At 69.6% G+C, this 54,791-nt stretch carries 58 protein-coding genes (1 of these 58 running past the window's edge); 35 read left to right on the forward strand and 23 right to left on the reverse strand.

What is annotated here, in order from left to right:
- The first annotated feature begins 58 nt into the window (after positions 1-58).
- Complete coding sequence (locus ACFDTH_RS00005; RefSeq protein WP_375285437.1) at positions 59-1,066, forward strand: LacI family DNA-binding transcriptional regulator; 1,008 nt, start codon at positions 59-61, stop codon at positions 1,064-1,066.
- On the opposite strand, the gene ACFDTH_RS00010 is transcribed toward ACFDTH_RS00005, so the two are convergent.
- A complete protein-coding gene (locus tag ACFDTH_RS00010; protein WP_375285438.1) occupies positions 1,056-2,099 on the reverse strand; it encodes a YeiH family protein in 1,044 nt (347 codons plus the stop codon). The two genes, ACFDTH_RS00005 and ACFDTH_RS00010, sit on opposite strands and share 11 nt — an antisense overlap.
- Before the next feature lie 62 nt (positions 2,100-2,161).
- Here ACFDTH_RS00010 and ACFDTH_RS00015 point away from each other — a divergent pair, with 62 nt between their 5' ends.
- Together ACFDTH_RS00015 and ACFDTH_RS00020 are read left to right on the forward strand one after the other, a co-directional pair.
- A complete protein-coding gene (locus ACFDTH_RS00015; protein WP_375285439.1) occupies positions 2,162-3,397 on the forward strand; it encodes an MFS transporter in 1,236 nt (411 codons plus the stop codon).
- 28 nt (positions 3,398-3,425) lie between these two features.
- Positions 3,426-4,997: a cisplatin damage response ATP-dependent DNA ligase gene (locus ACFDTH_RS00020; RefSeq protein WP_375285440.1), complete on the forward strand. Its 1,572-nt coding sequence runs from the start codon at positions 3,426-3,428 to the stop codon at positions 4,995-4,997.
- Here ACFDTH_RS00020 and ACFDTH_RS00025 read toward each other — a convergent pair whose 3' ends face one another.
- Together ACFDTH_RS00025 and nhaA are read right to left on the reverse strand one after the other, a co-directional pair.
- Positions 4,998-6,002, reverse strand: a complete 1,005-nt coding sequence (locus ACFDTH_RS00025) for a histone deacetylase family protein (protein ID WP_375285441.1) — start codon at positions 6,000-6,002, stop codon at positions 4,998-5,000.
- Positions 6,002-7,204 carry a Na+/H+ antiporter NhaA gene (gene nhaA / locus ACFDTH_RS00030; RefSeq protein ID WP_375285442.1) on the reverse strand — a complete coding sequence of 401 codons (1,203 nt, stop codon included), beginning with the start codon at positions 7,202-7,204 and terminating at the stop codon, positions 6,002-6,004. Before nhaA ends, ACFDTH_RS00025 begins: the two co-directional genes overlap by 1 nt.
- Positions 7,205-7,312: 108 nt before the next feature.
- On the opposite strand from nhaA, the gene ACFDTH_RS00035 reads away from it, so the two are divergent.
- From ACFDTH_RS00035 to ACFDTH_RS00055, 5 genes are all read left to right on the forward strand, one after another.
- Positions 7,313-8,185: a lytic transglycosylase domain-containing protein gene (locus tag ACFDTH_RS00035; protein WP_375285443.1), complete on the forward strand. Its 873-nt coding sequence runs from the start codon at positions 7,313-7,315 to the stop codon at positions 8,183-8,185.
- A 4-nt stretch (positions 8,186-8,189) separates the two neighbouring features.
- Positions 8,190-10,262 carry a flagellar biosynthesis protein FlhA gene (flhA, locus tag ACFDTH_RS00040; protein ID WP_375285444.1) on the forward strand — a complete coding sequence of 691 codons (2,073 nt, stop codon included), beginning with the start codon at positions 8,190-8,192 and terminating at the stop codon, positions 10,260-10,262.
- Positions 10,259-11,005, forward strand: a complete 747-nt coding sequence (locus ACFDTH_RS00045) for a sigma-70 family RNA polymerase sigma factor (RefSeq protein ID WP_375285445.1) — start codon at positions 10,259-10,261, stop codon at positions 11,003-11,005. The genes flhA and ACFDTH_RS00045 overlap by 4 nt, the downstream gene beginning before the upstream one ends.
- 108 nt (positions 11,006-11,113) lie before the next feature.
- Positions 11,114-11,797: a guanitoxin biosynthesis heme-dependent pre-guanitoxin N-hydroxylase GntA gene (gntA, locus tag ACFDTH_RS00050; RefSeq protein WP_375285446.1), complete on the forward strand. Its 684-nt coding sequence runs from the start codon at positions 11,114-11,116 to the stop codon at positions 11,795-11,797.
- Entirely contained in the window at positions 11,794-12,375 is a 582-nt protein-coding gene (locus tag ACFDTH_RS00055; RefSeq protein WP_375285447.1) for a DUF1989 domain-containing protein, read from the forward strand. The genes gntA and ACFDTH_RS00055 overlap by 4 nt, the downstream gene beginning before the upstream one ends.
- A 63-nt stretch (positions 12,376-12,438) precedes the next feature.
- On the opposite strand, the gene ACFDTH_RS00060 is transcribed toward ACFDTH_RS00055, so the two are convergent.
- The 4 genes from ACFDTH_RS00060 to ACFDTH_RS00075 all read right to left on the reverse strand — a co-directional run bounded on the left by ACFDTH_RS00060 (position 12,439) and on the right by ACFDTH_RS00075 (position 16,444).
- Entirely contained in the window at positions 12,439-13,302 is an 864-nt protein-coding gene (locus tag ACFDTH_RS00060) for a flagellin (RefSeq protein ID WP_375285448.1), read from the reverse strand.
- A 161-nt stretch (positions 13,303-13,463) separates the two neighbouring features.
- Entirely contained in the window at positions 13,464-14,300 is an 837-nt protein-coding gene (locus ACFDTH_RS00065) for a flagellin (RefSeq protein WP_375285449.1), read from the reverse strand.
- A 235-nt stretch (positions 14,301-14,535) separates the two neighbouring features.
- Positions 14,536-15,348: a flagellin gene (locus tag ACFDTH_RS00070; RefSeq protein ID WP_375285450.1), complete on the reverse strand. Its 813-nt coding sequence runs from the start codon at positions 15,346-15,348 to the stop codon at positions 14,536-14,538.
- A 223-nt stretch (positions 15,349-15,571) separates the two neighbouring features.
- Entirely contained in the window at positions 15,572-16,444 is an 873-nt protein-coding gene (locus ACFDTH_RS00075; RefSeq protein WP_375285451.1) for a flagellin, read from the reverse strand.
- Between the two features lie 362 nt (positions 16,445-16,806).
- Between ACFDTH_RS00075 and ACFDTH_RS00080 the strand changes: the two genes are divergently transcribed.
- The 18 genes from ACFDTH_RS00080 (at position 16,807) to ACFDTH_RS00165 (ending at position 32,368) form a co-directional block, all read left to right on the forward strand.
- A complete protein-coding gene (locus tag ACFDTH_RS00080) occupies positions 16,807-18,054 on the forward strand; it encodes a sigma-54 interaction domain-containing protein (protein WP_375285452.1) in 1,248 nt (415 codons plus the stop codon).
- Positions 18,051-18,398, forward strand: a complete 348-nt coding sequence (fliE, locus tag ACFDTH_RS00085; protein ID WP_375285453.1) for a flagellar hook-basal body complex protein FliE — start codon at positions 18,051-18,053, stop codon at positions 18,396-18,398. Before ACFDTH_RS00080 ends, fliE begins: the two co-directional genes overlap by 4 nt.
- Positions 18,399-18,405: 7 nt before the next feature.
- Positions 18,406-20,118 (forward strand): flagellar basal-body MS-ring/collar protein FliF, encoded by a 1,713-nt coding sequence (fliF, locus tag ACFDTH_RS00090; protein ID WP_375285454.1) that lies wholly within the window; start codon positions 18,406-18,408, stop codon positions 20,116-20,118.
- Positions 20,118-21,128 carry a flagellar motor switch protein FliG gene (gene fliG, locus ACFDTH_RS00095; protein WP_375285455.1) on the forward strand — a complete coding sequence of 337 codons (1,011 nt, stop codon included), beginning with the start codon at positions 20,118-20,120 and terminating at the stop codon, positions 21,126-21,128. The genes fliF and fliG overlap by 1 nt, the downstream gene beginning before the upstream one ends.
- On the forward strand, positions 21,121-21,882 hold the full coding sequence (locus ACFDTH_RS00100) for a flagellar biosynthesis protein FliH (RefSeq protein WP_375285456.1): 762 nt from the start codon (positions 21,121-21,123) through the stop codon (positions 21,880-21,882). The genes fliG and ACFDTH_RS00100 overlap by 8 nt, the downstream gene beginning before the upstream one ends.
- A 1-nt stretch (position 21,883) precedes the next feature.
- A complete protein-coding gene (locus ACFDTH_RS00105) occupies positions 21,884-23,203 on the forward strand; it encodes a FliI/YscN family ATPase (protein ID WP_375285457.1) in 1,320 nt (439 codons plus the stop codon).
- Positions 23,196-23,624 carry a hypothetical protein gene (locus ACFDTH_RS00110; protein WP_375285458.1) on the forward strand — a complete coding sequence of 143 codons (429 nt, stop codon included), beginning with the start codon at positions 23,196-23,198 and terminating at the stop codon, positions 23,622-23,624. The genes ACFDTH_RS00105 and ACFDTH_RS00110 overlap by 8 nt, the downstream gene beginning before the upstream one ends.
- A 30-nt stretch (positions 23,625-23,654) precedes the next feature.
- Positions 23,655-24,845, forward strand: a complete 1,191-nt coding sequence (locus ACFDTH_RS00115; protein WP_375285459.1) for a flagellar hook-length control protein FliK — start codon at positions 23,655-23,657, stop codon at positions 24,843-24,845.
- 10 nt (positions 24,846-24,855) lie between these two features.
- Positions 24,856-25,494: a flagellar basal body-associated FliL family protein gene (locus ACFDTH_RS00120; protein ID WP_375285460.1), complete on the forward strand. Its 639-nt coding sequence runs from the start codon at positions 24,856-24,858 to the stop codon at positions 25,492-25,494.
- A 6-nt stretch (positions 25,495-25,500) separates the two neighbouring features.
- A complete protein-coding gene (locus ACFDTH_RS00125; protein WP_375285461.1) occupies positions 25,501-26,448 on the forward strand; it encodes a flagellar motor switch protein FliM in 948 nt (315 codons plus the stop codon).
- Positions 26,445-26,735, forward strand: a complete 291-nt coding sequence (fliN, locus tag ACFDTH_RS00130) for a flagellar motor switch protein FliN (protein WP_375285462.1) — start codon at positions 26,445-26,447, stop codon at positions 26,733-26,735. The genes ACFDTH_RS00125 and fliN overlap by 4 nt, the downstream gene beginning before the upstream one ends.
- 9 nt (positions 26,736-26,744) lie before the next feature.
- Positions 26,745-26,996, forward strand: a complete 252-nt coding sequence (locus ACFDTH_RS00135) for a FliO/MopB family protein (protein WP_375285463.1) — start codon at positions 26,745-26,747, stop codon at positions 26,994-26,996.
- Entirely contained in the window at positions 26,996-27,871 is an 876-nt protein-coding gene (gene fliP, locus ACFDTH_RS00140; RefSeq protein WP_375285464.1) for a flagellar type III secretion system pore protein FliP, read from the forward strand. Before ACFDTH_RS00135 ends, fliP begins: the two co-directional genes overlap by 1 nt.
- 119 nt (positions 27,872-27,990) lie before the next feature.
- Positions 27,991-28,272: a flagellar biosynthetic protein FliQ gene (locus ACFDTH_RS00145; protein ID WP_375285465.1), complete on the forward strand. Its 282-nt coding sequence runs from the start codon at positions 27,991-27,993 to the stop codon at positions 28,270-28,272.
- Positions 28,273-28,386: 114 nt separating this feature from the next.
- Positions 28,387-29,160: a flagellar biosynthetic protein FliR gene (gene fliR, locus ACFDTH_RS00150; protein ID WP_375285466.1), complete on the forward strand. Its 774-nt coding sequence runs from the start codon at positions 28,387-28,389 to the stop codon at positions 29,158-29,160.
- Positions 29,160-30,296: a flagellar biosynthesis protein FlhB gene (locus ACFDTH_RS00155; RefSeq protein WP_375285467.1), complete on the forward strand. Its 1,137-nt coding sequence runs from the start codon at positions 29,160-29,162 to the stop codon at positions 30,294-30,296. The genes fliR and ACFDTH_RS00155 overlap by 1 nt, the downstream gene beginning before the upstream one ends.
- Positions 30,297-30,482: 186 nt before the next feature.
- A complete protein-coding gene (gene fliD / locus ACFDTH_RS00160; protein ID WP_375285468.1) occupies positions 30,483-31,970 on the forward strand; it encodes a flagellar filament capping protein FliD in 1,488 nt (495 codons plus the stop codon).
- Entirely contained in the window at positions 31,970-32,368 is a 399-nt protein-coding gene (locus ACFDTH_RS00165; RefSeq protein WP_375285469.1) for a flagellar protein FliS, read from the forward strand. Before fliD ends, ACFDTH_RS00165 begins: the two co-directional genes overlap by 1 nt.
- A 111-nt stretch (positions 32,369-32,479) precedes the next feature.
- Here ACFDTH_RS00165 and ACFDTH_RS00170 read toward each other — a convergent pair whose 3' ends face one another.
- The 5 genes from ACFDTH_RS00170 to argH all read right to left on the reverse strand — a co-directional run bounded on the left by ACFDTH_RS00170 (position 32,480) and on the right by argH (position 37,286).
- Positions 32,480-33,436 (reverse strand): CorA family divalent cation transporter, encoded by a 957-nt coding sequence (locus tag ACFDTH_RS00170; protein WP_375285470.1) that lies wholly within the window; start codon positions 33,434-33,436, stop codon positions 32,480-32,482.
- Complete coding sequence (locus ACFDTH_RS00175; protein ID WP_375285471.1) at positions 33,433-34,296, reverse strand: siroheme synthase; 864 nt, start codon at positions 34,294-34,296, stop codon at positions 33,433-33,435. The genes ACFDTH_RS00170 and ACFDTH_RS00175 overlap by 4 nt, the downstream gene beginning before the upstream one ends.
- A gap of 130 nt (positions 34,297-34,426) precedes the next feature.
- The gene (gene lysA / locus ACFDTH_RS00180) at positions 34,427-35,683 is read right to left on the reverse strand and encodes a diaminopimelate decarboxylase (RefSeq protein ID WP_375285472.1); all 1,257 of its coding nucleotides are present in this window, start codon (positions 35,681-35,683) and stop codon (positions 34,427-34,429) included.
- The gene (locus tag ACFDTH_RS00185) at positions 35,683-35,922 is read right to left on the reverse strand and encodes a hypothetical protein (RefSeq protein ID WP_375285473.1); all 240 of its coding nucleotides are present in this window, start codon (positions 35,920-35,922) and stop codon (positions 35,683-35,685) included. The genes lysA and ACFDTH_RS00185 overlap by 1 nt, the downstream gene beginning before the upstream one ends.
- The gene (argH, locus tag ACFDTH_RS00190) at positions 35,922-37,286 is read right to left on the reverse strand and encodes an argininosuccinate lyase (RefSeq protein WP_375285534.1); all 1,365 of its coding nucleotides are present in this window, start codon (positions 37,284-37,286) and stop codon (positions 35,922-35,924) included. Before argH ends, ACFDTH_RS00185 begins: the two co-directional genes overlap by 1 nt.
- A 16-nt stretch (positions 37,287-37,302) precedes the next feature.
- Here argH and ACFDTH_RS00195 point away from each other — a divergent pair, with 16 nt between their 5' ends.
- Both ACFDTH_RS00195 and ACFDTH_RS00200 read left to right on the forward strand, forming a co-directional pair.
- Entirely contained in the window at positions 37,303-37,845 is a 543-nt protein-coding gene (locus tag ACFDTH_RS00195) for a TlpA family protein disulfide reductase (RefSeq protein ID WP_375285474.1), read from the forward strand.
- Between the two features lie 128 nt (positions 37,846-37,973).
- Positions 37,974-38,681: a hypothetical protein gene (locus tag ACFDTH_RS00200; RefSeq protein WP_375285475.1), complete on the forward strand. Its 708-nt coding sequence runs from the start codon at positions 37,974-37,976 to the stop codon at positions 38,679-38,681.
- A gap of 30 nt (positions 38,682-38,711) precedes the next feature.
- Here the strand turns inward: ACFDTH_RS00200 and ACFDTH_RS00205 are convergent, their stop codons facing one another.
- Positions 38,712-39,188 carry a thiamine phosphate synthase gene (locus ACFDTH_RS00205; RefSeq protein WP_375285476.1) on the reverse strand — a complete coding sequence of 159 codons (477 nt, stop codon included), beginning with the start codon at positions 39,186-39,188 and terminating at the stop codon, positions 38,712-38,714.
- A gap of 53 nt (positions 39,189-39,241) precedes the next feature.
- On the opposite strand from ACFDTH_RS00205, the gene ACFDTH_RS00210 reads away from it, so the two are divergent.
- Positions 39,242-39,892, forward strand: coding sequence for a YggS family pyridoxal phosphate-dependent enzyme (locus ACFDTH_RS00210; RefSeq protein WP_375285477.1), 651 nt, complete (start codon positions 39,242-39,244; stop codon positions 39,890-39,892).
- Positions 39,889-40,551, forward strand: a complete 663-nt coding sequence (locus ACFDTH_RS00215; RefSeq protein ID WP_375285478.1) for an HAD family hydrolase — start codon at positions 39,889-39,891, stop codon at positions 40,549-40,551. Before ACFDTH_RS00210 ends, ACFDTH_RS00215 begins: the two co-directional genes overlap by 4 nt.
- Before the next feature lie 7 nt (positions 40,552-40,558).
- Here ACFDTH_RS00215 and ACFDTH_RS00220 read toward each other — a convergent pair whose 3' ends face one another.
- From ACFDTH_RS00220 to ACFDTH_RS00240, 5 genes are read right to left on the reverse strand one after another with little or no spacing between them, the layout of a single operon-like run.
- Positions 40,559-42,679, reverse strand: a complete 2,121-nt coding sequence (locus ACFDTH_RS00220; protein ID WP_375285479.1) for a transglycosylase domain-containing protein — start codon at positions 42,677-42,679, stop codon at positions 40,559-40,561.
- 47 nt (positions 42,680-42,726) lie between these two features.
- A complete protein-coding gene (msrB, locus tag ACFDTH_RS00225) occupies positions 42,727-43,152 on the reverse strand; it encodes a peptide-methionine (R)-S-oxide reductase MsrB (RefSeq protein ID WP_375285480.1) in 426 nt (141 codons plus the stop codon).
- 31 nt (positions 43,153-43,183) lie between these two features.
- The gene (locus ACFDTH_RS00230) at positions 43,184-44,248 is read right to left on the reverse strand and encodes an FAD-dependent monooxygenase (protein ID WP_375285481.1); all 1,065 of its coding nucleotides are present in this window, start codon (positions 44,246-44,248) and stop codon (positions 43,184-43,186) included.
- Positions 44,236-44,928, reverse strand: a complete 693-nt coding sequence (locus ACFDTH_RS00235; RefSeq protein WP_375285482.1) for a methyltransferase domain-containing protein — start codon at positions 44,926-44,928, stop codon at positions 44,236-44,238. Before ACFDTH_RS00235 ends, ACFDTH_RS00230 begins: the two co-directional genes overlap by 13 nt.
- Positions 44,925-45,986: a type III polyketide synthase gene (locus ACFDTH_RS00240; protein WP_375285483.1), complete on the reverse strand. Its 1,062-nt coding sequence runs from the start codon at positions 45,984-45,986 to the stop codon at positions 44,925-44,927. Before ACFDTH_RS00240 ends, ACFDTH_RS00235 begins: the two co-directional genes overlap by 4 nt.
- Positions 45,987-46,062: 76 nt before the next feature.
- Here ACFDTH_RS00240 and ACFDTH_RS00245 point away from each other — a divergent pair, with 76 nt between their 5' ends.
- Positions 46,063-46,998 carry a ribose-phosphate pyrophosphokinase gene (locus ACFDTH_RS00245; protein WP_375285484.1) on the forward strand — a complete coding sequence of 312 codons (936 nt, stop codon included), beginning with the start codon at positions 46,063-46,065 and terminating at the stop codon, positions 46,996-46,998.
- Between the two features lie 115 nt (positions 46,999-47,113).
- Here ACFDTH_RS00245 and ACFDTH_RS00250 read toward each other — a convergent pair whose 3' ends face one another.
- On the reverse strand, positions 47,114-47,410 hold the full coding sequence (locus tag ACFDTH_RS00250) for a 4a-hydroxytetrahydrobiopterin dehydratase (RefSeq protein ID WP_375285535.1): 297 nt from the start codon (positions 47,408-47,410) through the stop codon (positions 47,114-47,116).
- A gap of 44 nt (positions 47,411-47,454) precedes the next feature.
- Here ACFDTH_RS00250 and ACFDTH_RS00255 point away from each other — a divergent pair, with 44 nt between their 5' ends.
- The 3 genes from ACFDTH_RS00255 to ACFDTH_RS00265 are packed head-to-tail and all read left to right on the forward strand — an operon-like array spanning position 47,455 to position 49,066.
- The gene (locus ACFDTH_RS00255) at positions 47,455-47,865 is read left to right on the forward strand and encodes a metallopeptidase family protein (protein ID WP_375285485.1); all 411 of its coding nucleotides are present in this window, start codon (positions 47,455-47,457) and stop codon (positions 47,863-47,865) included.
- Entirely contained in the window at positions 47,862-48,434 is a 573-nt protein-coding gene (gene ccmA, locus ACFDTH_RS00260; protein WP_375285486.1) for a heme ABC exporter ATP-binding protein CcmA, read from the forward strand. The genes ACFDTH_RS00255 and ccmA overlap by 4 nt, the downstream gene beginning before the upstream one ends.
- Positions 48,431-49,066, forward strand: a complete 636-nt coding sequence (locus tag ACFDTH_RS00265) for a heme exporter protein CcmB (protein ID WP_375285487.1) — start codon at positions 48,431-48,433, stop codon at positions 49,064-49,066. The genes ccmA and ACFDTH_RS00265 overlap by 4 nt, the downstream gene beginning before the upstream one ends.
- Here the strand turns inward: ACFDTH_RS00265 and ACFDTH_RS00270 are convergent, their stop codons facing one another.
- Entirely contained in the window at positions 49,067-50,401 is a 1,335-nt protein-coding gene (locus tag ACFDTH_RS00270) for an exopolysaccharide biosynthesis polyprenyl glycosylphosphotransferase (protein ID WP_375285488.1), read from the reverse strand.
- Positions 50,402-50,672: 271 nt separating this feature from the next.
- Complete coding sequence (locus ACFDTH_RS00275; protein WP_375285489.1) at positions 50,673-50,942, reverse strand: hypothetical protein; 270 nt, start codon at positions 50,940-50,942, stop codon at positions 50,673-50,675.
- Between the two features lie 149 nt (positions 50,943-51,091).
- Here ACFDTH_RS00275 and ACFDTH_RS00280 point away from each other — a divergent pair, with 149 nt between their 5' ends.
- Positions 51,092-52,441, forward strand: coding sequence for an O-antigen ligase family protein (locus ACFDTH_RS00280; RefSeq protein ID WP_375285490.1), 1,350 nt, complete (start codon positions 51,092-51,094; stop codon positions 52,439-52,441).
- Here the strand turns inward: ACFDTH_RS00280 and ACFDTH_RS00285 are convergent.
- Together ACFDTH_RS00285 and ACFDTH_RS00290 are read right to left on the reverse strand one after the other, a co-directional pair.
- Complete coding sequence (locus ACFDTH_RS00285) at positions 52,326-53,018, reverse strand: hypothetical protein (RefSeq protein ID WP_375285491.1); 693 nt, start codon at positions 53,016-53,018, stop codon at positions 52,326-52,328. The two genes, ACFDTH_RS00280 and ACFDTH_RS00285, sit on opposite strands and share 116 nt — an antisense overlap.
- A 5-nt stretch (positions 53,019-53,023) precedes the next feature.
- On the reverse strand, positions 53,024-54,791 hold the 3' portion of the coding sequence (locus ACFDTH_RS00290) for a GumC family protein (protein WP_375285492.1). 380 nt of this gene lie beyond the right edge of the window; only the last 1,768 of its 2,148 coding nucleotides appear in the window; the start codon falls outside the window, past its right edge — the gene reads right to left on this strand; it ends in the stop codon at positions 53,024-53,026.

The raw sequence follows: 54,791 nt of genomic DNA on the forward strand, positions 1-54,791 counted from the left end.
CCTGCGGCATGCCACAGCAGGACAGACGGGTCGACAGGCCCGAGAGGAGCGCGGAAGATTGCGGGCGACGATCAAGGATGTTTCACGTGAAGCAGGCGTCTCGATCAAGACGGTAAGCCGGGTGCTCAATCGCGAGCGCTACGTCGGTGCCGAGACACGCGCGCGGGTGGAAGCGGCAATGGCGCGGCTGAACTTCCGTCCCAGCCTGGCGGCACGCTCGCTGGCAGGGCGGCGCAGCTATCAGATCGCCTTGGTGTGCGACAATCCCAGCCCCAACTATGTCTTCGAGATGCAGGCGGGCGTGCGTGACCGCTGCGAGGCGGACGGCGTGCGGATGATCGCTCAGCCTTATGATCGTGGATCCGATCGACTAGTCGGCGAGATCGAGGCGCTGGTCGACACCACCGCGCTCGACGGCATCGTGCTGACGCCGCCGGTCTGTGACGACGAGGCAGTGCTGGCGCTGCTCGCCGCGCGCGGCGTGCGGGTGGCGCGGGTCTCGCCGGGCACGCGGGTCGAGGCGGCACCCTCGGTGTTCATCGACAATCCGCGTGCGGCGGCGGAGATGACCGCGCACCTGATCGCGCTGGGCCATCGTCGGATCGCCCATATCGCCGGGCCGCAGGAGTTTGCCACCAGCGCGCAGCGCTTCGCCGGCTACCGCGCCGCGCTGCAAGCCGCGGGCACGTTCGATCCGGACCTGGTGGTGGAGGGCCGCTACGATTTCGCGTCGGGGGCTGAGGCGACGGCGGCGCTGCTCGACCGTGCCGATCCGCCGACCGCGATCTTCGCGGGCTCGGATGACATGGCCGCCGGCGCGCTCACCACCGCGCACCGCCGCGGGGTCAAGGTGGCCGACGCGCTGTCGATTGCCGGCTTTGGCGACGATGCGCTGGCCGGCTATGTCTGGCCGCCGCTCACCACCGTGCGCCAGCCGGTCCGCGCGTTCGGCTGGAACGCCGCGGACATGCTGCTTTCTGCGGCCGACGACGACGCTCCCGCCGAGCGGCGCGAACTCACTTATGAGATCATCGTCCGGGACTCGACGGGGCCGGTCAGCCGATAAGCCAGAGCGCCGCGGCCAGGGACAGCCCGAAGGCGACCGCGGTCGCAACTACGATCACCACCACCGGCCGCGCACCCGCCTCCAGCAGCTTGGCGAGGGGCGAGCGCACCGCGGTAGCGGTGACCGCGGCTGCAAGCAGCCATGTGGCGGCGTGCTCCGCCGCCCCGGCGGCGATCGGGGAAATGACGCCCAGCGAATTGACTCCGGCGAGCAGGAAGAACCCTACCACGAACCAGGGGACTCTCGCCCCCTTGCGCACCTCGCCGCGCGGCAGGAACAGCGCCACGATCGCGAGCACGGGAGCGAGCAGCGCGACGCGGGTCAGCTTGACGATGGCGGCGATCTGACCCGCAGCATCCGAATAGGAATAGCCGGCGCCCAGCGCCTGCGCGACGTCGTGGATCGAGGCGCCAAGCAGGAAGCCCGCCCGCAGATCGTCGAACGCCATCGCGTGCGCCGCGAACGGATAGACGACCATGGCGAGCGCGGAGCAGGCGGAGATCACCACCAACACCAGAGTGAGTTGTGTCTGCGAAGCGCGCCGCTCGCCCAGGGTCGTCGCCAGCGCCATCGCCGCCGAGGCACCGCAGATCGCCACCGCGCCGCCCGCCAGCGTTCCGAACGCGACGCTATCCCCGAGTCGTCGGGCGACCCATATGCCCGATCCGATCGTCACTGCCACGATGGCGAAGACGGCGAGCAGCGCTCCCGGGCCGAGCGCCATGATCTGCCCGAAGGTGACCCGTACGCCGACCAGCACGATCCCCCAGCGCAGCAGCGAGCGCGACGCAAAGGCGAGCCCGGGCGTCAGCCGTGCATCGGCAGACAGGAAGTTGAGCGCGAGCCCGATCAGCAGCGCCATCAGCGTCAGCGGTGCGCCATAATGGTCCGAGATGAACCCTGCAGCGAGCGTGCCCATCACGACGATAGCAAGGCCGGGCACATAGTTGCGCCAGCCGACTTGCGGGCTCGGTTCGATGTCGCCGTACAGGTCGGCAGCCATCGGGAGGGGACGCTTTGGCGCGAGGGTCATGCGGATATGACTAGCCGAGCAGTACGGGATATGACAACGGTATCACAACTAGGGAGAGGCGTATGGATCAGGCGAACCGCGGACGCTGGGCAATCGTGGCGCTGGTGTTCGTCGCGATCATGCTCAACTATGTCGATCGCCAGATCCTGGCGCTGCTCAAACCGACGCTGGAGGCGGAATTCGGCTGGTCGGACGGCAACTATGCCGACATGCTCTCCGGTTTCCAAGTCGCGGCGGCGGTGGCGTTCCTCGGTACCGGCTGGTTCATCGACCGTGTCGGGCTGAAGCGCGGCTTCGCTTTGGGTGTGGCGGTGTGGAGCCTGGCCGGCATGGCGCATGCCTTTGCCACCACCGTCGGCGGGTTCATCGCTAGCCGCGTGGTGCTGGGCGCGGCCGAATCGATCGGCACGCCCGCGGCGGTGAAATCCGCCGCCACCTATTTCACGCCGCGCGAGCGCTCGATCGCGTTGGGCATCGGCAACACCGCGCCCAATGTCGGCGCGATCGTGACGCCACTGGTGATCCCTGCGGTGGCGGTGGCGTTCGGGTGGAAGGCCGCCTTCCTGCTGGCCGGTGGTGCTGGGCTGATCTGGGTGGTGTTCTGGCTGGCGCTGCGCGTTCCCGCTGTTGCGCAAAGCGGCGAAGTGCCCGCTCCGATCCGCTGGGCGTCGCTGTTCCGCCGCCGCGAGACTTTGGCGATCGCACTCGCGAAGGTGCTGTCGGACCAGGTGTGGTTCTTCATGCTCGCCTGGCTGCCGGACCTGTTCCACCGGATGTTCGGGCTTCAGCAGGGCACGGTCGGGCTGCCGGTCGCGCTGGCCTATTGCATGGCCGCTGCCGGCGCGCTGACCGGCGGCTGGCTGCCGACCCGGTTTATGGCGGGCGGCTGGTCACTGAACCGCGCCCGCAAAACGACCTTGCTCATCTACGCGGTCCTGATCCTGCCCGTCTCGCTGGTGATGCTGGTCAGCAGCCCTTGGACCGCGGCGCTGCTGCTGGGCCTCGGTCTGTTCGCGCACCAGGGCTTTTCCACCAACGTGTTCGGCGTGGCGACCGACGTGGTGCCGGCGCGTGCGGTGGGCTCGACGATCGGCATTGCGGCGTTCTGCGGCAACCTGTGGTCGATCGTGCTGATCCAGCTTGCCGCGGTCAGCCTGGCGCATGGCTGGGGCTATGGCCCGCTGCTCGGCATCTGCTCGATCTCCTACCTAGTTGCGCTTGGCTGCGTGCACCTGCTGATCCCACGCATCGTGGCGGTGGAGGACGACGGCTCGGGTGCGGTGGCGATGGGGCACTAGACGCGACGCGCGTGCGTTGCGCCCTGCGATGCACGCCTTCGCCGCCCTGCTGGACTCGCTGATCTACACCCGGTCGCGGCTCGCCAAGCTGAAGCTGATCGGCGATTACCTGCGCGTTACGCCCGATCCCGATCGCGGCTGGGCGATGGCCGCGCTGACCGGCGACCTCGACCTGCCCGGCGTCAAACCCGCGCTGATCCGCGCGCTGATCGAGGAGCGGGTCGATCCGATCCTGTTCCGGATGAGCCGCGACTTTGTCGGCGACACCGCCGAGACGGTGGCGCTGCTGTGGCCCGAGCCGATGCGGGTGGAGGAGCCCACGCCGCTTACCGTCTCCGAGACGGTCGAGCGGCTGCGCCACCTGTCCCGTTCAGATGCGCCGGCGGTGCTGGCGGCGATGCTCGACCGGCTCGACGCCGACGAACGCTTCGCGCTGCTCAAGATGGCGACCGGCAGCTTGCGGATCGGCGTCTCGGCGCGGCTTGCCAAGCAGGCGTTCGCCGATGCCTTCGGGCTCGACGTCGAGGCGGTGGAGGAGGTGTGGCACGGCATCCACGCGCCCTATCCCACTTTATTCGCCTGGGCGGAGGGCGGTGCGCAGCCGATCGCGGCGGACGTGCCGGTGTTCCGCCCGTTCATGCTCGCCCACCCGCTGGAGGACCTGCGCATCGACCTCGCCGATTATGCCGCCGAGTGGAAATGGGACGGCGTGCGCGTCCAGATCGTCCACATGGCGGGCGAGACGCGCCTCTACAGCCGTACCGGTGACGACGTCACGCGCGCCTTTCCCGATGTCGCCGCCGCCTTTGCCGAGACCGGCGTGGTCGACGGCGAGCTGATGGTGAAGGGCGAATATCAAGGCGGAGAGGCGGCGAGCTTCAACGCGCTCCAGCAGCGCCTCGGCCGCAAGGTGGTATCCGCCAAGATGCTGGAGGAGGCGCCCGCCTTTGTCCGCCTCTACGACATCCTGTTCGACGGGCCCGAGGACCTGCGCGAAATGCCCTGGACCGCGCGGCGTACGCGGCTGGAGGCGTTCATGCCGCGGCTCGATCCGGCGCGGTTCGACCTGTCTTCGCTGATCGAAGCCGAGGACTTCACCGCGCTGGAGGGCATCCGCGCCGGCGCGCGCGACGCGGCGATCGAGGGCGTGATGCTCAAGCGACGCACATCGCCCTATGTGGCAGGGCGGCGCACCGGCCTGTGGTACAAGTGGAAGCGCGATCCGCTCACCGCCGACTGCGTGATGATGTACGCGCAGCGCGGCAACGGGCGGAGATCGTCCTTCTACAGCGACTATACATTCGGCTGCTGGACCGACGACGGGGAGCTGCTGCCGGTCGGCAAGGCGTATAGCGGGATCACCGACGAGGAACTGAAGCAACTCGACGCCTTCGTCCGCCGCAACACGGTCAACCGATTCGGCCCGGTGCGCGAAGTGGAGAAGACCTTGGTGCTGGAGGTGGCGTTCGATTCGATCCACGCCTCCGGCCGCCACAAGTCCGGCGTGGCGATGCGCTTCCCTCGCATAGCGCGCATCCGCACCGACAAGCCCGCGGCGGAGGCGGACACGCTGGAGGCGCTGAAGCGGCTGGTGACGTAACTAGAACCCGCTCAGGAACGCGGCGACGTTGCGGCCAAGCGCCTCCACCGCATAGCCGCCCTCCATCACCACCGCGGTAGGCAGGCCAAGCGCGGAGATGTCGGCGGCGAGCCGTGGGTAATCGTCTGTAGTGAGCGCGAAGTGCGAGATTGGGTCGCCGGCCCAAGTGTCCGCGCCGAAGCTGACCACCAGGAATGTGGCGCCGAAGCGCGCGATCGCGTCGAGCGCCTGCGCCTGCGCCGCGCGGAAGGCGGCGGCGCTGGTGCCCTGGGGCAGCGGCAGGTTGAGCGTCGCGCCGGTGCCATCGCCGTCGCCTGTCTCGTCGGCATGGCCCCAGTAGAAGGGGTAATCGGTCGCGGGGTCGGCATGGACGCTGGCGTAGAACACGTCGCCGCGGCTCCAGAAGATGTCCTGGGTGCCGTTGCCATGATGATAGTCGATGTCGAGCACCGCGACGCGCGCGTGACCGGCGTCGCGTGCCGCCTGGGCGGCGATGGCGGCATGGTTGAGGTGGCAATAGCCGCCGCAATAGTCCGCGCCGGCATGGTGACCAGGCGGGCGGCACAAGGCGAAGGCCGTCCGCTCGCCGCCCAGCACCGCCCGCGTCGCGGCGAGCGCGGACTGGCTGCTCCCGTAAGCCGCAGCCCAGGTGTCGGACGTGATCGGCGTGGTCGCATCGAAGGCGTGTGCGCCCATCAGCGCGTCGATCCGCGACAGGCGGAGCGGGCGGCGGCCGACCACCGGAAAGGCGTAAGGGATCGCCTCGCCGGGCCTGCCGACGTCGGCCCAGAGACGCGGCGCCTGTTTCAGGAAATCGATATAAGCAGCGGTGTGGACCGCGAGGATCGGCGCCTCTCCCTGATCAGCGGGCGGTTCGGCCCCGCCGACCGCGTGAAGGATCGCCTCTGCCCGGGCCGCTATCGCGGCATAGTCGGTAAAGCCGCCGTTGTGCAGCTCCTGCCGCGGTTGATGGCGCAGCTGTTCGGGGGCGAAGAACCGGCGCATCAGGATCTGCGCGGCGCGAGCAGCAGCACCGCGACGCCGGCGAGGGCGGAGGCGAGGGAGCCGAGGAGGACGCCGAGTTTGACCTCCTCGATCAGGGCTTCCTGCCCAGGAAAGGCGAGGCCGCCGATGAACAAGCTCATGGTGAACCCGATGCCCGCCACCAAGGCCATGCCGTAGAGTTGGAGCCACGAAACGCCGCCCGGTCGCGCCGCAATGCCCAGGCGCACCGCCCCCCAGATCGCGCCGAAGATGCCGATCTGCTTGCCGACGAACAGCCCCGCGGCGATGCCCAGCACGAGGGGCGCGGTGAGCGCTTCCGCGCCGATGCCGGCAAAGGAGATGCCGGCATTGGCGAAGGCGAACAGCGGCACCACGCCATAGGCGATCGGCGGATGCAGCGCATGTTCCAGCCGGTGGAGCGGCGAGTGCGCCGCATCGGGCGCGCCCGGCGTCGGCACGATGGGGATGAACATCGCGGTCAGCACTCCCGCCACCGTCGCATGGACGCCCGACTGGAGCACGAACAGCCACAAGGCGGCACCCACCAGCAGATAGGGCCACAGCGCGTCCACGCGTCGGCGGTTCATCACGTACAGGACCAGCAGCGCCACGCAGGCGCCCGCGAGCGGGAAGGCGCGGATGCTTTCGGTATAAGCGAGCGCGATGATCGCCACCGCGCCGAGATCGTCGACGATGGCGATGGCGGTAAGCAGCAGCTTCAGCCCGGAGGGCGCACGGCTGCCGAGCAGCGCCAGCACGCCGATCGCGAAGGCGATGTCGGTGGCGGCGGGCACCGCCCAGCCGCGCTGGAAGGCAGGCTGCTCGCCCGTCACCGCCAGATAGACCAAAGCGGGCACCGCCATGCCCGCGGCGGCGGCGAGGAAGGGCAGGCGTCGCCGGTCCCAGCTGGCCAGCCGCCCATCGACGAACTCGCGCTTGATCTCCAGCCCGACCAGCAGGAAGAACAAAGCCATCAGCCCGTCGTTGATCCACAGGTGGACGGTCATCGGCCCGAGGTCCGGCGCGAGGACGGGGCCGGTCTTCAGGTGCAGGACGTGCTGGTAGAGTTCCGCCGTGGCGGGCAGGTTGGCGACCACCATCGCCAGCACCGCCGCGATCAGCAGCACGACGCCCCCGGTCGCCTCGCTGGCCAGGAAGTCGCGCAGGGCGGAAAGGGGCTTGCGGATAACGGGCGTGGTCACCGATCCCGGGTAGCGGGACCGGCCGGGAAGGGGAAGCACAAGCCGGCGGCGGGGATTGGCACGCGCCTTGCTGCATTGGGCCCGTACTCAAGGGCCCGTCACCGCAGCATGACCGTTTCCTCCATTGCCGCCTCCAGCAACCATGGCCGCGTCCAGGCCGCGATCGCGCAGGCCGCGTCGCGCACGGGCGTGGACTTCAACTACCTGCTCGGCCAGGCCAAGGTGGAGAGCGGGCTGAACGCCAATGCGCGCGCCGGCACCTCCTCGGCCACCGGCCTTTACCAGTTCATCGAGCAGAGCTGGCTGGCGGTGGTGAAGAAGCACGGCGCCACCCATGGCCTGGGCTGGGCGGCGGATGCGATCGGCCAGTCGGGCGGGCGGATGACCGTGACCGACGGCGCCACCCGGTCCGCAATCCTCAACCTGCGCAACAATCCCGAGGTCGCCAGCCTGATGGCGGCCGAGCATGCCAGCGACAATGCCGATGCGTTGCAGGGCACTTTGGGCCGCACCGCCAACGGTACGGACCTCTACATGGCGCACTTCCTGGGCCTGGGTGGTGCCAAGCAGTTCCTGGCGGCGATGCAGGCCAACCCGGACCGGCCCGCCGCGGCGATGTTCCCCGGCGCCGCACGCGCCAACCGCAACGTCTTCTTCGAGCGCGACGGCAGCGCGCGATCGCTGTCGCAAGTGTACGAGCGGTTCGCCGGCAAGCTGGGCGACGGTGCCGCTTCTGCCGTCTCTCCTGCCGTTGCCGGCAAGAATTTGCCGGCGATGCAGTTCGCCGCCCAGGCGCTGCAGATGGACGGCGACACCACGGTGATCACCGGCAACGGCCAGAGTGCGCATGATGCCATGTCCTGGGCGCATTACACTCTGGGTCGGATCGAGAGCGCGCAGGCCAATGCCGCCTCGCTGCTGCGCCCGTCGCCGGACAATGCCCGGCTTGCCTATATGATGCTCGCGAGCATGGGAGCTTGAACCGGTGAAGCTCCTCTCCAATGCGCGCCAGGGCGCGCTGCCGCTCGCCATCCTGCTGCTCGTCGTCGTGATGGTGGTGCCGATTCCGGCCTTCCTGCTCGACGTGTTCTTCATCGCCAATATCGCGATCAGCCTCGCGGTGCTGATGGTGGCGCTGAACGCGCAGAAGCCGCTTGACTTCTCCGCCTTCCCAACGGTGCTGCTGTTCGCCACCCTGTTCCGTCTCGGCCTCAACGTCGCCTCCACCCGCGTGGTGCTGGTCCACGGGCATGAGGGTGAGGCGGCCGCCGGCCATGTCATCGAGGCGTTCGGGACGTTCCTGATCGGTGGCGACTATGTCGTTGGCATCTTCGTCTTCACCATCCTGATGATCATCAACCTGATCGTGGTGACCAAGGGCGCGGGCCGCGTCTCCGAAGTGTCGGCGCGCTTCACGCTCGATGCGCTGCCCGGCAAGCAGATGGCGATCGACGCCGATCTCAACGCCGGCCTGATCACGCCGGAGGACGCCAAGAAGCGCCGCGTCGAGGTTTCCACCGAGGCCGATTTCTACGGCTCGATGGACGGCTCGTCGAAGTTCGTGAAGGGCGACGCGATCGCCGCGATCCTGATCCTCGCGGCGAACATCGTCGGCGGGCTGATCCTGGGGCCGGTGAGCCACGGCATGAGCATCGGCGATGCCGCCAAGGGCTATACCCTGCTGGCGATCGGCGACGCGCTGGTGGCGCAGCTGCCCTCGCTGATGCTCTCGATCGCCGCCGCCGCGATCGTCACCCGCGTTTCGGACGAGAGCGACCTTGCCGGCCAGATCGGCCGCCAGTTCGGCTCGGCGCGAACCTGGACGCCGGTGGCGGTGATCCTGGGCCTGCTCGGCATCATGCCCGGCATGCCGCACCTCATCATCCTGCCCGCCGCGGGTCTGGCCGGCTTCGCCGCGTGGAAGATGCACCAGATCGCCAAGCGCCCCGCGCCGGTGGAGGCGCCGGTCGCTGCCGAGCCGGTCGATCCCTCGCGGATCGGCTGGGACGAGGTGACCGAGCAGATGCAGGTCAACCTCGACATCGGCTATGGCCTGGTGCCGCTGGTCGACGAGCGCCGCGGCGCGCCGCTGATGGGCCGGATCACCGGCGTGCGGCGGCAGCTGTCCAAGGAACTGGGCTTCGTGGTGCCGCAATGCCGCGTGCGCGACGACATCAACCTCGCGCCCTATACCTATCGCGTCGTCGTCGGCGGCGTGGTGGTGGGCGAGGACCAGGTCTCGCCCGACGAGATGCTGGCGCTGGATACCGGCCAGGCGGTCGGCACCCTCTTGGGCAAGAAGGCCAAGGACCCGACCTTCGGGCTGGACGCGACCTGGATCGCGCCGGGCGATGCCGATGCCGCGACCGGCCAGGGCTTCCTGGTGGTCGACGCCGCCACGGTGATGGCGACGCACCTCAACCATGCGCTCGCCAGCAACTCGGCCGACATGCTCGGCGCCGACGAGGTGCAGGCGCTGCTCGACGGGCTCAAGGAGCGTTCGCCCCAGCTGGTCGCCGCGCTGACTCCGCAGCCGCTGTCGCTGACCACGCTGACCGCGGTGCTCAAGAGCCTGCTGACCGAGGGCGTGCCGCTCAAGGAATTCCGCCGCATCGCCAGCGCCATCGCGGTGGCGGCGCAGCGCAGCCAGGATGCCGACGAGATCGTCGAGCTGATCCGCCCGACGCTTGGTCCGCTGATCGTCCAGCGCCTGTGCGGGGTGCGCGAGCCGCTGCGGGTGATGACGCTGGAAGGCAGCCTGGAGGCGATCCTGGGACAAGCCGCACGCACCGATCCGTCGCGCCGCCACGTCGTCGAGCCCGAGCTCGGCCGCCGCATCACCGAGGCGCTCCAGCAGGCCGCCGCGCCGCTGATCGCCGAGGCCAAGCCCTTCGCGCTCGTCGTCCAGCCGGCGATCCGCGTCGCCATCCGCAAGCTGGTTCGCACCGTTCTGCCGGACACCCCCGTCATGAGCTTCTTCGAGGTTCCCGAGGACAAGGCCGTCGAGGTCGTCGCCGTGATCGGCGCGCCCGTCCACCAGCCGGCGCTCGCGGCATGAGCGCTGAGCCGCACCGCAGCGCCTTCGCCGAGGCGACGCCGCTGACCTATGGTCCCCGCGCCCGCGCGAAGGCGGAGCGTGCTTCGGTCGAGGAGCATCTGCCACTGGTCAAGCGGCTCGCCTGGCACGTCCATGGCAGCGTCTCCACCGCGGTGGAGGTGGAGGATCTTGTCCAGGTCGGACTGGTCGCCTTGGTCGAGGCGGCGGCGAGCTTCGAGGATCGCGGGCTCGTCACCTTCAAGCAGTATCTGGTCACGCGGGTGCGCGGCGCGATGATCGACGAGCTGCGCCGCCACGCCGCGATGACCCGCGGCGCGATCAAGCGTCGCCGCCTCTACCAGCAGACCGTCTCCACCCTCACCGCAGAACTCGGCCGCGCGCCGGAGGAAGCCATGATCGCCCAGCGCCTGGGGGTGACCCCCGACAAGCTCCGCACCGACTATCTCTCCGCACAGGCCGCGCAGTTCGATTCGATCGACGAGGTCTATGCCGATGACCAACCCTGGTTCGCCGACGATACGCCCGATGCGTTCGAGCAGCTCGCCGAGAGCCAGGTGCGCGACCGGCTGATCGCTGCAATCTCGGCCCTGCCCGAGCGCGAGGCGATGGTGATCCAGCTCTACCATGTCGAGGAACTGAACCTGGAGGAGATCGGCCAGGTGCTCGGCGTCGGCGCCGCGCGCGTCTGCCAGATCAAGGCGAGCGCGCAGGCCAAGCTGAAGAAGGCGATGCTGCGGAACTAAAGCCCCTCCCCTGAAGGGAGGGGCTATTGATCCAGGTCAGCCACTTGATTCGGAACGTCGGCCTGCGCCCGCGCGTCTATCGGCGCCATGCTGCAACCCGAGACCCCGATGTTCCCCTGGCGCCATCCGGCGCAAACCGAACTCGAAGCCCTGCTCAAGACGCATGTCGAGGATGCCGGATTCCCGTGCGTCGGCGCCAAGGCGGCGCTGGCGAAGGGCACGCTCAACGTGCTTGCCTGCAACCGGATCGACAGCGCCTGGGACGACCTGCGCATCCACGACGGGCTGGTCCGCTTCGCGCAGGATTACAAGGAGCAGCCGGCGCTGTTCCGCAGCTTCGCGGCGGTGTTCGATGGCCCGGCGGACCTGACCGAGGAGGCGTTCGAGCGCGCCTTGTGGGCGCGGGTCCAGTCGCTGTCGGACAAGGATCGCTGGCGCGGACAGGATTATGACGCGCGGGTCAGCCATGATCCGGACGATCCGCACTTCTCGCTGAGCTTCGGGGGCGAGGCGTTCTTCGTCGTCGGCCTGCATCCGAACGCCAGCCGTCCGGCGCGGCGGTTCGCGCGGCCGACGCTGGTGTTCAACTTGCACGACCAGTTCGAGACGCTGCGTGCCCAGGGCAAGTATGAGACGATGCGCGAGAAGATCCTGGTGCGCGACGAGGCGCTGGCCGGATCGCGCAATCCGATGCTGTCGCGCCACGGCGATGCCAGCGAGGCACGGCAGTATAGCGGCCGTGTGGTGGGCGAGGAATGGCGTTGCCCGTTCAGCTACGGCAAGGACGCATGAACCGCATCCCGCCGCGCAGCGGCACCGCCTTCCGCCTTGCCGCCGGCCAGCGGCTGGAGGTGATCGATCCGATGGGGGTGCAGGTGTCGGACCTGCTCGCCTTCAACGCGGACGATGTTCGCGAGGTGATCTCGGCGGGGCGGACGTTCGACTATGCCGAGACGATCTATCTGACGGCTGGCCACAGCCTCTATTCGAACCGATCGCGCCCGCTGCTGGAGATCGTCGCCGACACGGTCGGGCGGCACGACTTTCTGCTGACGCCGTGCAGCATCGACACCTTCCGCCACTTCTATCCCGACCGGCCCGAGCATCGCGGCTGTTTCGGCAACCTCGCCGAGGCGCTGGCGCCCTTTGGCATCACGCCGGACATGATCCCGGCGGCGTTCAACTGCTTCATGAACGTGCCGGTGGACGGCGAGACGGGGAAGCTGCGGGTGCTGCCGCCGATCAGCCGCGCCGGCGACAGCATCACCTTCCGCGCGTGCGTGGACGTGATCATCGGCATGACCGCCTGCTCGGCCTATGACTCGAACGGCGGCAGCTTCAAGCCGATTGACTGGCGCGTCTTCGACTGAGGCGCGAAGCCCCGGCGGCCTTGCGACCACCGGGGCTCGTCAGACTCTCTATATCGGCGCGGCTTAGCCGAGCAGCTTGAGCACGCCCTGCTGCGACTGGTTGGCCTGCGCCAGCATCGCCGTCGAGGCCTGGCTCAGGATCTGCGCCTTGGCGAGATTGGTGGTCTCGGTGGAGAAGTCGGCGTCCTCGATGCGGCTACGCGCGTCGGAGAGGTTGGTCGCATTCGAGGTCAGGTTGTTGACCGCCGATTCCAGCCGGTTCTGCGCCGCGCCCAGGTTAGCGCGGGTGGTGGCGACGCTCGCCAGCGCACTGTCGAACTTGGCGAGGGTGAGGCCGGTCGCCAGCTTCGCCTCGGTCGCGTCGGCGGGATCGGCGGTGAAATCGACGATCTGCGACAGCTGGCCGACCGCGGGCGGGCCGGCGCCATAGGCGACGTCCAACTCCGGCAGCTCGATCGTCACGGTGTCGCTGGCGTTGGCGCCGGCCTGGATGGTGATGTCGTTGTCCGCGGTCGAGAACAGGTTCTTGCCGTTGAAGCTGGTGTTCTGCACCACCGACTGGATCTGCTGCGCCAGGGCTTCCTGCTCAGCGCCGATGTTGGCGAGGTCGCTGGTCGAATAGGTGCCGTTACCCGCCTGCACCTGGAGCTCGCGCATGCGCTGGAGCATGTTGCTAACCTCGTCGAGCGCGCCCTCGGCGGTCTGTGCGAGGCTGATGCCGTCGTTGGCGTTGCGGATGCCCTGGTTCATGCCGCGGATCTGCGCGGTCATGCTGCTGGCGATGGCGAGGCCGGCGGCATCGTCCTTGGCCGAGTTGATGCGCTTGCCGGTGGACAGGCGCTCCATGGCGGTCGACAGCGCGTCCTGCGCCTTGGCCGACGCGTTGGACGCGCGCAGCGACGAGATGTTGCTTCCGATGACGGTCACGGTGAGAATCTCCGAATGATGCGGGCGATGCCCGCCCAGGCGGTGGCCCCCGCCACCCGAAGATAGAAACGGCTGCCGCGCCGCGATCTTTAGCGATGAATCGAAAGCCCCGGCGGTCTCGCGACCACCGGGGCTTCTGAAACACTACGTCTGCGAACGGCTTAGCCGAGCAGCTTGAGCACGCCCTGCTGCGACTGGTTGGCCTGCGCCAGCATCGCGGTCGAGGCCTGCGACAGGATCTGCGACTTGGCCAGGTTGGTCGTCTCGGTGGAGAAGTCGGCATCCTCGATCCGGCTGCGCGCGTCGCTGAGGTTGGTGGCGTTCGAGGTCAGGTTGTTGACCGCCGATTCCAGGCGGTTCTGCACCGCGCCCAGACCCGAGCGCGCGGTGGCGACCTGCGCCAGCGCATCGTCGAACTTGGTGAGATAATCGTCGGTGCCCGCGGTGCCGGCGTCGGCGACGGTGACGTCCACCGCCTGTGCCACCAGGATCGCGCTGCCGGCCGCGTCCAGCTCGCCCAGCGTCATGCTGACGGTGTCGGACGCATTGGCGCCGGCCTGGATGGTGATGGTGTTGCTGGCGGTCGAGAACAGGTTCTTGCCGTTGAAGCTGGTGTTGGAGATCACGCTGGTGATCTGCGCGCTCAGCGCGGTCATCTCGGACTTGATGTTGGTCTTGTCGCCGTCGGCATAAGTGCCGTTCTTCGACTGGACGGTCAGCTCGCGCATGCGCTGGAGCATGTTCGAGACCTCGTCGAGCGCGCCCTCGGCGGTCTGCGCGAGGCTGATGCCGTCATTGGCGTTGCGGATGCCCTGGTTCATGCCGCGGATCTGCGCGGTCATGGACGAGCTGATGGCGAGGCCGGCGGCATCGTCCTTCGCCGAGTTGATGCGCTTGCCGGTCGACAGCCGCTCCATGGCGGTGGACAGCGAGGCCTGCGCCTTGGCCGACGCGTTGGACGCGCGCAGCGACGAGATGTTGCTTCCGATAACGGTCACGTTGGTTCACTCCGATTGATGGCGGGGCGTTGCCGCCGCGCAAAGGCGGTGGCCCCCGCCACCCACATCAGGAAACGGCCGGCGTGGCCGAAGTTTTAGCGGTTTTGCGTCATCCACGCCGCCGGAGCCCGGACGCACGAAGCCCCGGCGGTCCGCGAAGGACCGCCGGGGCGAGTGTCGGCTCCAACCCCTGGTGTCAGAGCGGGGGCGGGGCCGGAGCCGCGTCAAGCGCGGCTTAGCCGAGCAGCTTGAGCACGCCCTGCTGCGACTGGTTGGCCTGGGCCAGCATCGCGGTGGAGGCCTGGCTCAGGATCTGCGCCTTGGCGAGGTTGGTGGTCTCGGTGGAGAAGTCCGCGTCCTCGATGCGGCTGCGCGCATCGGAGAGGTTGGTGGCATTCGAGGTCAGGTTGTTGACCGCCGACTCCAGCCGGTTCTGCGCCGCGCCCAGGCCCGCCCGCGTCGTCGCCACCTTGGCGATCGCGGTGTCATACTGGGTCAGCGTCGCCGCGGCGACCGAGGCGCCGCCGGTCACCACCGCGGCGAGGTCGGTATCAGTCGACAGGTTCGACATGGTCATGGTGACGGTGTCGCTCGCATTCGCGCCGGCCTGGATCGAGATCGAGGCGTTGGTGCCGTCGAACAGCTTCTTGCCGTTGAAGCTGGTGTTGGTGATCACGTTGCTGATCTGCGCGGCGAGCGCGTCCTGCTCGGCCTTGATGTTCGCGGTGTCGGTGGTCGAATAGGTGCCGTTCTTCGACTGGACCTGCAGCTCGCGCATGCGCTGGAGCATGTTGGTCACCTCGTCGAGTGCGCCTTCCGCGGTCTGGGCGAGCGAGATGCCGTCGTTCGCGTTGCGGATACCCTGGTTCATGCCGCGGATCTGCGCGGTCATGCTGCTGGCGATCGCGAGGCCGGCGGCATCGTCCTTGGCCGAGTTGATGCGCTTGCCGGTCGACAGCCGCTCCATGGCGGTGGCGAGCGAGTCCTGCGCCTTGGCCGACGCGTTGGACGCGCGCAGCGACGAAATGTTGCTTCCGATAACGGTCATGATGGTCTCCATGTGTCCGGCGCCGTCCACCGCCCCCGAGGCGAAGGCTGGACACCCGGACCATGAAACGGCCGCTTCGGGCCGGGCTTAAGGATTATTTCGCGCGGCGTTTGACGGACGCGCAAAGGCCCCGGTGGCGAACCACCGGGGCCTGCCCATCGCCCGAAGGCGGCAGGTCGGAGCCGGCACCCAGAAGCGGGGGGCGGCGCCGGCTCGAACGACTTTAACTCAGCAGGCGGAGCACGCCCTGCTGCGACTGATTGGCCTGCGCCAGCATCGCGGTCGATGCCTGGTTCAGGATCTGCGCCTTGGCGAGCGCGGTGGTCTCGGTGGAGAAGTCGGCGTCCTCGATCCGGCTGCGCGCGTCGGACAGGTTCGTCGCGTTGGAGGTCAGGTTGTTGACCGCCGACTCCAGCCGGTTCTGCGCCGCGCCCAGCTTCGAGCGGACGGTCGCCACCTGGCTGATCGCGCTGTCGAAGTTGGCGATGGTCGGCACCACCGGCGTCGCCGCCGACGAATCGCCGGGCATGCCGTTTGCGGATGCGGCGAGGTCCACCACCACCGACAGCGCGTTGGCGGCCGCGTTGTTGCTGAGGTCGTCGATCGAGATCGCGATCGTGTCGCTGGCGTTGGCGCCGGCCTGGATCGTCACCGACTGCGCGGTGCCGGCCGTGCCGTTGCCCTTGAACAGGCTGGTGCCGTTGAACGTGGTGTTGTTGATCACCGAGCGGATCTGGTCGGCGAGCGCGTTCTGCTCGGCATAGATGTTCTGCTTGTCCGCGGCGGCATAGGTGCCGTTGGCCGACTGGACCGACAGCTCGCGCATGCGCTGGAGCATGTTCGACACTTCGTCGAGCGCGCCCTCGGCGGTCTGGGCGAGGCTGATCCCGTCGTTGGCGTTGCGCACGCCCTGGTTCATGCCGCGGATCTGCGCGGTCATCGACGAGCTGATGGCGAGGCCGGCGGCATCGTCCTTGGCGGAGTTGATTCGCTTGCCGGTCGATAGGCGCTCCATCGCGGTCGACAGCGAACGCGACGCCGACATCGAAGCATTGGAAGCGCGCAACGCCGAAGTGTTGCTGGCGATAACGGTCATTGGGGTCTCCTGAGCCGACGGTCGCCGCCGCCCCCCGATGAGCGGATGACGCGCCGTCCAGGCAGTTGAACGACCGATGCCCGGCAAGTTTTAGCCGGCATTGCCGGCCGGCGGCAAAGCGCCGCCCCCGCGGCACGTTCGCTCCATTTTGAGAGCGGATTCCCTGATTCCGCGTGGACGTGGGCCCGCGTGCGTACGCGTGTGTTCGTGCGTGCATGCGCCCTTGCGCACCGCCCGCGGGCCCGTCCGCGCCGCCGCCCGCGGGCGCCCGGAAAGAAGTTGCCGGCAGGCGGCAGGTTATACCCAGCGTTAACCTCTTTGCGGCAATTGGGGCCACGTCAGAGCCGGGGATTTCCAAGCACATGCGAATCATTTCTCCCACCGCCAGCGTGGCGGCGGATCGAATCGCACTCATCTCGTCGATGCGCGCTCAGGGCTTCACCGTGGAGGCGTCTACCGGGCGTCCGCAGGCTGGGCTGATGTACCTGGTTTCGGAAGGCGAGGCCGTGCCAGTGCCGGCGCGAACCCTGGTGATCGGGCGTGATGGCCGGGGCGTCTGCCCGGCCCGCGACGGTGGGCCTGCGCGGATCGCCTTCGGGCCGGAGGATGCCGCGGTTGGCAATGCCTTCGCTCGCGCGCTGATTGGCGGCGGCACCATGCCCACGGCGGCGGATCCGGAGAGCCTGGCGCTGTTCGCGCTGGCCGAGCGTGTCGCCGAGGCGGACATCACCGTGCTGGTCAACGGCCCGACCGGCACCGGCAAGGAGGTGCTGGCGCGGTTCATTCATCAGAACTCGCCGCGTCGCGACGGGCCGTTCGTTGCGATCAACTGCGCTGCGCTGCCGGAGAGCATGCTGGAGGCGATGCTGTTCGGCCACCAGAAGGGCAGCTTCACCGGCGCGTCCTCGGGCGGCGAGGGCTTCTTCCGCGCCGCGCATGGCGGCACCATCCTGCTCGACGAGATCGCGGAGATGCCGCTCTCGCTCCAGGCCAAGCTGCTGCGCGTCCTCCAGGAGCGCGAGGTGATCCCGATCGGCGCCACCCAGCCGCAGGCGGTGGACGTGCGTGTCGTCGCCTGCGCCAACCGCGACCTCCAGGCCGAAGTGGCGGCGGGCCGCTTCCGCGCCGACCTCTACTATCGCCTGTCGGTCTTCCCGCTCACCACCCGCGCGCTGGCCGAGCGGCCGCAGGACATTCCCGCGCTCGCCGCGACCATGATCCTGCGCCACGCCGGCAACCGTTCGGTGGTGCCGTGGCCGAGCGCCGAAGCGATCGAAACGCTGTGCGATCATGACTGGCCCGGCAACGTGCGCGAGCTGGAGAATGTGATCCAGCGCGCTTTGCTGTTCGCCGCCGGCGACACGATCGAGGTGTCGCACATCGTGTTCGATCGCCCCGCCGCGCGCCCCGCCGCCAACGATGCCGCGGGCACCCTGGGCCAGGTCGTCCAGCTCTCCGAATTCGCCGCGATCCGCGAGACTTTGCGCCAGTGCGGCGGCTCGCGCATCGAGACCGCCAAGCGTCTGGGCATTTCGGAACGAACCTTGCGTTACCGGCTCGCGAAGGCTCGCGAGCAGGGGGACGACATCGTGAAGGCGATTAGCGCATGAGTGTGGGTGGCATCGGCGGCGTCGACCGCGTGATGGCGCTGCGCGCCCAGATCCTGGAGCGCAACAGCGCGCTCCAGCGCGCCAATCAGGCGGCGTCCAGCCCCGTCGAGACCGCGGCCAAGCCGGCGAGCTTCGCCGACACGCTGGAGGGTGCGCTCAAGAGCGTCAACGACGGGCAGCAGCGCGCCTCCGCTCTGTCCGAGCAATATGAGCGCGGCGAGACCATCGACATCGCCAAGGTGATGCTCGCTCGCCAGGAAGCGTCGGTCGGTTTCGAGGCGACGCTGCAAGTCCGCAACAAGCTCTTGTCCGCCTACAAGGACATCATGAGCATGCCGGTGTAATCGACCCATGGCCAACGCTCTCGCTCCCGCCGCGCCGCCCATGAACGCCATGGTTCCCGAGCGCTTCGCCAATCCCCTGCGCCAGATTCAGGGGGTGTTCGCCCAGCCCGCCGTGCGCCGCGCTGGCCCGATGGCGCTGATGGTCACCCTGCTCGGCGGCGCCGCGCTGGCGTGGTCGGCGCTGTCGACCCCGCCGCAGAAGACCCTGTTTTCGGGCCTCGCCGATGCCGACAAGGCGGCGGTCACCTCGGCGCTGTCCGCCGCGAACATCGACAGCCACGTTGATGACGCCACCGACACGCTGACGGTGGACGAGGACGACTACTCCAAGGCGCGCATGCTGCTTGCCGGCCAGGGCCTGCCCAAGGCGGCGCCGGGCGGCTACGCGCTGCTCGACCAGCTGCCGATGGGCGTGTCCCGCGCGGTCGAAGGCGAGCGTCTGCGCCAGGCGCGGGAGACCGAGCTGGCGCGTTCGATCCAGGAGATCGACGCGGTGGCCGAGGCGCGCGTCCACCTCGCCATGCCGGAAGCCTCGGTATTCGTCCGCGACAATGCCGCGCCGTCCGCCTCCGTCGTGGTCAAGCTGCAGGGTGGTCGTGCATTGAGCGAGGCGCAGGTCGCTTCGATCGTCAATCTCGTCGCCTCGTCCGTGCCCGGCATGAAGCCCGAGGCGGTGACGATCGTCGACCAGATGGGCGGCCTCCTGTCCAAGCCCGGCGGTGTCGGCGGCAGCGCGTCGAGCGAGCGGATCGCCTTCCAGCGCCAGGTGGAGGACAAGTATCGCCAGCAGCTCCAGCAGCTGCTGACGCCCCTCGTCGGCGCTGGCAACTTCACCGCCGAGGTTCAGGCCGAGGTCAATCTCGACGAGACCCAGGCGACCCGCGAGAGCTTCGAGAAGCAGGGCGCGCTGCGCGCCGAGGCGGGGCAGTGGACCGGCAACCAGGCCGCGTCGCCTGCGCCCGGCGGCATCCCCGGCGCGCTCAGCAACACGCCGCCGCCTGCCGCGACGCTCCAGCAGCCGACCCCCGCGGTCGGCGCCACCGGCACCAACCCGCAGCCGCAGGCCGGCACGCCCGCGCCCGACGCCAACAAGCAGTCGGACCAGTACAGCCGCGCCTATGATCTGGGCAAAGAGGTCTCCGTCACCCGCGCCGCGCCCGGCGGGGTCAAGCGGCTCACCGTCGCGGTGTTGCTGCGCGAGCCCGAGAAGGGCCGCCGCACCGCGATGGAGATCGGCCAGATCAACGATCTGGTGAAGTCCGCGGTCGGCTTCGATCAGGCGCGCAACGACGTCGTCACGGTGATCAGCAAGAAGTTCGCCGACACCGGCGCCGAGGCCGAGGGTCCCGCCTGGTACGACAATGCCTGGCTGCCGATGCTGGCGCGCAACCTGACCGCGATCGTGATCGCGCTGCTGGTGCTGCTACTCGGCGTCCGCCCGCTCGCCAAGGCGCTGATGGGCAAGCGCGAGGAAGCGCTGGACAAGCCCGCCGCCGCGCTGCCGATGGGTGGCGCAGGCGCCGCCCCGCAGTTCGACGAGGAGGGCAACCCGGTGCCCGCCGCGTCGGGGATCACCGTCGCTGCGCCGGTCAGCCTGGACCAGATCGCCGAGAGCCGCAGCTATGAGGAGCGGGTCGGCGCGGTGCGCGGCTTCACCCGTGACAATCCCGCCCGCGCCGCGCTGGCTGTGCGCGACATGATCTCGGCGGACGCACGCTGATGAGCGAGGTGGCGTTGCGCAGCTACACCGGCGTCGAGCGCGCCGCGGTGCTGATGATGCTGGTCGGCGAGGAGGAGGCCGCGGCCATCCTCCAGAAGCTCGATCCCGAAGAGGTGCGCCAGCTCGGCGCGGCGATGTTCAAAGTCGCCGACGTGTCCGAGCAGGAAGTGGAGGACGTGCTGGACGATTTCGTCGGCCGCGCCCGCGAGCGCACCGGCATCACCTTCGACCCCAAGCCCAAGGTGGAGGCGGTGATGAACCGCGCGCTTGGTCGCGAGAAGGCGTCCAGCGTGCTCGCGCGCATCACCCCGGCCGAGGCGGCGTGCGGGATCGACCTCCTCGACTGGCTCGACGCGGGCGATATCGCCGCGACGATCGAGAAGGAGCATCCGCAGATCGCCGCGGTGCTGATCGCCAACCTCGATCCCGCGGTCGGCGGCCAGGTGCTGGAACTGCTGCCCGAGGCGCTGCAGCCCGACATCCTGCACCGTATCGCCAAGCTGGGGCCGATCAGCCCCGAGGCGGTGGAAACGCTGCGTGCAATGCTGGCCGGCCGCTCGGCCGCGACCACCACCTCCACCGGCCTTCAGCTCGGCGGTACGCGCGAGGCGGCGAAGATCCTCCAGGGCGCGCGCAAGTCCACCGAGCAGCGGGTGATGCCCAAGCTGTTCAAGATCGACAAGGATGTGGCGAAGCAGATCGAGGACTCCATGTTCGTCTTCGACAACCTGCTGGAGCTGGACGACAAGAACCTCGGCACGCTCATCCGCAACATCGACGGCGACATCCTCACCCGCGCGCTTAAGGGCGTGGACGAGGGCGCACGCAACCGCTTCCTCGGCTGCATGTCGGCGCGTGCAGCGGACGGCATCCGCGACGATATGGAGGCGCGCGGGCCCATGAAGCTTTCGGAGGTGCTCGAAGCGCAGAAGGTGATCATCCAGATCGCGCGCGGCCTGGCCAAGGACGGCACCATCCAGATGGGCGCGGGCGAGGACGATTATGTTTGAGGCCGGTCGGCTGGAGCCGGCGCCGGCGGACGGGTTCGTGGCGGGGCTGGCCTCGCGCCAAGACGCCGCCGCCACGGTGCTGCGCCGCGCCTTCACCGATCGCGCCGCGCAGGGCTTCGCCCCTGCCGACCTGATCGCGCGGATCGCCGGCGCCGAGCGGCGCGAGCCGGCGCGCGAGGGTGGCCCGCGCCATTTCTCCCCCGCCGACCGCGAGGCCAATCCGACCGCTGGCTGGGACCCGCTCGATCCCGAAGAACCGACGTCACCGTTCATCGACCCGGTCGAGGCGGCGCATGCCGCGGGCTATGCCGAGGGTCTCGCCGCTGCGAAGGCCGCGGTGGAGGAAGCGGGCACCCGCGACCAGGCGTTGTTGACCGAGTTGATCGGCCAGCTCCAGGCCGGCGACCGCATCGACCGCGAGGCGGTGGCGACGCGGCTGCGTCAGACCGTGCTGCTGCTGGTCGGCAAGCTGGTTGGCGAGATCGGCGTCTCGGCGGAGCTGCTTGCCGGCCGGGTCGAGACCGCGGCGGAGCTGCTGGCGGATGCGAGCGAATCGGCGATGCTCCGGGTCAATCCGGAGGATGTCGCGCTGCTGGAGGGGCGGCTGCCCAAGACGATCTTCCCGATCGGTGACGCGGGCGTGGCGCGCGGCAGTTTCGTGCTGGAGGCGGCGTCCACCGTGGTGGAGGACGGGCCGGCGCTGTGGCTGGAACAGCTGGAAACGATGATCGAGCGCCTGCCGGTGCCGAAGTGAGATGCTGAACCGCTTCACCCACGACTATCTCGAAACGCTCGCCGCCGCGGATTTCGCGCCGCGGCCGCGCGTGTCCGGGCGGCTGGCCTCTTATGACGGACTGCTGATGGAGGCGGTCGGCCTGTCGCTCCCCGTCGGCACCGTCTGCCGCGTGGGAGACCAGGTGGAGGCGGAGGTGATCGGCTTCCGCAACGGCCGCACGCTGATGATGAACCTGGGCGGTCCCGCCGCGCTGCTGCCGCAGGCGCCGGTGCGCCCGGTCGGGCCTCCAGGCGAAGCGGAGGTCGGCGCGGCGCTGCTCGGCCGCGTCGTCGACGGTGCGGGCAAGCCGATCGACGGGCTCGGCCCGATCCGCGGTGCGCAGCATTGGCCGCTGGCCGGCAAGCCTGCGTCGCCGCTCGACCGCGGCCGCGTGCTGGAGCCGCTCGACGTCGGCGTGCGCGCGATCAACGGGCTGCTGACGATCGGCAAGGGCCAGCGCGTCGGCATCATGGCGGGCTCGGGCGTGGGCAAGTCGGTGCTGCTGGGCATGATGGTGCGCGCCGCCAAGGCGGACGTGATCGTGATCGGGCTGATCGGCGAGCGCAGCCGCGAGGTCGCCGACTTCCTCGAGACCAAGGTGGCGGGGGCCGCGCGGGCGCGCTCGGTGGTCGTGGCGGTGCCGGCCAACCACTCGCCGGTGCTGCGCATCCGCGGCGCGCTCCGCGCCACCGCGATCGCCGAGGCGTTCCGGGCGGAGGGCAAGAACGTCCTCCTCATCATGGATTCGCTCACTCGCGTCGCGCATGCGGGGCGCGAGATCGGGCTGGCGCTGGGCGAGCCCGCCTCCGCGCGCGGCTATCCGCCCTCTGCAATCGCGATGCTGCCCAACCTGATCGAGCGCGCGGGTACCGACGTCGCCAGCGGCGGCGCGATCACCGCGATCTACACGGTGCTGGCGGATGGCGACGACGGCAACGATCCCGTGGTCGATTCCGCCCGCTCGATCCTCGACGGGCATATCGTGCTGAGCCGCGCACTCGCCGAGCGCGCGGTCTATCCCGCGATCGACGTGTCGAAATCGGTCAGCCGCGTGATGACCGACATTGCGGGGGCGCACCACCTGTCCGCGGCGCGTACCTTGCGGCGCCATCTCGCCACCTATGAGGAAAACCGCGACCTGGTGCTGATGGGCGCCTATCGCGGCGGCGCGGACCCGGCGATCGATGCCGCGCTCGCCTATCATCCCGCCATCCTCGAATATGTCCGGCAGGAATCGGGCGCCAGCGTGCCGCTCGCCGATGCGGTGGGCGAGCTGACCGGCGTGTTCGGCGATGGATAGGAAGACGCTGGCGCGCATCCAGCGGGTGCGCGTGCTGCAGGCCGGGCTGGCGCAGGCGGGCGAGGTGCGCGCGCGTGACACGCTGGCGAGCGAAGCGGCGCTGTCAGACCGGATCGCCGGCCTAGCCGCGGCGGTCGCGCCGGTGCGGCAGGAGAGCACCGCCGTCTCCTTCGCCGCCGCCGCGCATTATCGCGAGCGGCTGCACCGCTCCGCGCTCACCGCCGCCGACCGTGTCGCCGCCGCCGAGAAGCAGGCGGAGGCCGCCGCCGAGGCGGCGCGCGAGGCGCGGCGCGACCAGAGCGCGGTGGAGAAACTGCTCGTTCGCGCCCAGGCCGAGGCGGTGATGCGCGAGATGCGCGCGCTGGAGGATGCGCCGGTGTTCAAGCCTTTGTCCGAGAGGCTTCGGCACGATCCTTGCTGATCGCATGTTCGCAATGATCGAGCCTGTCCTGTGATCGCGGCCGTGATCCCCGCCGCTTCCCTTTCCGGCCTCCATGCCGCCCCCGATGCGCCGCCCGGCGCAGGCGGCGACGCGCCCGCCTTCGCCGAAGCATTCGAGCGCGCGGAGGCGCCGCGCGGCAAGGCGGCTGCCGGCCGCGGCAAGGGCTTGCCGGTGGGGGATGAGGGCGAGGGGGCGTCGGAGGAGCGCCGCGACACGCGGGATGACGAAGCACCGGTTGCAGATCTGACGGGACTTATCCCCGTTGCGCTTACCGTAACGCTGGAGGCCATCGCTCCGATGACACCGTCAGCCGAGCCGACATCTTCCTCGTCATGCCGGCCTTGTGCCGGCATCCACGGCGCCGCGGACACCGCCGCACCCGCGCTCGCGGCACAGTGGACCCCGGCACAGGGCCGGGGTGACGGGGTGGAGCAAGGGCTCGCTGCTGCGCCCCTCCCCGGCGAAGGCCGGGGCCCAGGTGCGGGCGGCCCGATGCTGGATCTCGGCGTTTGCCACGAAGGCGCCACCCACGGGGTGTCGGGGCTTGTCCCCGACCGCATGCTGGTCGCGTCCGAACCGACCGGCAAAGGCGCTCTCCAGCCGCCCGCGACCGAGTTGCTGCCTGAACGGAAGGCCGAGCGGCAGCTCGCCGCGCTCCCCCTCACCCCCGCTGCACGCGCCGAGCCGGCACCGCTGCCGCGCGTCACCACCGGCCGCTCGCTCCGCGAGCGCGCCACCGAAGTCACCGGCCCCACGCTGGCACCAACACTGACGGCACCCGCCGCCTTCGCGCCCGTTGCTGCGCAGCCGCTCGACGTCAGCACGCAGGCCTGGCCCGCGGCGATGATGGCGCGGATCGAGGCGTTGCGCGAGGCGGCGGATGCGGTCGACACCTCGATCCGCATCCTCCCCGACGCGCTGGGCGCGATCGAAGTGTCGGTGCGCAAGGATGGCGAGGTCACCCACGTCCATCTCGCCGCCGAGCAGGCGCAGACTGCGCGGCTGCTCGCAGAGGCGCAGCCCAGGCTCGCCGAACTCGCCGACGCGCGCGGGCTCAGGCTCCAGACCAGCACCGCCGGCACCGGAGGCGGCAACGCTCAGCCCGATGCGCGCAGCCAGCCGCAGCCGCAGCAGCCCGCCGCGCCGCCACCCGCTTCACCGCGCGCACGCGCCGAAACTCCCGACCATCGAATCGCCTGAGGACTGAGCCATGAGTGACAAGACCGAAAAGACCGAAGACGCCGCGCCCAAGAAGAAGGGCAAATTGGGCAAGATGCTGGTGATGGGCGTGGGCGTGCTCGTCCTGCTCGGCGGCGGCGTCGGCGCGGGCCTCTATGCCGCCAGCTCCGGCCTGGTGGGCGGTGGTGGACATGCCGAGGTCGATGACGGCAAGCCCAAGCTGGTCCCCAAGTCCGAACAGAAGCGCGGCGGCGCTGCCGAGGGCGGCGAGGGCGGCCATGGCGGTGGCGAGGGGGAATCGTCCGGCCATGGCGAGGGCAAGGCCGTGCCCTCGGGCGGCCATGGCGACCGATTCGCCTCGAACTATTACGCGATGGAGAAGGAGTTCACCTCCAACCTCCAGGACTCGGTCCACATGGTCCAGGTCGGCATCGCCATCTCGACGCCCTATGACTACACGGTCATCGAGAACCTGAAGACCAACGAGGTCGCGGTCCGCTCGGCGGTGCTGCTGGCGCTGGGCGACACCAGCGAGGACCAGGTCTTCTCCAGCCAGGGCAAGACCCTGCTGCAGAAGCGGATCGCCAAGGCGATCAACGACACGCTGGAGCAGAAAGAGGGCTTTGGCGGCGTCAGTAACGTCTACTTTACCAATTTCGTTGTTCAGTGACCGGGCATGGTTAACGAGCCCGCCACGTCCGGAACCGCCGATCGCCGCGAGCGCGCCCGCGCCGCGTCCGCGCGTCCGGGCGTGCTGGGCGCGGCCAAGCTCAACCCGTTCGGTGACCTCCATTCGGTCCAGCATCTCTCCGCGCGCTTCGCGCGATCCCTGCGCGGCGTGTTCGAGCCTTTGGTCCGTCAGGAGGTGCGCTGCTGGGCGGAGCCGCTGGTCGTCCAGCGCTTCGCCGATTATCGCACCGAGCGGCCCGACACGCTGACCGCGTGGCTGCCGCTGGCGATGGCACCCGCGGAAGGCGGGGCGCTGCTGGTGCTGGACGGCCGCTTCGCGCTGGAACTGCTCGACCTGTTCTTCGGTGGCACCGGCGTCGCGCCCGTCGAGCTGCCGGGCGAGTTCTCCCCTGCAGCCGCGGCGATGATCCGCCGGCTGGGCGCGATGATCGCCGAGCCGCTCGCCGCCGCTTGGGAGCCGCTGACCCACATCGCCTTCGCCCCCGGTAACGTCGAGGCGAATCCGGCGCTGCTCGGCGACCTCGACGGCGACGATGCGCTGATCGTCACCCGCTTCGGCCTTGCCCGCGGCGAGGACAAGCCGGTGTTCCTGGACCTGTGCTATCCGGTCGCGGCGATGAAGCCGCACGGTACCGCGCTGACCGGCAAGGTCGTCGCCAAGCCGGTCGAGCCCGACGCCGCCTGGCAGAATGCGCTCACCCGCGCCGCCATGCAGGTGACCTTTCCGGTCCGCTCGGTGCTGGCCGAGCCGGTGGTGCCGCTGTCCGTGCTGATCAACCTCAAGCCCGGCGACGTCATCCCGATCAGCTTCACCAACGACGTGCCGATCATGGTCGGCGGCGACAAGCTCGGCACCGGCACCGTCGGCACCTCCAACGGCCATGCCGCGATCAAGATCACCCGGCTCGCTTCTCTCGAAGGACTGAACGCATGAACGCCATGTCCGGCGACTTCCCGGTCGATGCCTCGGTGGCAGCCAATTTCCGGCTGCTTCAGGATGTCGACGTCAAGCTCACCGTCGAGATCGGCTCGACCCGCCTCACCCTGCGCGAGCTGCTCGCGCTCGGCGAATCGAGCGTGATCGAGCTCGACCGCGGCGCCAACGAGCTGCTCGACGTGTTCGTCAACGGCACGCTGATCGGCCACGGCGAGGTGGTGACGGTGGGCGACAAGTTCGGCGTCAAGATGACCGAGCTGGTCAACCCCGAGAAGCGCGGCTGACGCCTCATGATGTGGTCCTACATCCTCAAGCTGGTGATCCTCCTGCCTTTGGTCTGCGGGCTGATGATCGGCTGCCTCTATTTGTGGCGCCGGCTGGAGAGCCGCATGCCCGGCCAGCCCGCCAACCGGATGATCGCGGTCAAGGAGACGATGATGGTCTCGCCCGGCCTGCGCCTCGCGGTGGTGGAGTTCGAGGGAAAGCGCCTGCTCGTCTCGGTCGGCCGCGGCGGTGTGACGCTCGTCGACAAGGCGGACGCGTGATGCGGGTGGTGCGTACCGGTGCGGGTCCAGCGCTGTTTCGTGAGCAGGCGGCGCCACGCACCGCGCCACTCGCGCCCATCTACAAGTTCGCGCTTGTGGCGCTGGCCATCCTGGTCGCGCTGCTGATCGCTGCCCCTGCTTTCGCGCAGACCGCGCCGGCGGCCCCCGGCGTCGGCGATGCGGTGGACCGTGCGCTTAGCCAGCTCTCCTCGGGCGCCGCCAGCGCGCCGGGCCAGTCGGGCGGCTCCTTGTCGATGTCGCTCCAGGTCCTGATCATCATGGGCTTGCTGACGGTGCTGCCGGGCATCCTCCTCATGATGACCAGCTTCACCCGGATCATCATCGTGCTCTCGATCCTGCGCCAGGCGCTGGGGCTCCAGCAGACCCCGCCTAACCAAGTGCTCGTCGGCCTGTCGCTGTTCCTGTCGCTGTTCGTGATGGCGCCGGTGATCAGCCAGATCAACACGACGGCGATCGAGCCCTATGCCGCCGGCCGCTTGGGCGGCACCGACCTGATCCGCACCGGCGGCGCGCCCTTGCACGCCTTCATGGTCAAGCAGACGCGGATCAAGGACGTCACCATGTTTGCCGAAATGGCGAAGTCCGGCCCCTATGCCAGCCCACGCGACATCCCTTATTCGGTGCTGCTGCCCGCCTATATCACCAGCGAGCTCAAGACGGCCTTCCAGATCGGCTTCCTCGTCTTCCTGCCCTTCCTGGTGATCGACCTGGTGGTGGCGACGGTGCTGATGAGCCTGGGCATGATGATGCTCTCGCCGACGATCATCTCGCTGCCGTTCAAGCTGCTCTTGTTCGTACTGGTCGATGGCTGGGCGCTGACCATGGGCAGTCTGGCCAACAGTTTCGCGACGTAGCTGAACCCCTCCCCTTTTGGGGAGGGGCAGGGGTGGGGGAGGTCTCGCAGAGGCCTGCGCCCGCGACTCTGCCCCACCCCAACCCCTCCCCTGAAGGGGAGGGGCTTAGGACCGCAATCATGAACCCCGCAGTCGATGCCGATTACTTCCTCACCGTCGCCAACCAGACGATGTGGGTGCTCGCGCTCGCCGCGGCGCCGATCCTGATCCCGGTGCTGATCGCAGGGCTGCTGCTGGGCATGATCCAGGCGGCGACCTCGATCAACGAGGCGACCTTGTCGTTCGTCCCCAAGCTGATCGTGGTGGCGATTTCGATCCTGGTGTTCGGGGCGATGATCCTGGGGCTGCTGGCGGATTTCACCAACGATATCTACGCGCGCATCCCGGATCTGGTGCGCTAGGCTGATGCGGCTCCCTAAACCTCCGTTCACCCTGAGCGAAGTCGAAGGGCACGGGATGCGCTCTCCCATGTGCTTCGACTTCGCTCAGCATGAGCGGAGCGGAGGCGTGTCCTAGTGCTAGGCTTCGGCCTCGCCATCGAGCCGCAGCTCTGGGCGCTGATCTTCGTGATGATCCGCGTCGGCGCGGCGTTCGTCGCGGCGCCGGTGTTCGGCAACGTGTCCGTACCGCTGCCGGTGCGCGTTGCGCTCTCTGGCGGGATCGGCGTGCTGGTGCTGGGCACGCATGACATCCAGCCGCCCGTACAGGTGTTCGCGCTCGCCACCTTTCTCGCCATCGCCGCGGAGGCGTTGGTCGGGCTCGCGCTCGGCTTCGTGATCCAGATCGCCTTTGCCGCGCCGCTGGTGGCGGGCGAGATCATCGGCGGGTCGATGGGGCTCGGCTTTGCCAACATGATCGACCCGAACAATGGCCGCTCCAGCCCCGCGGTCGGGCAATTCCTGTCGATCCTGCTGACCCTGCTGTTCCTCAGCCTCAACGGGCATCTCGTGCTCGTCGACATGATCGTGCGCAGCTACACCGCGCTGCCCGTCGGCCGCTCGTGGCTGGCGCCCGAGCAATTGCGCGACATCGCCCTGTTCGGCGGCTACGCCTTTCTCGCGGGGCTGCTGCTGGCGCTGCCGGTCGGCTTCCTTTTGCTCTGCCTCAACCTGGTGATGGGCATGCTGTCGCGCTCGGCGCCGGCGCTCAACCTGTTCGCGCTCGGCCTGCCGGTTAGCCTCGCGGTCGGCGTGATCGCGATGGCGGCGGCCTTCCCGGCGATGGGCGATTACATGCAGGTGATCGTCAAGGAAGGCCTCGCCGCCACCGACAGCCTGGTGCTCGGCTGATGTCGGAGGGTGGCGACAAGACGGAGGCCCCAACCCAGAAGCGCCGCAAGGACGCAACGGAAAAGGGCGAGATCCTCAAGAGCCGCGAGCTCGCCACCGCACTGGTGATGCTCGCCGGCATCGGCTGGATCGTCTTCTTCGGCCAGGCCCTGGTCGCGGCGTGCAAGGCGGTGATGGCGGCCGCCTTCACCTTCGGCCGCGCCGACGTGGAGGACTTCCAGCCGTTCCGCCCCTTGGTCGAGGCGGGATGGAAGCTCGCCCCGTCGCTGCTCGCGCTGTTCGCCATCACCATCGCCGCCGCGATCGCCAGCCAGGCGGCGCTCGGCTCGCTCGGCTTCAACGCCGGACTGCTCGCCCCCAAGGGCGCGCGGATCAACCCTGCGTCGGGGCTGAAGCGCATCTTCGGCATGTCCGGCTGGATCGAACTGGGCAAGTCGATCCTCAAGGTGCTGCTGCTCGGCAGCATCGGCGCCTACATGCTGTGGAGCTCGACCCGGATCACCTTCGGGCTGGTGTCGTCGAACCTGGGCGAGGCGCTGAACTCGCTCGGCACCACGCTCAACCTGATCCTCTTGTCGATGGCGCTGGGCCTGGTCGCGATCGCGATGCTCGATGTGCCGCTGGCCTTGTTCCAGCTGCTCAAGAAGCTGCGCATGACCAAACAGGAGGTGCGCGACGAGCACAAGGAGAGCGAGGGCAACCCGGAGATGAAGGGCCACCAACGCGCCCGCGCGCGCGCGATGCTGTCGGGCGGCGCGCGCAAGGCGGTGGCCGAGGCGCATGTGATCCTGACCAACCCGACGCATTTCGCGGTCGCGCTACGCTACGATCGCGGGCGCGACCAGGTGCCGGTGGTGGTCGCCAAGGGCCGCGGCGCCACCGCGCTGGCGATCCGCGAGATCGCGGGCGAGCTCAAGACGCCCGTGCTCGAATATCCGCAACTCGCCCGCGCGGTCTATTACACCAGCCGCGAGGGGCAGGAGGTGCGCGACGACCTGTACCTCGCCATCGCGACGGTACTGGCCTTCGTGTTCAACCTCAACGCCGCGGCGGGCGGCAGCGCGGCGCCGCCGAGCGTGGAGGTGCCGCGGACCGCGCGGTTCGACGAGAATGGGGTGGCGCAGGATGTGGCGTGAGGGCGCGATGCCGCAGTCGCCCTCCCAACATCCGTTCGTGCTGAGCGTAGTCGAAGCACAAGCCTGCCGCATGCCCCCTTCGGCTGGCCGGCAAGGCCGACCGCTCAGGACAGGCTTCGACTTCGCTCAGGGTGAACGGAGGTTGGGACTTAAGATTCCCGTCCCGCAGCCGTTTCTCCTTCCGTCATGACCACCACCTCCGCAACCAGCAGCACGCCGACCACGGCCAGCGTCACCCAGTCGGCGACCAAGTCGCTGCTCGACTCGCTCGATGCGGGCTCGGGGGTGGACACCAGCTCGCTGGTCACCTCGCTGGTGGATGCGCAATTCGCGGCCAAGAAGGCGCAGCTGACCGCCAAATACGAAACGCTGACCAGCCAGATCAGCGGTGTTTCCACCCTGAAGAGCATGATCGGCGACTTCGCCGACGCGCTCGCCGGGCTGGTCAAGGGCGGCACGCTCCAGTCGCAGCCGGTGAGCGGCAACACCGCCGTGTTCACCGCCAGCGCGATCACCGGCGCCAAGCTGTCCGGCCTCACCGCGACGATCGGCGTCACCCAGCTCGCCAGCGCGCAGACCGCGGTCAGCGCCACCGCCTTCGCATCGTCGTCGGCGACGGTGGGCACCGGCACGCTGACGCTCAAGCTCGGCTCCGCCACCTTCGACACCGGCGGCGCGATGACCGGCTTCACGGCGGGCGCGGGCGAGGCGATCGACATCACCATCGACGACAGCAATTCGTCGCTGACCGGCATCGCTGCGGCGATCAACGCGAAGAAGGCCGGCGTCACTGCCTCGGTGGTCACCAATGCGGATGGCAGCGCCTACCTTTCGCTCAAGGGTGCGACCGGCGCGGCGCAGGCGTTCACGCTGGAAGCATCGTCCACGACCGGCGACCTGTCGAAGGTCGCGGTCGGGCCGGGCGCCACCGCCATGTCGGTGACCAGCCAGGCCAAGAACGCGAAGCTGACCATGGACGGCGTCGCGATCGAGCGCGCGTCCAACGAGATCTCGGACCTGGTGGAGGGCGTAAAGCTCACCCTCACCGGCACCTCGCCGGTCGCGGTGTCGCTGACCACCAGCACGCCGACGGGCGCGCTGACCAATGCGGTCAACGATTTCGTCGAAACCTACAATGGCGTGTTCGCGGCGCTGAAGGAGCAGACTGACCCGATCACCGGCGAGCTGCGCGCCGATCCTGCCGCCAAGGACCTCCTGCGCAACATGCAGGCGCTCGCCAGCCGCGTGCTGCTGCCGGATGCCGCTGAGGGCGAGCCGGCGACGCTGGCGCAGCTAGGCGTACGAACCAACCGCGACGGCACGCTCTCGGTCGATGCCGATGCGCTGACCAAGGCGATCACCGATCATCCCGCCTCGGTGGAGGCGATCTTCTCCTTCTCCACCGTCAGCGGCACCGGGCTGAACCAGGCGATGGCCTCGATCAAGCTCAACGCCACCAGCACGCTCTACGGCCTCGGCGCGTCGACGACGCGCTATCTGGAGGCGCAGGGCCGCATCGCCGACCAGCAGGACGCGATCGAGGACAAGGCGGCGTCGATGACGACGCGGATGACGCAGCAGTTCGCCAGCATGAACTCGCGCGTCAGCGCCTACAAGGCTACGCAGGCGTTCATGCAGCAGCAGATCGACGCCTGGACCAAGTCCGACAGCTGATGGCCTACGCCACCGCCCTGCTGCGCGATCCCGCGCGCACCTATCGCGAGATCGATCTCGCTGGCCGCACCGCCACCGCGGACGGCGCGGCGCTGGTGCAGCTTCTCTACGAGGAACTCGGCCAGGCACTGCGCGTCGCCGCCTGGGCGGCCGAGCGCCGCGAATATGCCACCAAGAGCGAGCGCGTCACCCGCGCCACCGCGATCCTGTTCGCGCTCGAAGCGGGGCTCGACTTCGAGAAGGGCGGGCAGGTGTCGGAGACGCTGGCGAAGTTCTACGCCGGCTGCCGCCGCGAGATCGTGCGCGCCAGCATCGGCCACGAGGGCAAGCCGTTCCTGGATGTGGCGGCGAGCTGCGCGGAGATTGCCGGCGCCTGGGCGACGGCGCGCGCGGCTTAGCTAAACCCAAAGTCCGTTCGTGCTGAGCGAAGTCGAAGCACAAGCGCCAACTTCGGGGCTTGGCCTTCGACTTCGCTCAGGCCGAACGGAGGTCTGGGTGGATGAGCGCCGTCACCCACCCCGCGTCCAATGCCGCCGAACGAACCAGGCCGTGACTCCCAGCGCGATCACCACGCAGGCCGCCAGGATCGCATCGAACGCCCACGGCTTCTCCGCGTAGGGCAGCCCCTTCACGTTCATTCCGTAAAGGCCGGTGAGGAAGGTCAGCGGCAGGAACACCATCGCCGCGATCGCGATCACCAGGCTGCGCTGGTCGAGCTGCTCGGCGCGCAGGTCGGTCAGCGCCTCGTGCATCAGGCTGGCGCGCTCGCGGATTGCCTCCAGCTCCTCCGCCATGCGCGCGGCGCGATCCGCGGCGGCATTGAGGTGCATGCGGTCGTCATCCGCCAGCCAGTCGCCGGGCAGCGCGGCCAGCCGTTCCAGCGCGGTGCGCTGCGGCGCCAGGAAGCGGCGGTAGTTGATCGCCTCGATTCGAACCCGGGTGACCCCGCGGCGCAGTTCGAAGACGTGGTCGGCATCCAGCTGCTGCTCACAATCGTCCAGGCTGTCGCCCAGGTCCGCGACCACCGGATCGAGGTCGGCGGTGATCGCGGTGGCGAAAGCAGCGATCAGGTCGCCGGGATCGCGCACCCGGCCCTCGCACACCTCCTTGGCGACCGCGTCGACCGCTATCAGGTGCTTGCGGGTGAGTGAAATCACCCGGCCCTTGATCGCCCAGATCCGCACGGAGGCGAGCGCGTCGCCAGGATCGAGTTCCTCGTCGGTCCGCCCGCGCAGGTTGATGAAGGCGCCATGGTCGAACGCCTCACAGCGCGGGCGGGTCTCCTGCGCGGTCAGCGCTTCGACCAGATAGTCGGACAGCTGCGCCTCTTCGCGCAGCCAGGCCTGGGCATGTTCGGCATTGGTGTTGAGATGCACCCAGACGAGATCGGCGGTGCAGCCCAGCGCTTCCTTGACGCCGACCTTGGCGGCTTTTCCCTCCGTGACGCGATAGCCGAAGCCGCTCATGCCATTCTCACGTCCACGTTGAGCCCTGCGGGGGCGTCAACGGGCGGCGCGGCGGTCTCGATCCGCGCCGCATCCGCCCGTGCCCGGTCGAGGATCGCGCGCGGCACGTCCGCGCCATGGGTGACGCGATCGGCGTTCGCGAGCAGGCGCGCCTGGCGGAGGGTGAGGTCGTCGGGGTCGGGGGAGGTGAGGGTGATGGACGCAAGATCCCTCGTTGGCGCCGTTCTCAACTCTTCGGCGCCAAGCCAGAAGGTAACGTCCGGGTCAGGGCCTAGTGGATCGAGATCGCCTCCCGGCGCCAAGGCTGCGGCGATCGCGCGGCGCCGCTCGGTAGAGGCGGGAAACTCGCGGCGGATCGCGTCCCGCCCCGCGAACAGCGCGTCCGCAAGCGCGCCCAGACCCGCGGGCAGGATCGCCTCCAGTCGCTGCCTGAGCGCCGCCGCCAGCCCGGCCGAGGCGCCGCCGGTGCCCACCGCGACGATCACGGGCGAGCGATCGACGATCGCGGGCAAGGTGAAGTCGCACAGATCGGGCCGGTCCACCGCATTGACCAGTACGCCCCGCGCCTTGAGTCGCGCCACCGCCGCCTCGTCATCCACCACGATCGCGAGGCGGGGTCCAATAAGCCCCTCCCCTTCAGGGGAGGGGTTGGGGTGGGGGCGTTCAGCGAGTGCAGGACTCGGTGAGACTCCGGCCCCACCCCCAACCCCTCCCCTGAAGGGGAGGAGCTTGCCCTCCTCGCCCACCACCACCGCACCCGCGCGTTCGAGCAGCCGCCGCTTCGCTTCCGCCGTCTCGCCCTCACCCACCAGGATCACGGCGCGACCCTGGAGCCGCACGAAGATCGGCAGGCTGTGCACCTAGAGTCGGTCCACCTTCCCCCAACCCGTTCGCCCTGAGCGAAGTCGAAGGGCATGCGCCACCGTTGGGGCATGTGCTTCGACTTCGCTCAGCACGAACGGGAGGGGGGCGCCGATGATCATGCAGCCGTCACAGCCAGTCCGGCACGCGCTCGGCGGCAATCAGTGCCTCGGCGGCGACGCGGTCCGCCACGACGGCATAGCGGTCGCCGTCCACCAGCACCTCGGGCACCAAGGATCGCGAATTGTAGGTCGACGCCATGGTCGCGCCATAGGCGCCCGCGGTGCGGAACACGGCGAGGTCGCCGCGCGCCACCGCATCGATCTCGCGGTCGCGCGCGAAGGTGTCGCCGGTCTCGCACACCGGGCCGGCGATGCTCGCGACGAAGCGCTCGCCGCTCGGTCGCACCGCCTCGAAATCGTGCCACGCATCGTACAGCGCCGGCCGCGCGAGGTCGTTCATCGCCGCGTCGACGATGACATAAGGGTTGGTGCCCCCCGGCTTCACCCAGATCACGCGGGTCAGCAGCACGCCGGCATTGCCCGCGATCACCCGGCCCGGCTCGAACATCAGTTCCACGTCCCAGCCCGCCGTCACCCGCGCCACCATCGCGCCGAGATCGGCGGGGGAGGGGAGCCGGTCCTCGCGGCGATAAGGCACGCCCAGCCCGCCGCCGAGATCGACCCGGCTGATCGCATGCCCGGCCGCGCGCAGTTCCGCGACCAGTTCGCCGACGCGCGCATAAGCGGCCTCCAGCGGAGCCAGGTCGGCGAGCTGGCTGCCGATGTGGCAGGCAACCCCGCGCATCTCCAGTCCGGGCACCGTGGCGAGCCGCGCGAACATCGCCGGTGCCTGGTCGATCGGTACGCCGAACTTGTTCTCGCGCTTGCCCGTCGAAATCTTGGCGTGGGTGCCCGCGTCGACATCGGGGTTGACGCGCAGCACCGCGGGTGCGCGCACGCCGCGCGCCGCGGCGAGCGCGCCGAGCACGACGCCTTCCTCCTCCAGCTCCAGGTTGAACTGGCCGATGCCGGCGTCCAATCCGGTGGCGAGCTCGCCCTCGGTCTTGCCGACGCCCGAGAACACCACCTCCGCGGTCGGAATCCCCGCCGCCAGCGCGCGCTTCATCTCGCCCGCGGAGACGACGTCGGCGCCATAGCCCTCGTCCGCCAGCACGCGCAGCACGCCCAGGTTCGGATTGGCCTTGATCGCATAAGCGAGGTGGACGGGACCCGCCGCCGCGAGCCCTTCACGGAACACGCGCGCATGCCGCCGCAGCGTCGCGGCCGAATAGACGTAGACGGGGGTGCCGACTTCGGCGGCGATCCGTTCGAGCGACACGTCCTCGCACCACAGGGTGCCGTCGCGCAGGTGAAAATGGTCCATCAGCTCTCTGGCGGCAGGTCGAACTCGTCGGAGCGGCGCTCCTCCGAGTTCTGGCGCCCCTCCCCCACGGGGCGCGGGCGCGGTTGCGTGGGGGGGGGCAGCCGCGCCGGCGCGGCGGGGGGCACGGGGGCGCCCGCGGGGGCGGGCGGCAGCGGCGGGCCGGGGGCGGGGGCGAGTTTCGCCGCCGATCCGCAGGCGGCGAGCAGCAGCGCCGGCGCGAGCGCGATCAGTGGGCGCATCACCGCGCCTCCCGCGCCGCTCGCACGGCCGCGCGCACATTGTCAGGCGCGGTGCCGCCGAAGCTGGTGCGGCTCGCCACCGAGGCGTCCACCGACAGCACCGCGCGTGCCTCCGCGCCGATCCGTGGGTCGATCGCCGCCAGCTCCTCGGGCGACAGCGCGTCCAGCTTCACCCCCAGCGCCTCCGCCCGCGCCACCGCGCGGCCGGTGACGTGGTGCGCCTCGCGGAACGGCAGCCCGCCTTCGCGCACCAGCCAGTCAGCAAGGTCGGTGGCGGTGGCATAGCCGCTTTCGGCGAGGCCGCGCATCCGCTCGGTGCGAAAGGTCGCGCTCTCGACCATGCCGGTCATCGCCGCGAGGCTGAGGCCGAGCAGGTCGTGGCATTCGAACACCGGCGGCTTGTCGTCCTGCATGTCCTTCGAATAGGCGAGCGGCAGGCCCTTCATCGTCACCATCAGGCTGACGAGGCAGCCGGTGATCCGCCCGGCATGCCCGCGCACCAGCTCGGCCGCATCGGGATTGCGCTTTTGCGGCATGATTGAGCTGCCGGTCGACCATTGGTCCGAGAGGGTTACAAATCCGAACGGCTGCGAAGCCCACAGCACAAACTCCTCCGCCAGCCGGCTGAGGTGGAGCGAGCATTGCGCCGCGGCGGTGAGGTACTCGATCGCGAAATCCCGGTCCGACACCGCGTCCAGCGAGTTGCGGGTCGGGCGGTCGAAGCCCAGCGCCGCCGCGGTGGCATGCCGGTCGATGGGGAAGCCGGTGCCCGCCAGCGCCGCCGATCCCAACGGGCATTCGTTCATCCGTGCCCGTGCGTCGCGGAAGCGGCGGCCGTCGCGAGCGATCATCTCGTGATAGGCCATCAGGTGGTGGCCCAGGGTCACCGGCTGTGCGGATTGTAGGTGTGTGAAGCCGGGCATCACGCTGGCGGCATGTTCTTCCGCCCGTGCCAGCAGCGCGTCGTCTAATGCGGCGAGCGCTTCCAGCGTCTGGTCGATCGCATCGCGCACCCACAGGCGGAAGTCGGTCGCCACCTGGTCGTTGCGGCTGCGCGCGGTGTGGAGCCGCCCCGCGGCGGGCCCGATCGCCTCGGCGAGCCGTGCCTCGGTGAGCATGTGGATGTCTTCGAGCGACAGGTCGTCGGGTACGCCGTCTGCGTCATAGTTTGCCGCCACCCGGTCGAGCCCCGCATCGATCGCGGCGACATCATCCGGCGCCACGATCCCCTGCGCACCTAACATGGCGACATGCGCTTTCGATCCGCGGATATCCTGCCGCCACATCCGCTTGTCGAAGGGCAGGCTGGCATTTATCTCGCGCATCACCGCGGCGGGGCCTTCGGCGAACCGCCCGCCCCACATCTGGTTGGATCCGGTCATGCCTTCCTTCTCGTCGCGCTGGGCGATCGGCTTTCTCCTGCTGGCGGCTGGGGGGTGCGATAGGCAAGCGCCGCCCGCCCCGCAAGCGACGCCGAGCGCGCCGACGGCGAAGCCCGGCAGCGTCGATCGCAGCCATGCCGGCGAGGCGATGCCCGACGTCGCCTTCGAGCGTCCCGATGGCAGCCCCGCGCAACTGCCCGATTTCAAGGGTACGCCGCTGCTGCTCAACCTGTGGGCCACCTGGTGCGCGCCCTGCGTCGCTGAACTGCCGACGCTGGATCGCGCCGCGGCGACGCCGGGCATCGCCGTGCTCGCGGTCAGCCAGGACACCCAGCCCGACAAGGTCGCGCCGTTCCTCGCCGAGCGCGGGCTCAAGCGGCTGGCGCCTTACCGCGATCCGAAGCTCGGCCTCAGCCTAGCCTTCGCCGCCAACCTGCCGACCACCATCTTCTTTGGCGCGGACGGGCGCGAGCGCTGGCGGTTCACCGGTGGGATGGACTGGACCGGCGCGCAAGCGAAGGCGCTGCTGGCGCAGCGCTGAGGATCGCCTACATTTGTAGGTGTGCGGCTTCCCTGCAACAGTTCCGGAGAATCGTCTTTCGTTAACTCCAAGGGTGCCCCATTCCGCCGCGGGGGCGTTATGGGGGTCCTCGGGAGGATGATCGACTCGTGACCGTTCGTCGCGCGATACTTGCTGGAGTGGCGGTTGCCGGGCTTGTCGCCGGCGCCTTTGCCATGCCCGCGATCGGCGCGACCGAGTCGACCCGCACCGTGCGCAAGGCCGCCGCTGCGGCCCGCGCGCTCTCCGGCTTCACCCCCGCCGCCGCCGATCCTCGGCTGTCCGCGCTGTTCGCGCGCGGCGGTCTCGACAGCAACTTCCGCTTCACGCCGTCCGAAACGCGCCGCGATTCGCGCGCGGTGACCGTGGCGGTGCGCGCCCGTTCGAACCGGGCGGCGGAGGCGGAGCGGGTTGCTTCGACCGCCGCGCCTACCGTCGGACTCGCCCCGATCGCCTACAATCTGGGCGTGGCGGTGGGCTGGAAGCGGTTCGCGGTGTCGGGCGACGTCTCGAAGGTCGATCTCGCCGGCCAGCCGGGCGGGCGCGAGGCGGCGGACGTGGCGGTCAGCTATGCCGGCACCCGCTTCACCGGCCAGGTCCGCGCCGCTTCCGACAAGCCGATCGAAGGCAGCGCGCCGCGCTTGATCGAGGGCGCGCAGGCCTATTCGCTCGACGTGCGCGGCTCCTATGCGCTGACCCGCAACCTCGACGTCACCGCCGGTGTCCGCTACAAGAGCGAGCGCGACCGCCTGGTCCGCTTTACCGACGACCGCCGCGACAGCCAGGCGGTGTACGTCGGCACGGCGTTCCGCTTCTAGGGCGTAGCATCACCGGAGCGGTCGGGCGGCTCAGGAGTTCCACGCATCGATCGCCGCCCAGCCGGCGAAGCAGAACCGACTCAGCGGCCGAAAGCGCCGGGCGTCCATCCCACCCAAGGCGATCAGACCCACGCCGAGGCCGCGCCCGAGCCGCGCCGCCTGTGCTGGCCCAAGCGCCGGCGCGCCCGGGTGGGAGCGGGTGGGGTAGACGGGCGAGACGAACAGCAGCGCCGCGCCCGCGAGCCTGCCCGCCAGCGCCTCGACGCGGTCGTGCGCCGGCCAGGTGACGAGGCCGCGCCCCGGCCGGCCGTGGATGCCCATCTCGCCCGGCAGCGGAATCGCGCCGGCGCGCACCAGCACCAGCCGCTTGGCGCGGGTTGTCCGCCGCAGCCGCGCGAACAGTCGCCGTCGCTCGGCCGGCTCCGTCGCATAGTGGCGGAACACCACGCCCGCTCCGGGTGGCAGGCGGCGCACCGCGGCCCAAAGGTCGGCGCGCTCGTCGGTCATCAGCCAGAGCGTAGGGTGGCGTGCGGGCATTTGCCCGCTATAGCCGCGCCGCCATGCCCCCCCTAGTCGAAGTCCAGCAGCGGATCGCCCGCGCCGCCGCGCTCGCCGGTTGCAAGCCGGAGGCGGTGACGCTCGTCGCCGTATCGAAGACCCATCCGGCGGAAGCGATCGCGCCTTTGCTCGCCGCCGGCCAGCGCGTGTTCGGCGAGAATCGCGTGCAGGAGGCGCAGGCGAAATGGCCCGCGCTGCGCGAGGCACACCCGGACGTGTCGCTCCACCTGGTCGGCCAGCTCCAGTCGAACAAGGCGGCCGACGCGGTGGCGCTGTTCGACGCGATCCATTCGGTCGACCGGCCGTCGCTGGTCACCGCGCTGGCCAAGGCGATGGACGCCGCCGACCGGCGCCCCGCCTGCTTCCTCCAGGTCAACATCGGCGCGGAAGAGCAAAAGGGCGGCTGCGCGATCGCCGAGGTGCCGGCGCTGCTCGCCGCGATGCGCGACGCAGACCTGCCCGCCGCCGGGCTGATGTGCGTGCCCCCTGCCGGTGTAGAGGCGGCGCCCTATTTCGCGCTGCTGGCCAAGATCGCGCGAGACGAGGGTGTCGAAGGGCTCAGCATGGGCATGTCGGAGGATTACGAGACCGCGGTGATGATCGGTTCCACTCACGTCCGTATCGGATCTGCACTGTTCGGAGGACGTGCGTGAAGTTCAAGGCGATCCTGTTCGATTTCGACGGCGTGCTGATCGAAAGCGAGGCCTCCGGCAACCGCCACCTCGCCAATTATCTCACCGGCATCGGCCATCCGATCACGCCCGAGGAATCCATGTCGCGCTTCATGGGCCATGCCGGCACCGAGTTCCTGTCGCGGGTCGAGGACTGGCTCGGCCGGCCGTTGCCCGAAGACTTCCAGGCGATCCGACAGGCGGAGAACGAGCGGGTGATGGCCGAGGGCGTCGAGGCGGTCGCGGGCGCGATTGCCTTCGTCCGCGCGCTGCCCGCCGATCTGCCCAGGGCGGTGGTGTCGTCCAGCCGGACCCGCTGGCTCCACCGCCACCTCGACCATATCGGCCTGGCGGACGCGTTCGGCGCGCACGTCTATTCGGGGCAGGAGCATGTCTCCCAGCCCAAGCCTGCGCCAGACCTCTACCTCCATGCCGCCGCGCAACTGGGCGTGGCGATCGGCAATTGCGCAATCCTGGAGGATTCAGAAGTAGGCGCCACCGGCGCGGTGGCGAGCGGCGCCTATGTGATCGGCCTGTGCGCGGGCACGCATTGCGGCCTGGGCCATGACGCGCGGCTGCGTTCGCTGGGTGTCGACGCGATCGCGCACGACTTCGAAGAGGTCGCGCAGCTGGTCGGCTGACGCGGCGTCAGAACTCCGGCTCGGCCTCCCGCTCGCGGCGGCGCGGCGGGGGCGGGGGCTCGCGGCCGGTCACCCGGTCGATCCATTCCTGGTCGAGCCGGTCTTCCCCGGGCTGGGGCGGCGGCTCGCGCTGGGGCATGACCTGCGGCCGCTCATAGTCGGGCACCGGGCGCTCGATGCCAAAGCCCGGCGGATCGGGCGCGAACTCGTCCTGCGGCCGGCTGGTGCCGACCGGGTTGCCGTCCTCGTCGACGAAGACGGTATTGTCCGGCTGGCCGAAATAGCTCTCCTCGTCGGGCTCCTCCTGCCATTCGGGCAGGGTCACTTCGGTCTCGAATTGCTCCACCGGCCGCTTCGCCACCGCCTTGGTCATGAACTGCGCGAAGGCGCGCGCGGGCGCGGTGCCGCCGTGCAGCCCCGCCACCGGCTTGGCATCGTCGCGGCCCATCCACACGCCGGTGGTGAGCCCGCTGGAGAAGCCCAGGAACCAGCCGTCCTTGGTGGCGCTGGTGGTGCCCGTCTTGCCCGCGACCGGTCGGCCGATCTGCGCCGAGCGGCCGGTGCCGGTGTTGACCGCGGTCTGGAGCAGGTCGGTCATCTGTGCAGCAACGAAGGGGGAGACCAGCACGTGATTGCGGTCGACCTCGTGCTGGTAGATCACCTGGCCTTCGCTGACCACGCGGGTGATGCCGAACGGGGTGACGGCGATGCCCTTGTTGGCAACGCTGGCGAAGGCGCGCGTCATGTCGATCACCCGCGCCTCGGATGTGCCGAGCACCATCGAGGGATGCGTGTTGACCGGTGTGGTGATGCCGAACCGGCGCGCCATATCCGCCACCGTGGCGAAGCCGACCTGCTGGCCCAGCTTCGCCGCCACGGTGTTGAGCGAGTAAGCGAAGGCGGTGCGCAGGGTGACCGGGCCGGAGTTGCGCCGCGAATCGTTGCGCGGGCTCCAGCCGGCGATTGTCACGGGTTCGTCCACCTCGACATCGTCGGGCCTCCGCCCCGCCTCCAGCGCGGCGAGATAGACGAACAGCTTGAAGGCAGATCCCGGCTGGCGCACCGCCTGCGTTGCGCGATTGTAGATCGAGGAGACATAGTCGCGCCCGCCTACCATCGCCCGCACCGAGCCATCTCGGTCGAGCGCGACCAGCGCGCCCTGCGCGCCGCGCGGCGCATTGGCACGGATCGCGGCATCGGCGGCGCGCTGCATGGAGAGGTCCAGCGTGGTCCACACGTCCAGCGGCTTCTCGGTCTCGTCGATCAGTAGATCGAGCTGGGGCAGCGCCCAGTCGGTGAAATAACGGACGCTGTTCTGCCGTGGCTCGGGCGCGAGCTTGACTGCCTTGGGATCCGCCTCCGCCGCCTGCGCGGGCGTGATCGCGCCAGTCTGCTCCATCACCCGCAGCACCACACCGGCGCGGCCCACCGCCGCCTCCGCATCCGCGGTGGGCGAGTAATTGGACGGAGCCTTGACCAGCCCGGCGATGATCGCCGCCTCCGACAGGCTCAGGTCGCCCGCATCATGCCCAAAGAACTTCCGCGACGCCGCGTCGATGCCGTAGCTGCCGCCGCCATAATAGACCTTGTTGAGGTACAGCTCCAGGATCTGTTCCTTGGAGAACTTCCGCTCCATCGCCAGCGCCAGGATCCACTCGCGAAACTTGCGGCCGAACTTCTTCTGGCTGGTGAGGAAGACGTTGCGGGCGAGCTGCTGCGTGATCGTCGATCCGCCCTGCACCCAGCGGCCGCGATCCAGCCGCACCTGCACCGAGCGGGCGACGCCGATCGGATCGACTCCCAAATGGCTGTAGAATCGCCGGTCCTCCACCGCCACGGTGGCGTCGCGCATCACCCGCGGGATGCGGTCGAACGGCAGCCATTCGCCATAGCTCGGCCCAAGCGACACCAGCACCGTGCCGTCTGCGGCATGGACACGGATCATCTGGCCGTTGGGCGAAGACTTGAGCTCGTCGAAGCCGGGCAGCTGCGCCTTGGCGACATAGACTGCGGTGACGAGCGCCCCCAGCCCGATCAGCGCGAGCACGATCAGCAGCTTTATCGCGAGCGACAGGCGTTTGCGCCACCGCGACTTGGTGGAGGACGGGCGAGTAGGGGCGCGGGCCATCGGAATCGGGTGGCGGATACCCGCTTACGCCCGCCTTAACAATGACCTCACCCTTGAGGAGCTTCGATTGCCGCTGAAGCGCGGCGGGGTTCGAAATCGAGGCTGATCGAGTTGATGCAGTAACGCAGCCCCGTCGGCGGCGGTCCATCCGGGAACACATGCCCCTGGTGGCTGTCGCAGCGCGCGCAGCGGGTCTCGGTGCGGGTCATGCCGTGGCTGTGGTCGCTGTGATCGGTCACCACCTCCGGGCTGATGGGCTGGGTGAAGCTGGGCCAGCCCGAGCCGGAGTCATATTTGTCGCGCGAATCGAACAGGCCTAGCCCACAGGCGGCGCAGGCGTAGATTCCGTCGGCCTTGTTGTCGGTATACTGGCCGGCGAACGCCCGCTCGGTGCCCGCCTCGCGCAGCACGTGATATTGCGCCGGGGTCAGCCGCTTGCGCCATTCGGACTCGGACAGGTTCAGATGTTCCATGGGGCAAATCTCGCGAGCGGTGGGGCGGGAATCAAGAGGCTCCTGCCCCGATCCGGGTCGCGCGCGCGATCACCTGGATCAACTGCGGCGCGATCCGTGTGCCGGCTAGCGCGCGCCGGGCGATCGCCGGGCGTTCGAGGAGGTGGCGCACTGCGTCGGCCAGCAGCACCGGGCGGCGCGATCGTCGGGCGAAGCGGCGCTGCCAGCGGTCCGCATCCATGCCGGACAGGTAGGCCGCCGCGGCGTCGATGCCGCTCGCCAGCGCGATCCCCATGCCCTCGCCAGCGAGGCTGGCGATCACCGCGCCCTGATCTCCGAGCCGGTAGCAGCCGTCCCCCGCCTGCGCCCGCCAGCCATAGGGCACGTTGGCGACGGCATCGATCGGTTTCGCATCGACCAGCGTGGCGAGCCGCTCGCCGAGCGGGCCGGTGCCGATCTCGCGCAGCAACGCGAGCGGCGACCCTGCCTCGCGCAGTCGCGACCGGCGCAGGGCGAGGCAGACGTTGGCGCTGCCGTCCTCCTGCAACGCGACGCCGGCATAGCCGCGATCGAACAGGTGCAGCTCCACCGCATCGCCGACCAGCAGATCGAGCGTGGGCGAGGGGGCGAGCCGAACCCTGAGCCCCAACGAGGGGTCGCCGTCGAGCGGGCGACCCGCGCCGCGCACGTCGTGCTTGCCGGTCGCCAGAAAGAGGGCACCCGCCAGCTGGGCGCCGTCCACGTCCGCGGCACCGCGTTCGATCGTTCGCACCATCGCGCCGCGTTCCACCGCCGCGCCCGCGCGGGCCGCGGCGGCGAGCAGCGCGGTGTCGAGCGTCCGCCGCGACACCGCCCGGGCAGGGCGGGGCAGTGGCGCCTCGACGCACCGCCCGCCCGCGAACAGGCGCACGCGGCCAATGAGGCGTTTCGACAGCGTGTCAGGCGTCACGCCCAGTCGGCCGAGCGTCTCCAGCGTCCGCCAGCTCAGGAAGCCGCCGCACAGCGCATCCCCCGTCTCGCGCGTCCGTTCGACCAGCAGGTGCGGCGCGCCCGCCCGTGCTAAGGTGATCGCCGCCGCCGCGCCCGCCGGCCCACCGCCCAGGATCAGCGCGCGCACAGGTGCTCCACGCACAGCCGGAACGGAAAGGCGCGGAACACGCGCCCCCCAACGCCCGCCTCCGCCAGGATCGGCGCCCACTCGCCCGGCCGGTAGCTGCGCGCGATCGACAGGCGGCCGTCGTGGCGGACGATCGGGTGCCAGCCCGCCAGCCGCGCGAGCAGGGGATAGCCGTGATAGGCGAAGCCGTGGCGGTGAAGATCGTTGACCAGCCAGCCGAGCCGCGCTTGCTCGTCCATGAAGCGCAGGAAAGCGACCAGCTGCGCACGCGTCATGTGATGCGCCACCAGGCTCGAGATCACCGCGTCCCAGCCCTCGCCGGCCAGATCTGCATAGTCGCCGATGCGATAGTCGATTCCCAGCGCGGCGGGCGTATCGGCGCGCGCGGCGGGGGCGCTGTTCGGGTTGAGGTCGACGCCGGCCAGCGCCACCGCGCGACCGCGCCGCGCCGCCCAGCGTGCGATCCGCCGCAGCATGTCGCCGTCGCCGAAGCCGACGTCGAGGACGCGCAGCGGCCGGTTAGTGGCGGGAAGGCGATCGAGGAAGGCGAGCGTCGGCCGCGCCGCCAGCGTCGCGGTGTTCACCTTGGCAAGGTCGCGCAGCACCGCCGCATAGGTGGCGGGGTCAAGGTCGGGCGCGTCCATCAACTCCTCGGCCTCGGCGCGCACCCGCAGCGTCACGCCGCGCTCCCGAAGGCGAAGCCCTCCGCCGCCAGTCCCGGACCGAAGGCGAGCGCCACGCCGCTCCGCACCGGCGGCCCCTCCAGCATCCGCGCCAGCACGAACATCAGCGTCGCCGAAGACATATTACCATAATTGGCCAGCACCGAGCGCGACGCCTGAAGCGCGTCGGCGGGCAGCTCCAGCCCATGTTCCACCGCGTCGAGGATCGACCGGCCCCCGGCATGCACTGCCCAGCCGTCGATTCCGGCGGGGTCGTGCCCGCCGGTCACCAGCGGCGCGGTCTCCGGATCGGCGAGCGCCGCGGCGATCCGCCCCGGCACCTCGCCCGACAAGGTCATCGCAAAACCCTGGTCGGTGATGTCCCAGCGAATCAGCGCATCGCTGTAGGCGAGCGTGGTGGCGAAAGGCTGGCGCAGTTCGAAACCGCGCGGTTCGGCGGTGACCAGCGCCGCCGCCGCGCCATCGCCGAACTGGAGCATCGCCAGCAGCGATTCGAGCGACCTTGTTTCCTGAAGGTGCAGCGTGGACAGTTCGACGCATACCACCAGCACGCGCGCGTCCGGCTCCGACCGGACGATATGACGCGCGGTCCTGAGCGCGGCGACCGCGGCATAGCAGCCCATAAAACCGATTAGCGTCCGCTCGACCGAAGGCGCGAGGCCGATCGCCCGCGCTACGATCTGGTCGATGCCGGGCGCGACGAAGCCGGTGCAGCTGGCTACCACCAGATGTGTAACGCCGTCGAGCGACAGGCCCAGACGATCGATCGCGGCGATCGCCAGCGCGGGAGCCGCCTCCGCATAGACGCGCATCCGCGCCGCGGTGCCGGGCCAGTCCGCCGCATAGAAGCCGCCGGGCATCACCGGCGAGCCGCCCTGTTCCGCACGCGGCAGCACCGACCAGCGATGGCGGATGCCCGATCGCGTCGCCATTCTCTCGAACACCCGCGCCGCGCGTGCATCCAGCCGGGCACGCGCCCAGCCTTCGAAGGCGGCATGGACGTCGTGATCGGGGGCGGCGGTGGCGACGGCGTTCAGGAATGACACGCGCGTCAACGCGCGGCGGTCGGTTTCAGACCCGTTGCCCGCATTCGCCGGCCCCCGTAAGGCGCGTGACAGAAAGGCGCCCCTGATGAAATTGATGACCGGGAATTCGAACCTGCCGCTGGCGCGGGACGTGGCGCGCTATCTCGAGATCCCGCTCACCGATGCGCTGGTCCGCCGCTTCGCCGACGAGGAGGTGTTCGTCGAGATTCAGGAGAACGTTCGGGGCGAGGACGTGTTCGTGCTCCAGTCGACCTGCTATCCCACCAACGACAACCTGATGGAGCTCCTCATCATGATCGACGCGCTGAAGCGCGCGTCGGCGAAGAGGATCACCGCGGTGCTGCCGTACTTCGGCTATGCCCGGCAGGACCGGAAGCCCGGTCCGCGCACGCCGATCTCCGCCAAGCTGGTTGCCAACCTGATCACCGTGGCGGGCGCCAATCGCGTGCTCTCGATCGATCTGCACGCCGGCCAGATCCAGGGCTTCTTCGACATCCCCACCGACAATCTCTACGCCGCGCCGGTGATGTCGGCGGACATCAAGGCGCGGTTCGACGGGCCCAACCTCATGGTCGTCTCCCCCGACGTCGGCGGCGTGGTGCGCGCGCGTGCGCTGGCGAAGCGGCTCGACAACGCCCCGCTCGCCATCGTCGACAAGCGCCGCGAGCGCGCGGGCGAGTCGGAAGTGATGAACATCATCGGCGACGTCGAGGGGCGCTTCTGCGTGCTGGTCGACGATATTGTCGATTCGGCTGGCACCCTGTGCAACGCCGCCGCGGCGCTGCGCGAGGCAGGGGCGGAGGACGTGGTCGCCTATGTCACCCACGGTGTGCTCTCGGGCGGCGCGGTGGCGCGGGTCGAGGGCTCCGCGCTGCGCGAGCTGGTGATCACCGATTCGATCGGCAATCAGGAGGTGATCGCGGGCGCGGCCAAGATCCGCCACCTCACCATCGCCCCGCTGCTCGCCGAGGCGATGCGCCGGATCAGCGACGAGGCCAGCGTCTCCTCGCTGTTCGACTGAGAGTCAGCCCCTCCTCCGTTCGTGCTGAGCGAAGTCGAAGCACCTTGGCGACGCTGCGCATGCCCTTCGACTTCGCTCAGGGCGAACGGAGGGGTGATCGGTGACGAGGGCCGCGTCAGTCGCCCAGGATTGAATCGATCGCCTGCGCCAGCTCCACGTCGCGCGCGGAGAGGCCGCCGGCGTCGTGGGTGGTCAGCGTGATCTCCACGCGGTTCCACACATTGGTCCATTCGGGATGGTGGTCGGCGCGCTCGGCGATCAACGCCACCTGCGTCATGAAGCCGAACGCCTCGGCGAAGTCGCCGAACACGATCGAGCGGGTGATCGCGTCGCGTGCTTCGTCATAATCCCAGTCGGGGAGGATATCGAGCGCCTCGGCGCGTTCCGCTTCGCTCAGTTGCTCGACCATGATGGTGTCCTTGCGGTTCGTCAGGGCCCGGAGCTATGGCCGCGGCGATGCCGGGGCAAGACCTTCCGGGCGCACCGCCCTCCGCCGCCGCGTTCGAGGCGCATGCCCGCGCCACGATCGCGCGCCTGCCCGTGGCGTTCCGGGAGCATCTCGGCACCGTCGCCCTGCTGGTCGAGGAAGAGGCCGACGCCGAGACGCTGGCGAGCCTGGGGCTGGAACATCCGCTGGAGCTGACCGGCGTCTATCACGGCCGCCCGGTGGGCGAGAAATCCGCCTTCGATGCGCCGGCGCTGCCCGATCGCATCCACCTCTACCGCCAGGCGATCCTCGCCGAATGGTGCGAGACCGGCGTGCGGCTCGACGACCTCGTCGCGCATGTCGTGATCCACGAGATCGGCCACCATTTCGGGCTGAGCGATGCCGACATGCACGCGCTCGAGGACGCGGTTTCGGATTGAGCCTGCTCGTCGCCCGCGGCCTCGCCTGTGTTCGCGGCGGCCGGCTGCTGTTCGAGGGGCTGGACCTGACGCTCGGCGCGGGCGAGGCGGCGCGGGTGGCGGGGCCGAACGGGGCGGGGAAGTCCAGCCTGTTGCGCGTGCTCGCCGGACTGCTGCGACCGGCGGCGGGATCGGTGACCGCGGGGAGCATCGCGCTGCTCGCCGAAGCGACCGCGCTGGACGAGGAGCTGCCGCTCTCCGGCGCGCTCGGCTTCTGGGCGCGGATGGACGCGGCACCCGATCTGTCGGGTCGGGTCGAGGCGGCGCTCGCCGATGTGGGACTGGAGGCCATCGCCGGCCTGCCCGTCCGCCTCCTGTCCACCGGCCAGCGCCGCCGCGCTGCCCTCGCGCGGGTGATCGCCAGCCCGGCCGCGCTGTGGCTGCTCGACGAGCCGTCCAACGGGCTCGACTCAGCCTCGATCGCGCGGCTGGAGGCGACGATCGCGCGTCATCGCGCCGGTGGCGGTGCGGTGGTGGTCGCCACGCATCAGCCGCTGGTGCTGACCGATGCGATCGAGGTGACGTTATGATCACGCTGGTCTGGCGGGACGTGCGCCGCGGCTACGGCTCGGGCGGCACCACCCTGCTGGTCGGCTTCTTCCTCCTGGTCGCCACCCTATTCCCGTTCGCGACCGGACCGGACGCGGCGCTGCTCGCGCGAGTCGGGCCCGGAGTGATCTGGGCGGCGGCGCTGCTCGCCGCGCTGCTGCCGGTCGAACGGCTGGTCGCGCCCGACGTGGACGCGGGCGTGTTCGACCAGCTCGACCTGCGCGGTTACCCGCCCGCCACCGTGCTGGCGGCGCGGGTGCTGGGCCATTGGCTTGGCTTCGGCCCGCCGGTGATGCTCGCCGCGGTGATCGCGGGGGGGCTGCTCGACCTGCCGTTGGCGGCGCTGCTGCGGGTGGAGGCGGGGCTCGCGCTGGGCACGCCCGGCCTTGCCGCGCTGGCGGTGGTGACCGCCGCGCTCACCGCAGGCCTGCGCGGCGCTGCGGCGGTGGCGGGGCTGGTGATGCTGCCGCTGGCGGTGCCGCTGCTGATCTTCGGCGCCGGATCGGTCGCGGGCGACGGACCGGGGCTCAAGCTGCTTGCAGCGACCAGCCTGCTGCTCGTCGCCGCCGCGCCGTTCGTCGCGGCCGCGGCTCTGTCGGCGCGGGACAGCTGATCAGAACGCGTTCTTGTGCACCACCACGCGGAAGGTGTTGAACAGGATGCTGATGTCGCGCCAGATATCCCAGCCCTGCACATATTCCATGTCGGCCTGGAGCCGGTCAGTCAGGTCCGACATCTGGAGCGTCGCGCCGCGGTGGCCGCGGATCTGGGCGAGCCCGGTGATGCCCGGCTTCAACTGGTGGCGGTGCCAATAGGTCTGGTCGACCTCCCAGAACAGCCGCTCCCCGGCCAGCGAGCCAAGCGCGTGGGGGCGTGGGCCGACCAGGCTCATGTCGCCGATCAGCACGTTGAACAGCTGGGGCAGCTCATCGATGCTGGTCGCCCGGATGAAGCGTCCCAGCCGGGTGATCCGGTCGTCGTCGCGGCTGGCCGATCGGGCGCCGCGCGCGTCGCTGCTCTCGGTGCGCATGCTGCGGAACTTCAGCACCTTGAACAGCCGATTGCCGCGGCCGACGCGATCCTGCTTGAACAGGATCGGGCCCGGGCTGTCCAGCTTCACGCCGATCGCCACCAGAACCAGCAGAGGCAGCAGCACGATCAGCAACGGCACCGTGATCGAAAGGTCCAGCAGCCGCTTCTTGATGCGGTCGGGCAGGTTCAGCGGCTTGCGCGAGACCTGCATCGTTTCCTGGCCGTTGAATGTTGCCAGACCGATTGCGCCGACCGCATTGGCCTCCTCCATCAATATGTCGCCGTCGATGTCGGCGCCCTTCAGCAGTAGCGCCCATTGAGGTTGCCGCTCGGGCACGCTGGCGATGAGGATGCGATCGAACGACTTGGCCAGCGCACCGAACCGGTGGAGCATCTCCGGGTCCTTGAGATTGGGGCGCAGGTCCAGCTGGCGCGCGTCGATCACCTGCGCGCCGCCGGTCTGGTCCGGAGGTGCGCCCCCGTCGACGATCACCAGCTCGTTGATCAGCTGCCCGCCGGTCAGGTGCCGCACGTGGCGGCCGAACGCAATGCGCGCCAGGCCGAGCGCCAGCACCACCGCCACCGCACTGGCGCCGATGGACAGGCGCGAGATTTCTTCGGAGCTCTTGAGAAAGAAGCTTAGCAGCAGGATGGCGAGCACCGCGGTGACAAAGGAAGTGATCGCGCGCCGCGCGCCCTCGCCGGACCGGCGCAGCACCTCGAGCGAATAGGCACCGCTATTGACCGCCACGATCGCGTAGATCGGCAGCAAAGACGCAACCGGAACCAGATCATAGCGCCCGAGCCCGACCAAGGTGAACGCCAGGCTGATTAATGCCGGCGTGCCCCCAATCACCGCCAGGTCGAGCAGACACAGCTCGGCATAGAGGATCAGCCGTATCGTCTGCTTCGACACGCGCCGTGAATCACGAATCGGCACAGCCCACCCCTGCTCAGCCGCGTGTATCCGCTGGTGCATGGTCTCGACGACCTCCCATCCCGCATCGGACCGATCCCCCAACCGTCCCGATTCGCAACCCGCTGACAAACAATCCTAACACAGCCTGCCGACGGATGGCACCGGCTGCATGCCCCACGTGTCGCCTTTTGAAACAGGCTACACGCAATCGTGACTAACGCGATCGGGCGGGCGGGCGTTCCGTCTTGGGATCAGGATTGGCCCTAGGCTACCAGATCAGCAGGACGACGCCCGCTAGCGCAAGGGCGAAGGCGGCAACGCCCGCGAGCCGCGACATCTGCTCGATAACCGGGTTCACGAGTTCGAGCACGCGCGATTGGCTGGGGGCAGGCAGGTCCGCCCGCGCTCCATAATGGCGCTGGAGCATGAACTGCAGTTCATGCGCGGGGCTGCCGCCAGGAGTGTCGGGCGCGTCCTCTTCTTCCAGTTCGCGCGCGGACGTGGATGGCGTCTCGAGGCGGGCATGCGGCAAGGCCATCGTGATTCTCCGGGCAGGGACGTCCGCTATGGCGGAACGGAGTAAAGCTGTTGTAAATGCCGCCCCTTTTTGGATGGCCTGAGTGGTGCGATTTCCTATTGCCGCAGCGGGGGAGACGAGGGGTGGTGGAAGGGAGATCCTTGGCGTCGGTGCGGACCGCGGTCCGGCCTCGGCTTCCCGCCATCGCCGCGCTCGCGCTCAGCCTGGCGATCGCCTTCGACGGGCTTAACGGCCCCGCGGGAAAGCCAATCCTGTTCCTCCTGCTTTCCGTTCCATTCGGCTTGCTGTTGTTCGCCGCACCACCCTCATTGCCGGTCTGGCGAGCGCTCGCGCCGATCGTCGCGCTCGCGGTCGTGGCGCAGATCTGGATGGCGCTGCCCTTGTGGGTGCCGCCGCTGGGCGCGAACTATGCCCGGCCGGACCTGTTGCTGCGTGAACTGCTGGGCGCGGCGGCGCTGCTGGTTGCCTTCTGTATGGGCGCGGTGCTTGCGCTGCGGCGTCAGGCGCTGGCTTCCACGATCGACTGGCTGCTGGCGTTCGCCTGCGCGAATGCCCTGTTGGGCGTGGTGCTGCGCGATCAGGCGGGGGCGCTGCCTTCTCACCTCTGGCAGGCGCACGGCGGGGTGCGTTTCGCCGGAACGATGAGCAACAGCAACGTCACCGGCGCCTACTTCGCCATGCTGGCCCTTGCCGGGCTGACGCGGGTGACGGGGGATTCTGCGGACTGGCGCGAGCCGCTGGTCCGCGCGGCGATGATCGCCCGCTGCATGGCGGTGCTGCTGTGCGCGAGCGCCTGCCTGGTCACCGCTTCCAGGTCCGCGAACACCTGCCTCGGCCTGGGCCTCACCGTGATCCTGTTGGCGGGTGCACGGCGGCGGGACCGGCGCGGCACCGTGCTGGCGGTGGTGCTCTCGGCCGCGGTGCTGACAGCGGCATGGATCGGCCTCGCCGACCTCCTGCAGCTGCGCCTGAACCGGGTTGGTGGGGATGGATTGGCGCGGATGACGATGTGGCAGCACTATCTGGGCGTGTCGCTCCGCTCGATCTGGTTCGGCTATGGCGCGGGTGGCTTCGCCACGGTCAGTGCCCGTTCGCTAAGCGATCCGTTCATCGCGCAATTGCTCTGGACGGTGAACGCGCCGCACAACCTGTTCCTCGGGCTGCTGCTGGAGGGCGGCATTGGCTACCTGCTGCTGCTTGCCGCCGCTGCCGCGCTGGTTGCGCGGCGTGTCCTTACCAACCTGCGTCACGAAGGGCTGCACGACATCGCCAGCGGTGTGTTTGTCGGAATTCTCGCCGTGTTCGGCTGTGCGATGGTGGACATCGCACTGGACGTGCCGGCGCTCGCGGCGCTGACGCTGTTCCTGGCCGGCATGCTCGCGTTCAGGGCGCGCGATGGCCTGCGCCTCGGAAGCTCCGCAGGTCCTGATCTCGCGCCCGCACCTGCCGAAGCGCTAGCAGGAAGCGCGTATAGGCGGGGCTCGCCCGCGCGGCGCTGAAGATGCCTTCGCGATATTCGGCGCGCAGACGCACGTACCAGATCGCCTCGTCGACCGATCGGCGCCGGGCCGAAGACGGCAGATCCCGCCAATGTGCGAACGCCTGGCGCACGCGCCAATCGGCGGCGTAACGCAGATAGGGCGCGAACGCATAGCTGCGGGCCAGCGCCGCGCGCATCGCCGCGGCGTTGCCGCGGCCGGCGTGGAGATAGGCGAGCGCCAGTTCCGCCTCGCCGTCCCCGTACGGTGTCGCTGCGGCGACGCGGAGCGCCCGGTGCGCGGAGTCCAGCATCGCCGCGCGCGCCGCCGGGGCTGCAAACGGCGCCTCGTACAGGCGCGATTGCGCTTCGAGCAGGAGCAGGCGGCGCGGCTGGTCGAGCGCGATCGGCCGCGGATCGGGCACCAGCGGACGATGCCGCGTCAGCTGCCGGACCTCGGAGGACAGGTATGTTTCGGCAAGGGCGACCTGCCGCTCCTGCCCGATCGCGATCACCGCGATCACCGCGCCGAGGGCGAGGACCGCAAGGACGATGTCCGCCGCTCGGCGCTCGGTGCCGGTCGGGCGTCCGTGCCGCATGCGCCTCAGCGCGCGCGATAGTAAGTGGCGTACTTGCTCGAATAATACATGCCGCCGATCGCCTCCGACGACGGATCGACCATCGAGAAGATCCCGCCGATCACCGTGGCGCCATCGCTCTGGAGCTGGTGCACCGCCGCGCTCAGCGCCCGCATCGGGGTCTTGCCCCAGCGTACGATCATCACCGCGCCATCGGCGAGGGCGGCGAGGACGCGCCCGTCGGCAAGACCGAGCACCGGCGGCGCGTCGATGATGATATGGTCGTAGCGCGCGGCAAGCGCGCCAAGCAGCCCGGACATCCGATCGCCGTCGAACAGGTTCTCCGAGGTATAGTGCGGGCGGGTGACGAGGAGCAGGTCCAGCCCCTCCACCGCATCGCGTACGATCGCCTCTTCCGTGCGCGCCTCGCCGGCGAGCACGTCGAGCAGGCCGTGTGTGCTCCCCGCGCCGGTCAGTCCGTGCAGCGCGGCGCGGCGCACGTCGGCATCGATCAGCAGCGTCCGCGCGCCGCCGGTCGCAAGCGCGCGCGCAAAGGCGAGCGCGGTGGTGGTCTTCCCCTCGGCGGGAAGCGCGGAGGTGAAGGTGATCGTCTTGAGCACGCGCGACGTGCGCACGCCATAGATCGAGGCGCGGGCGATGCGCATCGATTCCGCATAAAGGCTGGTGGACTTGTCGAGCACCAGGTTGGCGGGGCTCTGCTTGCCCGACACCTTAGGGACCGCGGCCAGCACCGGCAGGCCGAGGTGCGATTCGAAATCGGCGACGTTGCGGATGCCGGGGACGAGCAGTTCCTGCGCGATGATCGTCGCGCAGCCACAGGCAAAGGCCACCAGCAGCGCCGTCGCCAGCATCAGCGCGCGGCGCGGCGAGGTCGGCGCGGGCGAGGCAACGGCGCGATCGATGATCGTCGCCGGCGCGATCTCGCTGCGCTGCGCCTGCATGCTCTCCAGCGAAAGCTGCGACATCTTCTCATAGGCCTCGCGCTTGGTCGCGGCCTCGCGCTCCAGGCTGTCGGCCAGCACGCTGGCGCGGGTGTTGGAAGCCTGCTGCCCTTCGAGCTGGCGCATCGAGCCGCGCAGGCTGGCCACCCGCGCGTCCGCGGCGCGCGAGGTTGCCTCCAGCGACGCGACCGCGCGATTGGCTTCCGCCTTGATCTGGACGTCGAGCGCCTGGAGCTGTTCGTTGACCTTGATGCTCTCGGGATGGCGCGGGCCGTAGCGCGACGAGACCTCGCCCAGCGCGCGCAGCACCTCGGCGCGCTGGCGCCGCAGGTCCGAAATCACCGGCGAACTGCGCACCTCCGCGACCGAATCAAGACCGCCGCGGGCGACCTGCGCGCGCGCGGCGCTCAGTTGCGCGCGGGCCTCGGCGGCCTGTGATTCGGCGGTGGCGAGCTGAGTCGATAGCGGACCGACCTGCTGGTCGACGATGGTTCCCGCCGCGCCGCCGCGCACCGTTCCGGTCCGCGCGCGATATTGCGCCACGCGTGCGTCGGCCGCGCGCACCTGGTCCGCCAGCTCGGCGAGCTGGCGCTCGAAGAAGCTCGCCTGCGTTTCCGCGGTGCCGACGCGGTTGCCCACCTTGGTGCGGATATATTCCTCGGCAAAGGCATTGGCGATGTCCGCCGCCTTGCCGGGCTCCTCCGCCTTGAAGCCGACGTTGATGACATAGGTCAGCCGGTCGCGGCCGACGCTCAAGTTGCGCTTCACCGCGCGGGCAACCGCGGTCTGGCGCTCCTCCGGGCTGATCGGGCGGGTGTTCGCCGCATCGGGT

The organism is Sphingomonas sp. (assembly GCF_042096255.1).
Lineage (GTDB): Bacteria > Pseudomonadota > Alphaproteobacteria > Sphingomonadales > Sphingomonadaceae > Sphingomonas.

Bases quoted from the DNA above. Each gene is read 5' to 3' on its own strand.
- ACFDTH_RS00010 (WP_375285438.1), bottom strand. From the start codon at position 2,099: ATGACCCTCGCGCCAAAGCGTCCCCTCCCGATGGCTGCCGACCTGTAC.
- ACFDTH_RS00015 (WP_375285439.1), top strand. From the start codon at position 2,162: ATGGATCAGGCGAACCGCGGACGCTGGGCAATCGTGGCGCTGGTGTTC.
- ACFDTH_RS00020 (WP_375285440.1), top strand. From the start codon at position 3,426: ATGCACGCCTTCGCCGCCCTGCTGGACTCGCTGATCTACACCCGGTCG.
- ACFDTH_RS00025 (WP_375285441.1), bottom strand. From the start codon at position 6,002: ATGCGCCGGTTCTTCGCCCCCGAACAGCTGCGCCATCAACCGCGGCAG.
- ACFDTH_RS00035 (WP_375285443.1), top strand. From the start codon at position 7,313: ATGACCGTTTCCTCCATTGCCGCCTCCAGCAACCATGGCCGCGTCCAG.
- ACFDTH_RS00045 (WP_375285445.1), top strand. From the start codon at position 10,259: ATGAGCGCTGAGCCGCACCGCAGCGCCTTCGCCGAGGCGACGCCGCTG.
- gntA (WP_375285446.1), top strand. From the start codon at position 11,114: ATGTTCCCCTGGCGCCATCCGGCGCAAACCGAACTCGAAGCCCTGCTC.
- ACFDTH_RS00055 (WP_375285447.1), top strand. From the start codon at position 11,794: ATGAACCGCATCCCGCCGCGCAGCGGCACCGCCTTCCGCCTTGCCGCC.
- ACFDTH_RS00070 (WP_375285450.1), bottom strand. From the start codon at position 15,348: ATGACCGTTATCGGAAGCAACATTTCGTCGCTGCGCGCGTCCAACGCG.
- ACFDTH_RS00075 (WP_375285451.1), bottom strand. From the start codon at position 16,444: ATGACCGTTATCGCCAGCAACACTTCGGCGTTGCGCGCTTCCAATGCT.
- ACFDTH_RS00080 (WP_375285452.1), top strand. From the start codon at position 16,807: ATGCGAATCATTTCTCCCACCGCCAGCGTGGCGGCGGATCGAATCGCA.
- fliE (WP_375285453.1), top strand. From the start codon at position 18,051: ATGAGTGTGGGTGGCATCGGCGGCGTCGACCGCGTGATGGCGCTGCGC.
- fliF (WP_375285454.1), top strand. From the start codon at position 18,406: ATGGCCAACGCTCTCGCTCCCGCCGCGCCGCCCATGAACGCCATGGTT.
- fliG (WP_375285455.1), top strand. From the start codon at position 20,118: ATGAGCGAGGTGGCGTTGCGCAGCTACACCGGCGTCGAGCGCGCCGCG.
- ACFDTH_RS00100 (WP_375285456.1), top strand. From the start codon at position 21,121: ATGTTTGAGGCCGGTCGGCTGGAGCCGGCGCCGGCGGACGGGTTCGTG.
- ACFDTH_RS00105 (WP_375285457.1), top strand. From the start codon at position 21,884: ATGCTGAACCGCTTCACCCACGACTATCTCGAAACGCTCGCCGCCGCG.
- ACFDTH_RS00110 (WP_375285458.1), top strand. From the start codon at position 23,196: ATGGATAGGAAGACGCTGGCGCGCATCCAGCGGGTGCGCGTGCTGCAG.
- ACFDTH_RS00120 (WP_375285460.1), top strand. From the start codon at position 24,856: ATGAGTGACAAGACCGAAAAGACCGAAGACGCCGCGCCCAAGAAGAAG.
- ACFDTH_RS00125 (WP_375285461.1), top strand. From the start codon at position 25,501: ATGGTTAACGAGCCCGCCACGTCCGGAACCGCCGATCGCCGCGAGCGC.
- fliN (WP_375285462.1), top strand. From the start codon at position 26,445: ATGAACGCCATGTCCGGCGACTTCCCGGTCGATGCCTCGGTGGCAGCC.
- ACFDTH_RS00135 (WP_375285463.1), top strand. From the start codon at position 26,745: ATGTGGTCCTACATCCTCAAGCTGGTGATCCTCCTGCCTTTGGTCTGC.
- fliP (WP_375285464.1), top strand. From the start codon at position 26,996: ATGCGGGTGGTGCGTACCGGTGCGGGTCCAGCGCTGTTTCGTGAGCAG.
- ACFDTH_RS00145 (WP_375285465.1), top strand. From the start codon at position 27,991: ATGAACCCCGCAGTCGATGCCGATTACTTCCTCACCGTCGCCAACCAG.
- ACFDTH_RS00155 (WP_375285467.1), top strand. From the start codon at position 29,160: ATGTCGGAGGGTGGCGACAAGACGGAGGCCCCAACCCAGAAGCGCCGC.
- fliD (WP_375285468.1), top strand. From the start codon at position 30,483: ATGACCACCACCTCCGCAACCAGCAGCACGCCGACCACGGCCAGCGTC.
- ACFDTH_RS00165 (WP_375285469.1), top strand. From the start codon at position 31,970: ATGGCCTACGCCACCGCCCTGCTGCGCGATCCCGCGCGCACCTATCGC.
- ACFDTH_RS00170 (WP_375285470.1), bottom strand. From the start codon at position 33,436: ATGAGCGGCTTCGGCTATCGCGTCACGGAGGGAAAAGCCGCCAAGGTC.
- lysA (WP_375285472.1), bottom strand. From the start codon at position 35,683: ATGGACCATTTTCACCTGCGCGACGGCACCCTGTGGTGCGAGGACGTG.
- ACFDTH_RS00185 (WP_375285473.1), bottom strand. From the start codon at position 35,922: ATGCGCCCACTGATCGCGCTCGCGCCGGCGCTGCTGCTCGCCGCCTGC.
- argH (WP_375285534.1), bottom strand. From the start codon at position 37,286: ATGTGGGGCGGGCGGTTCGCCGAAGGCCCCGCCGCGGTGATGCGCGAG.
- ACFDTH_RS00195 (WP_375285474.1), top strand. From the start codon at position 37,303: ATGCCTTCCTTCTCGTCGCGCTGGGCGATCGGCTTTCTCCTGCTGGCG.
- ACFDTH_RS00205 (WP_375285476.1), bottom strand. From the start codon at position 39,188: ATGACCGACGAGCGCGCCGACCTTTGGGCCGCGGTGCGCCGCCTGCCA.
- ACFDTH_RS00210 (WP_375285477.1), top strand. From the start codon at position 39,242: ATGCCCCCCCTAGTCGAAGTCCAGCAGCGGATCGCCCGCGCCGCCGCG.
- ACFDTH_RS00220 (WP_375285479.1), bottom strand. From the start codon at position 42,679: ATGGCCCGCGCCCCTACTCGCCCGTCCTCCACCAAGTCGCGGTGGCGC.
- msrB (WP_375285480.1), bottom strand. From the start codon at position 43,152: ATGGAACATCTGAACCTGTCCGAGTCCGAATGGCGCAAGCGGCTGACC.
- ACFDTH_RS00245 (WP_375285484.1), top strand. From the start codon at position 46,063: ATGAAATTGATGACCGGGAATTCGAACCTGCCGCTGGCGCGGGACGTG.
- ACFDTH_RS00255 (WP_375285485.1), top strand. From the start codon at position 47,455: ATGCCGGGGCAAGACCTTCCGGGCGCACCGCCCTCCGCCGCCGCGTTC.
- ACFDTH_RS00265 (WP_375285487.1), top strand. From the start codon at position 48,431: ATGATCACGCTGGTCTGGCGGGACGTGCGCCGCGGCTACGGCTCGGGC.
- ACFDTH_RS00275 (WP_375285489.1), bottom strand. From the start codon at position 50,942: ATGGCCTTGCCGCATGCCCGCCTCGAGACGCCATCCACGTCCGCGCGC.
- ACFDTH_RS00285 (WP_375285491.1), bottom strand. From the start codon at position 53,018: ATGCGGCACGGACGCCCGACCGGCACCGAGCGCCGAGCGGCGGACATC.